The organism is Ruegeria sp. YKSF070, from assembly GCF_059612725.1.
Window position 1 is genome coordinate 115,344 of record NZ_JBXWRD010000005.1, and the last position, 41,845, is coordinate 157,188.

The window sequence follows — 41,845 nt, forward strand, 5'->3', positions numbered from 1 at the left end:
TCGGTGATCTCGTCCTCCATCGAGGCGCCGTTGGGCCCGCGATAGCTGCGCAGGTCGAGGAAGAACACATCCAGCATCGGCCCGTAGGAGATCTTGCGATAGACCCGTCCCGGCTCGGCGGGCGTGATCCTAAGCGGCGTCATCTCGTGGAACGCCCGCGCGGCGCGGCTTTGCAGCACATGCACCGATTTCTCGGTGTACCGGTCGTCGGCGCTCAGGTCCTTGGCATCCGACCAGTTGTTGACGACCTCATGATCGTCCCACTGGAAAAACGTCGGGCAAAGCGCGTTCATCGCCTGCACATGTTCGTCCATCAGATTGTATTTCCACTGACCCCGGAACTCGGCCAGCGTTTCGGCCACCTTGCGTTTTTCCTCGATCAGGGTGGTGTTCTTCCAGATCACCGCGCCGTCCTTTTCGACCTCATCCTTCATCGGGCCATCGGCATAGATGGTGTCACCGGAATGGATAAAGAAATCGGGCCGGTGCTGCGCCATCGTGGCATAGGTGCGCATACCCTCGTCGTCGATACCCCAACCCTGACCGGCGGTATCGCCCGACCACGCAAACCGGATATCCCGCCGCGCGGTCGGTGCTGTACGGAAGCGGCCGACGATAGGCTCGGACACGGCGCGGATATCGTCCAGATCGGCAGCGACAAAGCGATAGAACACCTCCTGATCTGCCGGCAGGCTATCGACCAGCCGCTTGACGGCAAGATCGCTCTCGGGTGTGGCGAACATCGGCGACAGGCGGCGCGCATCGGCAAAGCTCTCGGTGCTCGACACCTCCATCATCACTTTTGCCGGGCGGTCGGTGCGGGTCCATATCATGCCCGATGCGGTATCGACGTCACCGGATTGCACCCCATGGGTAAAGACCGGGCGCGAGGCGGCGCGGCTGATCGAAGGCATCGCCAGCGTTGCGGTGAATGCGGTGCCGCCTGCCAGAAAGGCCCGGCGCGAGGGGCGAAGAAGTCGTGTCATGCGAATGCTCTCCTGTCTGGCGGCCGGAGTCTCCGGTCCGCGCGATTGGTAGGCGCATGAGAGCCGCGGGTTTGTAAAACCCGCGGCTCAGATTCTTGAACTTCTCACGATGTTATTGCGACGGATCGCTGCCGTCACCGGCTTACATCGCCGGTTTCGCCTCAGGCGTGCTCAAAGAGATGACCGTGACGACCGCCGCGCCGTTGACCCAGTAGAACAGCGCATCCAGCCCCGTGAACCCGAACAGGCTGGGCGCCAGCAGGAACACGATGCCCACGGTCAGGTCAACGGCCAGGTGAAACTTGTAGGGCAGGACGCGCCAGACCCCCAGATGGTGGTCGGTCAGCAGGGTCAGCACAAAGGCGGCGAATCCGGTGACGACCGATAGCCACAGCGCCATGGGGTTCTCGGCGCCCAGGCCAAGAACGACGGGCATGCCCATCAGGGCCAGAGCCACGGGATAATCGAGATAGGCATGCACGGTGCGCGTTACGAAACGAATAGACATGATTGGGGTCCTTATCAGGTTGGTTGAACCGCCCAACGGCGGAATAACCCTGATATGGCGCCAGACAGTCGAACGCTGAATGATCCAAAGTTCGGGAATTAGGTCAGATCGTTCAAGATGCAGCCACTGCCTGCCTTTTTGCATCATCAAACTGCTGCCGATAAGCGGCTGGCGACACCCCGAGCTGCTTGCGGAACACCCGGCTGAACGCCGCTTCCGAGGCATACCCGGCCAGTTCGGCGGCATCGGCCACGCTCAACCGGCTGTCAACAAGGCCCTGACAGGCGATCTGCATCCGCCACGAGGTCAGGTATTGCATCGGAGTCATCTCCATCTTGGCAGCGAAATGCTGCGCGAAACCGGTGCGTGACTGCCCCGCAATCCGAGCCAGCATTTCGACAGTCCAGTCCTTGGCCGGATCCCGATGAAAGGCGCTGAGCGCTCGCGACAGGTTGGGATCAGCAAACCCCGCCAGCGCGGAATCGTCCGGGCTCACAGTTTCCAGATGCGCCCGGATCGCCTGGGCAAACAGCGCCTCCGTCATCTTGAGCGCGATCAGGTCGCTGCCCATCCTGTCGCGCCCGGCCTCGGCCGCGATCACGCGCAAAGTTGCCTCCAGCCACGCGCCGCGCTCCTCGCCGTAATCCCGGATAAGGATATAGGGCGGTAGCCGCTCCAACAGGGTATGACCCGGGCAGGACCGGCCATGCATGCCGTAGGTCAGATGCCCGCAGATCAGCTGCGTGTCCTGATCGTCCTCGTCGCCGCCATAGACCAGCACCCCCTCACCGCGATAGCCCGACCGGCTCAGCACCGTATCCAGCGGCAGCGCGGAATCGGGGCGCGAATGCTGGCACAACAGCATGTGTTCGGCACCGTGCGGGATCAGCACCAGATCACCTTGGGTCAGTCGCAGCGTCTCGTTTGCCGCCGGCACATGCACCATGCATTCGCCGCGATAGGCGAAGTGAAACCGGGCCACGTTCTGATACGAGGGCACGTGCACGCCGAAGGGCGGCGTGAACGAGGTGCGGAAATACAGCGTCCCCTTCAGGGACAGACGGGTGAGGATATCGCTGAGCAGGTCCAACATGCCGCCAACATACCTATTTTTTTCATTCCGTCCAGATAGCTGAACGATCTGCAATGTTCTTTGTCTTCACGCGCATTCAACATACCGGGAAACCAATTATCTGAGGGATTACCGAAACCTTTTAAGGAGACAAGACATGAAGACCATTACCCTCGCCGCCGCCCTTGCCCTCGGATTTGCCGCCCAAACCGTCCAGGCAGCCGACAAGATGAACGACTTGGAAATCGCACATACCGCCTATACCGCCGGTCAGATCGACATCCGCTATGCGCATCTGGCGCTGGCCGTGTCCGACAATGCCGAGGTGCGCGCATTCGCCGAAACCATGATCCGCGACCATACCGCGGTGAACGTGGCTGCCGGCGATCTGATCACCAAGCTGAACGTCACGCCCCAGGACAACGACCTGAGCCGCACGCTGGTCAAGGGCGCCGCCGACAAGCGCGCCGAACTGATGTCGCTGAGCGGCAAGGCCTTTGACTGCGCCTATGCCCAGAACGAACTCGGCTACCACCAGGTGGTCAACCAGACGGTCGAAGGCGTGTTCATCCCGACCGTGACCGTCGAACCGCTCAAGGATCTGCTGTCCGAAGCGCTCGTCACCTTCAAGGTGCACGAAGGCCATGCCGAGCAGATGGTGAACGGCCTGCAATGCGGCTGACCCGCAGGCAGGTCTGCTTCGGTGCGGGGGGGGCGATCGTGGGTTCCGCGCTCCCCGCATCGGGCTCTACCCCGGTGGTGGTCGATATCCGCGCCTTTGCCTTTGAGCCGGCCGAGATCACCATCCGGGCCGGGGAAACCGTGCGCTGGATCAACCACGATTTTGCCCCGCACACCGCCACCGATGACGAGGTGAAATGGGATACCGAAGAATTGGAAAAGGGCGGGCAGGCCACGATCCGCTTCGATACCCCCGGCACCTATCCCTATTTCTGTGCCTACCACCCGCATATGAGGGGATCGGTGGTCGTAACCACCTGACGCGCGGGGCCGTTATCCGGCCTCGCGCAACCGTTCGGTCAACCGGTGCAACCGCTCGCGCAGCTCGGCCAGTTCGGCAAGGTCCGCATCCGCCGCCGCCAGAATACAGTTCGAGATGTCCGCCGCTTCGCTCTCCAGCCCACGGCCCTTATCGGTCAGGGTAACGATCACGCTGCGCTCATCCTGAGGGTTGCGCGCGCGCCTGATCAACCCAGCCGCCTCCATCCGTTTCAAAAGCGGCGTCAGCGTGTTCGATTCAAGCTGCAATTCCGCGCCCAGATCGCTCACCTTGCGGCCGTCCTGCTGCCACAGCGCCACCAGCACCAGGTATTGCGGATAGGTCAGATCGAAGCGTGCCAACAGCGGGCGGTACAGCCGCCCCATCGCATGATTGGCGGAATAGATCGAAAAGCAGAGCAACTCGTCGAGGGTAAGGGCACGATCCAGCATGCCCACGATATAGATCGCGCGCGATTATTTCGCAACGTCTTGCATTTCGCGGACTAGGTTCCTATTTAGATCGTACACGATTTAATCGCATTCGATAAAATGGAGCCCAATATGACCGTTTCCCCCGTCTATACCGCCCATGCCCGCGCCACCGGTGGCCGCAATGGCCAGGCACAGGTCGCCGAATCCGGCCTCGACCTCGTGCTCGCCACCCCGCCCGCAATGGGGGGCAACGGCAAGGGCCACAACCCCGAACAGCTGTTCGCCGCGGGATATGCCGCCTGCTATATCGGGGCGATGCAATTCGCCACGACCCAGGACGAGAGCCTGGCCAAAGTGCCCGCCGATGTCTCGGTCGATGCCGAGGTCGGCATCGGCCCCCGTGCCGAGGGCGGGTTTGGCCTGGCCGTGACGCTCAAAGTGTCTATGCCCGGCGTCGACAAGGCCGAGGCGCAGCGCATCGCTGATGCAGGTCACGCGATCTGTCCCTATTCCAACGCCACCCGTGGCAATGTCGTCGTCACGACCGAGATCGTCTGAAACAAAAAGGGCGCCGGTCATCCGGCGCCCTTTCCCCAAAAAACAGGTCGCGATTTACGCCCGAACCAGCGCCTCATATTCCGCCGCGATTTCGCGGGTCATCTGACCCACTTCGAACGTATAGGGGCCAATCTGGCCCACCGGAGTGACCTCGGCGGCGGTGCCGGTCAGCCAGCACTGTTCGAACCCTTCCATCTCTTCCGGCTTGATGCGGCGCTCGTGCACGGTGATGCCCTTGTCCTTGAGCATCCCGATCACCGTCTGCCGGGTGATCCCGTTCAAAAAGCAGTCGGCCAGCGGCGTATGCACCTCGCCGTCCTTGACAAAGAACACATTGGCGCCGGTCGCCTCGGCCACATAGCCGCGCCAGTCCATGAACAGCGCGTCCGAGCATCCCTTGGCCTCGGCCTTGTGCTTGGAGATGGTGCAGATCATGTAAAGACCCGCCGCCTTGGCATGTACCGGGATCGTCTCGGGGCTGGGCCGCTTCCACTCGGCGATGTCCAGCTTGGCGCCCTGCATCTTGGCGTCGCCGTAATAAGCGCCCCAGGGCCAGACCGCGATTGCCATCCGTACCGGGTTGCGGGCCGAGGCCACGCCCATGTCCTCGCCCGAGCCACGCCAGACCAGCGCACGCACATAGGCATCGGTCAGACCGCTGGCTTTCAGCGTCTCTTCCTTGGCCGCCTCGATCTGATCGACCGTATAGGGCATCGGCATGTCCAGCGCTTGCGCACTGGCAACGAGCCGCTCGGAATGTTCCCGGCTCTTGAAGATCTTGCCGTTATACGCGCGCTCGCCCTCGAACACAGACGAGGCATAGTGCATGGCATGGGTGAGGATATGGACCTTGGCATCGCGCCAATCGACCAGCTCCCCATCCATCCAGATCACGCCGTCGCGATCGTCATAACCCGCCATTGTGTTCCCTCCACGCCAGGTCGTATTTCCAATAATTGCGCCAACAAGTTCCACACCGGACACTATATTGCGCAAAAACTGCGACTCACTACCTGTTCAGTATTGGAATGTCAACAAGACTGACATAAAGTGACGAGGAACGACAAAGGTGCACCACATGTCCGACGCGCGACCATCACCGGTCTTTGGCGGTGAAAGCCTGCTGTTTCTGACCGACGAGCAGCTGCGACAGGGGATCGAGGCGATGTTTTTCGCCTATCGCGGCTTTACCGCAGACCCCGACCGGATCCTGGCCGAGATGGCCTATGGCCGCGCCCATCACCGGGCGATCCACTTCATCAACCGGGCACCGGGCACCACGGTGAACAACCTGCTGGCCATTCTGGGGGTCACCAAACAGTCGCTGAACCGCGTTCTGCGCACCCTCATCGCCGACGGCCTGGTCGAAAGCCGGGTCGGCACCCAGGACAAGCGCGAGCGGCACCTGTTCCTGACCGAGGCGGGCGCGGCACTGGAGGCGAAACTGTCGGATGCGCAGCGCGCCCGGATGCGCGCCGCATACAAGGAGGCCGGACCCGAGGCGGTCGCCGGGTTCCGCCAGGTATTGGAGGCGATGATGGATCGCGAGATGCAACGGGCCTATGTCAAGCTGCGGGACAGCGGCTCATGAGCGCCTTTGACGCCCACCTGCTGATCGTCGATGACGACGAACGTATTCGTGACTTGCTCAAGAAGTTCCTGATGCGCAACGGGTTCCTTGTCACCGCCGCACGCGATGCCGAACATGCGCGGCGCATCCTGTCAGGGCTGGATTTCGACCTGATCGTCATGGATGTGATGATGCCGGGCGAGGATGGTGTCAGCCTGACCCGTGCCCTGCGTCAGACCCTGAGCACGCCGATCCTGCTGCTGACCGCCCGTGGCGAGACCGAGCACCGGATCGCCGGGCTGGAGGCGGGCGCCGACGACTATCTGGCAAAACCCTTCGAACCGCGCGAGCTTCTGCTCCGGATCAATGCGATCCTGCGCCGCGTGCCCGATACCAGCGCCCAGGACGCGGCACCCAAGTTCCTGCAACTGGGGCCGATCCGATATGACATAGAACGCGGCGAGATGTGGCAGGGTGACCAGCTGGTCCGCCTGACCGCTACCGAGAACCAGTTGATGAAGATCTTTGCCGCTCGTCCGGGCGAGGCGATCACCCGCACCAAGCTGGTCGAGGATCTGGGCCGCGACCGGGGTCAGGCCCAGGAACGCGCGGTCGACGTGCAGATCACTCGCCTGCGCCGCAAGATCGAGCCCAACCCGAAACAGCCGCGCTACCTGCAAACGGTGCGCGGCGCGGGCTACATGCTCGCGCCGGACTAGGCGCGCAGACTTTTCTCATCCGCGGCTCTTTTCATGATAGGCTGAACTCATTGATTTCAGAGAGGCTCCACTCATGAATAGCACCGGCATTCTTTCAGTCGCGTTTCTAGCACTGGCCCTGCCCGCCAGCGCCCAGACCCTGTGCCGGGGCTTCGGCCCTCAGACCCCCCGCGACATTGCCAGCGCCATCGGCACCAACCCCGTCAGCTTTCCCCGCGCGCCCGAAACGGCCTCGATGAACCTCTGCGACATCCACACGCATACCAATGCCGAACACAAGGGGCCCGGTTTCTCTCTGCCCGGTGGCGAGGGCGAGCATGGCGGCTGGAAATGCAATGGCACCGAGAGCCTGTCCGCCGCCGAACTGACCACGCCCGAGGGGCACGAGGCATTCCACGGTGTAAAACCCGGCGACACGATCGAGGTGCATTGGGTCTATACCACCTGCGATGTCGATCCCGGCCCAACGCTCGGCTCCTGTTTCTCGGATGCCTGCACCAACCCCTCTCTGCGGGTCGAATCGCAGGTATTCCTGATCGTCAACGACGACAGCGCCGCCGACTTCGGCACCTTTGCCTATGACGGCCATATGGCGGGCGGATTGCACCAGCCAAAATCGCTGCCCTCGGGCACCGGCCAGCCCGTGGTCTTTCTCGGCTCGACCACCGGACCCAGCTACACGCAAGAGGTCTGTTCGCCCATGCAGGTGACATGGAGCGTGCGCCCCGAATGCATGAAACTTTCCTACAGCTCGATCCAGCACTGGGGCGCCAAGGGTAACGTCTTCAACGAAGATCACAGCCATGGTGTGCGCCAACTGGTGACCGCCCCCGAGCTGCTGGCCCCGATCAACTGACCCAAGGGAACAGAGCGTTTGCAGAGCCGCGCGCGCGTTGCTAGCGTGCGCACCATGACAACCGCCCTGATCACCCATGCCGACTGCCTGAACCATGTCACGCCCACCGGCCACCCTGAGCGGGTGGCCCGCTTGGAACATGTGCTGCACGCGCTGGAGCCGCTTGACCTGCGCCGCGTCACCGCGCCGCTGGCCGCCGAAGACGACCTGCTGCGCATCCACCCCGCAGGCTATATCGCCGATATCCGCGATGCCCGCCCCGAGGAGGGGTTCACCCAGATCGACGGCGACACCTTCCTGTCGCCCGGCTCGGTCGATGCCGCGTTCCGCGCCGCAGGCGCGGTGGTGCGCGCGGTCGACATGGTGCTGGGCGGCGAGGTGCAGAACGCCTTTTGCGCCATCCGCCCGCCCGGCCACCACGCCGAACGCGAAACCGCGATGGGCTTCTGCCTCTTCGGCAATGCCGCGCTGGCCGCGAAACATGCGCTTGACCATCACGGGTTGAACCGCGTCGCAGTGGTGGATTTCGATGTGCATCACGGCAATGGCACCCAGGACCTTTTGTGGGACGAGGCGCGCGCGCTTCTGATCACCAGCCAGCAGATGCCGCTCTGGCCCGGCTCGGGCCGCCCGGACGAGGATGGCGCGCATGGCCAGATCGTCAACATCCCGCTGGCCCCCGGCACCGGCGGCGCCGAGATGCGCGCGGCCTACATGGCACAGGCCTTCCCGCGCCTGCGCGCCTTCAAGCCCGAACTCATCATCATCTCGGCCGGGTTCGACGCCCATCAGGACGACCCGCTGGCCAACCTGAACTGGTCCACCGCAGATTTCGCCTGGCTCACAGCCGAGCTTTGCACCCTTGCGCAAGGATTGTGCCAGGGCCGTATCGTCTCGACTCTCGAAGGCGGTTATGATCTGAACGCGCTCGCCGCCGCAACGCGCGCGCATGTACAGGAATTGATAAAGGCCGCGACATGACCGAGACCCCCGTCGACCAGATGAGCTTTGAACAGGCGATGAAAGAGCTGGAAACCGTGGTCGGTCAGCTTGAACGCGGCGATGTGGCGCTGGATCAGTCCATCGCGCTTTACGAACGCGGCGCGGCGCTGAAAAAACGCTGCGAGGACGAGCTCAAGCGCGCCGAAGAAAAGGTTGCCGCCATCACGCTCGACAGCAATGGCCAGCCAACGGGCACCAAGCCGGTCGAAGGTCTCTGACCATGTTCGGCGAAAGGCTGGCGCAGGACGCCGCGCTGATCCAGCGCAGTTTCGACACTGTGCTGGGCGCGCTGGAGCCGCTCGACATCACCCGCGCCATGGCCTGGACCACCGAGGGCGGCAAGCGCCTGCGCGGCTTTCTGGTGCTCGAAAGCGCCCGGCTGCATGATGTGGACGAGGCGCGCGCGATCTGGCCCGCCACCGCCATCGAGGCGCTGCATGCCTACAGCCTAGTGCATGACGACCTGCCCTGCATGGACGACGACGACCTGCGCCGGGGCCGCCCCACCGCCCATGTGAAATGGGACGAAGGCACCGCCGTTCTGGCGGGCGACGCGCTGCATTCGCTGGCCTTTGAGCTGTGTACCCGCCCCGAGGTCGGAACCGCCGAGACCCGCGCCACCCTGGCCCTGACGCTGGCGCAGGCGGCGGGCGCGCGCGGCATGGTGCTGGGCCAGGCGCTGGACATCGCCGCCGAAACCGCGCCAGAACCGCTGACACTTGACCAGATCACCCGGCTGCAAGCGGGCAAGACCGGCGCGCTGATCGAATGGTCCGCTGCCGCCGGTGCCGTGCTGGCGGGGGCCGATCCGGCCCCCTTGCGCCAATATGCCCGCGCGCTGGGGCTTGCCTTTCAGATCGCCGACGACATCTTGGATGTCGAAGGCGATGCCGAAAAGGCGGGCAAACGGCTGCAAAAGGACGCCAGCGCAGGCAAGGCCACCTTTGTCTCGCTCTTGGGTCTCGACGCCGCCAAGACCCGCGCCCGCGACCTTGTCGACCAGGCGTGTACGGCCCTCGCCCCCTATGGCGCTCGCGCCGAAACCTTGAAGGAAGCCGCCCGCTTCGTTATTGCGCGCGAGAACTGAACCACGAAGGACGCCATGCCTGACCGCCCGCATACCCCGCTTCTCGACCAGGTGACCCGTCCGGCGGACCTGAAACGGTTCTCTGACGCGCAGCTCACCCAACTCGCTGGAGAGCTCAGGGCCGAAACCGTCTCGGCCGTCTCGGTAACCGGCGGGCATCTGGGCGCGGGCCTTGGCGTGGTGGAACTGACCGTGGCGCTGCATGCGGTGTTTGACACCCCGCGCGACAAGGTGATCTGGGATGTCGGCCACCAGTGTTACCCGCACAAGATCCTGACCGAACGCCGCGACCGCATCCGCACCCTGCGGATGAAGGATGGGCTTTCGGGCTTCACCAAGCGCTCCGAGTCGCCCTACGACCCGTTCGGCGCCGCCCATAGCTCCACCTCGATCAGCGCCGCGCTGGGGTTTGCCGTCGCCCGCGACCTTGGCGGGGTGACGCCCGAAGGTCTGGGCGACGCCATCGCCGTGATCGGTGACGGTTCCATGTCCGCCGGCATGGCGTTCGAGGCGATGAACAATGCGGGCCACCTGAAAAAGCGCCTCATCGTCATCCTCAACGACAACGACATGTCGATCGCCCCGCCGGTCGGCGCGCTGTCGAACTACCTCTCGCGCCTCTATGCCGAGGCCCCGTTTCAGGAGCTGAAGGCCGCCGCCAAGGGCGCGGTCTCGCTCCTGCCCGAACCCTTTCGCGAGGGCGCCAAGCGCGCCAAGGAAATGCTCAAGGGCATGGCCGTCGGCGGCACCTTGTTCGAGGAGCTGGGCTTTTCCTATATCGGCCCCATCGACGGGCATGACATGCACCAGCTCCTGCCGGTCCTGCGCACCATCAAGGCCCGCGCCACCGGCCCGATCCTGCTGCATGTGCTGACCAAGAAGGGCAAGGGCTATGCCCCCGCCGAACGCGCCCGCGACCGGGGCCATGCCACCGCCAAATTCGACGTGGTCACGGGCGAGCAGAAAAAGGCGCCGTCGAACGCGCCCTCCTACACTTCTGTCTTCGGCAAGGCGCTGGTCGATCAGGCCGCCCGCGACGACAAGATCGTCGCCGTCACCGCCGCCATGCCCGACGGCACCGGGCTGAACCTCTTTGCCGAACGCTATCCCTCGCGCTGCTTCGACGTGGGCATCGCCGAACAGCATGGCGTCACCTTCTCTGCCGCCCTCGCGGCGGGCGGGCTGAAACCCTTCTGCGCGATGTATTCGACCTTCCTGCAACGCGGTTACGATCAGGTCGTGCATGACGTGGCCATCCAGCGCCTGCCGGTCCGTTTCGCCATCGACCGCGCCGGTCTGGTCGGCGCCGACGGCGCCACCCATGCAGGCAGTTTCGACATCGCCTATCTGGCCAACCTGCCCGGCATGGTGGTCATGGCCGCCGCCGACGAGGCCGAGCTGGTGCACATGGTCGCCACCGCCGCCGCGCATGATGACGGCCCGATCGCCTTCCGCTATCCGCGCGGCGAGGGCGTGGGCGTCGAGATGCCCGAACAGGGCAAGGTGCTGGAGATTGGCAAGGGCCGGATGATCCGGAAAGGCGCGCGCGTCGCGCTCCTCTCCTTTGGCACAAGGCTGGCCGAGGTGCAAAAGGCCGCCGAGGCGCTGGCCGCCCGTGGCATCACCCCCACCATCGCCGACGCCCGCTTTGCAAAACCGCTGGACCGCGATCTGATTCTGCAACTCGCCACCGATCACGAAGCGCTGATCACCATCGAAGAAGGCGCCGTCGGCGGCTTCGGCAGCCACGTGGCGCAACTGCTGGCTGACGAGGGCGTCTTCGACCACGGGCTCAAGTTCCGCTCGATGGTCCTGCCCGACACGTTCATCGACCAATCCAGCCCCGAGGACATGTACGCCATCGCAGGCATGAACGCCCCCCAGATCGAGGCCAAGGTGCTCGAAGTGTTGGGCGTGGCGAAGATCGGAGAGAAACGGGCTTGACCACCTGGTTATCAAATGCGGTCTCTCTCTGAGTTCCGCTGCGACGTTGGCTGCCCGCCGTCAGACCCGGAGGATCAATCCGTCGGCTAGAAAGAATGGATACCCGAATGCCACCTTCTGCCCCAACCCTGCACATGCTCTGCGGCAAGATCGGATCCGGGAAATCGACCCTTGCTGCCCGTTTGGGGCGTGTCGAAGGAACGGTGCTGATTGCCGAAGATGATTGGTTGAGCGCCTTGTTTTCTGAAGAGATGTCGTCGCCAAAGGACTACATGCGCTGCGCGGCCAAGCTGCGGGCGATCATGGGGCCACATGTCGTTTCGCTGTTGAAAGCCGGGGTTTCGGTTGTCCTCGATTTCCCAGCCAACACGACCGAGAACCGCACTTGGATGCGCAGCATCCTTGCCGCATCGAATGCGTCACACCAATTGCACGTCATGGCGACCCCGGATGAAATCTGTCTGGAACGGCTGCATGCCCGCAATGCAAAGGGGGATCACCCCTTTGCGGCGACCGAAGCCCAGTTCCAGCTGTTTTCGAGACATTTCGCAGAACCCAAGGCAGACGAAGGGTTCAATATCGTGCTGCATGGACCTGAAGAGGCTGACGGGCCAGAGCGGTCGTGATAGCGGACGCGGCCCTAACAAGCCCTTTCCCGGTCAATCCCCGCTTTCGGCCTGCAAGGCCTCCAGCCCCACGCGGTAGTTGGGGTATTTCAGCCGGACGCCCAGTTCGTCCTTGATTCGGTCGTTCCGCACCCGCTTGTTCTCGCTGTAGAAACTGCGCGCCATCGGGGTCAGATCGGCCTTGTCGAAATCCACCGCGGGGGGCAGGGGCAGGCCCTGCAACTCGGCCGCATAGGCGATCACGTCCTGTGGCGGCACCGGTTCGTCATCGCAGACATTATAGACCGATCCGGGGTTGGGCCGCGCTATCGAGGCGGCCAGGACCTGGGCGATATCCTCGACATGGATGCGCGAGAAGACCTGTCCCGGCTTGATGATCCGGCGAATGCCGCCCTTGCCCAGTTTCGAGAATGGCCCGCGCCCCGGGCCGTAGATACCGGCCAACCGAAAGATGTGAACCGGCAGACCCGGAATCGCCTGCCATTGCTGTTCCGCCATCACCCGCCAGCGCCCACGTGCGGCCAAGGGGCTGAGCGGCGTCGTCTCGTCAACCCAGGCGCCTCCATGGTCGCCATAGACGGCGGTGGTCGACAGGTAACCGACCCAGCGGAACTGCGCCGCGCGCGCCGCGATCTGCTCCCTCAGCGCCGCCAGCACCGGATCGCCCGCGGCATCGGGCGCGGTCGAGATCAGCAGATGCGTGACACCGTCAAGCAAAGGCTCTTCGCCCGGCCACAGCAGCGGCTCGGCGCCCGAGGCGCGGATCGCCTCCAGCTGGTCGGGGTTGCGGCTGGTCCCGATGATGCGCCAGCCTTGCGGCGCCAGCGCCCGCGACAGCACCCGGGCGGTATAGCCATGTCCAAAAGAAAGCAGTGTTCCGGTCATGGGATCCTAGATGCGGCGCCCATGCGCGATGTGCAAGCGCTTGATCGACGCACTTGATTCGAATCCGCACTTGGGCCTTCAATTGGGGATGAGCATCAAGACACCCGATCTGGACGCGGCCTATGGCCTGCAATCGCCCGAGGACAACCGGCAGCTCTATGCCGAATGGGCAGGCGATTATGACGACGGCTTCGCCGCACGTGAAGATTACCAGTTGCCGATGCACACCGCGCGCGCCTTTGTGGCGGCGGGTGGTCAAGGGCCGGTGCTGGATGTGGGCGCGGGAACCGGCCTCTGCGGTGCCATTCTGGCCGGGCTTGGCGTCGGCCCGATCGACGCCGCCGATATCAGCGCCGAGATGCTGGACCGCGCCATGCGCAAGGACATCTATCGCGACGCCATCGAGACCGACCTGAACCAGGGCATCCCCGCCCCGCGCGAGAGTTACTCCGGTATCGTGTCCTCGGGCACCTTCACCCATGGCCATCTCGGCCCCGAGGTTTTTCCCGCGCTTTTGCGTGTCGCCCGGCCCGGCGCGCAATTCGCGCTGTCGATCAACGCCGCGCATTTCGACGAGAAAGGCTTTGCCACCGCGCTGCGCGAGATGGAGCGGGGGCAGATCGAGAACCTCAAACTTCCCCGGGTGCGGATCTATGGCGATCTGGCCGCCGGTCCGCACAAGGACGACATCGCGTTTATCGCGCTGTTCGAGAAGTCCTAGGGACCTGAACCTAGCCCCGTCCGCGATAGGTCGGCACGCCCTGATCGGGGATCCAGACACCCGGCAATTCCGGCCCGGTCTGATAGAACACGTCGATCGGAATGCCGCCGCGCGGATACCAATAGGCCCCGACCCGCAGCCATTTGGGCGCTAGCAGCTCGACCAGCCGTTTGCCGATGGAGACGCTGCAATCCTCGTGGAACGCGCCGAGGTTGCGGAACGCGCCGAGGTAGAGCTTCAACGACTTGCTTTCCACCAGCCAGTCGCCCGGCACATAGTCGATCACGATATGGGCGAAATCGGGCTGCGCCGTCAGCGGGCAGAGCGAGGTAAACTCGGGCGCAGTGAAGCGCACCGCGTATTCGGTGCCCGCCTGCGGGTTGGGCACCTTTTCCAGCACCGCCTCGTCGGGCGAGTTCGGCAGTTCCGTCTTGCCACCCAGTTGGGTCAGGTTCGCATAGATGTCCTGATTGGCCATTATCTTGCTCCTCTCGGCGTCTCAGACGCCGCGCTTGTTGCCCCAGACCAGTACATGCAGCTGCGGCAGGATTGTGGGGGTGAACCATCGGTCGGACAGGGTCCGTCCGATCAGCCATTGGTAACGCGCCATGATACCGTCCATGTCGATGGCGGCATCCTCGGCATCGGGCGGCGGCGGCGTGTGGTTGCCCGGTTGCAGATAGATCGGCAGGTTCGGATAACGCGCCGCCACCTCGCGCGCCCAGAGGTAATCGGCCTCGTCGAACACCACGATCTTGATCACCGTCACCGCATCGCGCGCCTGTGCGATACAGTCGCCGAACCGGTCCCAATCCACCGTTTCGCCGGACGAGGGCGGTTTGGGGCTGAGGATCAGAGGCGAAAGCTGACGAAACCAGCCCCGCGCGACCGATCCTTGGGTTTCCAGCGCAAAGCGATAGCCCTGCGCCTTGCCCATCTCGATCAACGGGCCGAAGTCCTGGATCGCGGGATTGCCGCCCGAGAGCGACACTGTCAGCGGCATACCGCCCGACAGACGCACGACCTCGGCCCAGATCTCCTCGGTGCTCATCGCGGCCCATGTGTCGCGATAGGCGCTGTCCACCGCATGCAGGCTGTCGCACCAGGAACAACGGTAATCGCAGCCGCCCGCCCGCACGAACACGGTGGGCGCGCCGATCACCGCGCCCTCTCCCTGTATCGTGGGACCGAAGATTTCGGCGATGCGCAGCGTGGTCATGGCCGGTACTCGGCCCAGGTCTTGGGCGTCTCGCTGACCCGAACGGCGCTGGTTTCCACCCAGCGCGCCTTGCAGAAGTCATAGACCTCTTTCGCCAGCCGTTCCGAGGTGACCATGTCATGGCCGAAAACCTCGTTCAGATGGCGGTGGTCCAGCGCATCGTCGATCCATGTCTTGAGCGGCTCCAACTCGCGGTAGTCGCGGACAAAGGCGTTGGCATCCAGATCGGGGGCGGCCAGTTCGACCTCGACGATATAGTTATGCCCGTGCAGCCGGGCACAGGGATGGTCGTCGGGCAAATGGCACAGCTGGTGCGAGGCCGAGAAATGGAACTCCTTGGTGATCCGGTACATCAGCGCCCCTCCACCGCAGCGCGCCAGAACTCGGGGTCGGCATAGACGGTCGGGTCTTCAACACCCGCCAGATCGAACGCCTCGCGCCGTTCGACACAGGTGCCGCAGCGGCCGCAATGCACCTCGCCCCCCTTGTAGCAGGACCAGGTATCGGCAAAGGGCGTGTTGTGGCGCGCGCCCTCGGTCACGATGGCCGATTTCGGTTCGTGCACGAAGGGGGTGTAAAGCCGGACACTGGCATAGCCGTCCAGCGCATGGGCCTGCATCGCCTCGAACGCCTGGGTAAAACCGGGGCGGCAATCGGGATAGATGAAGTGATCGCCGCCATGCACGGCGGTCGCCACCGCGTCGGCCTGTTTGGCCGCGGCGATGCCGAATGCAATAGCCAGCATGATGGCATTGCGGTTGGGCACCACGGTGATCTTCATGGTGTCCTCGGCATAATGCCCGTCGGGCACGTCCACATCATCGGTCAGGGCGCTGCCCGACAGATGCGCGCCGATCTGGCGCATGTCGATCAGATCATGCGGCACGCCCAGCCGCGTGGCCGCAAGGGCGGCAAAATCCAGCTCCTTGCGGTGGCGCTGACCGTAGTCGAAGGAGATAAGGCCGATCAGATCGTGCTCGGCGGCCACCTTGTGGGCCAGCGATACCGAATCCAATCCGCCGGAGCAGATGACAAGTGTCTTCACATTTGGGTCCCTTGTTTTCATAAGCCGGGTAGGCTGCGACCGGCGCCCGGATGATCCGGACCGGGCGCCTGTAGCAGAGGCGCAGGGCAAAGGTAAAGACCCGGCGCGCGCGCCCTCAAAAACGTGAAAGACCGCCCAGGCGGGCGGCCCTTGTGAAACCTGTCAACCGGGTCAGGTATACATCTGCTTCTTATAGGCGCGAGTGCGGGTGGTCGCCTCGGCGCTGCCGTCGTGGAAAGTGCCGAACCACTTGTCAAAGGGGATCTCGGAGGTGCCGTAATTGCACTCGAAATATCGGTGATGCAGCTGGTGAAAGAAATCCCCGGTCTTGGCGGCCTCGGTCTCGCCCGCCTTGATCTTCTCGAACCCCGAATGCGACAGGATCGGGCTGACCTGCTGGAAGTAGATGTGAAACAGCAGATGCAGCGGGTGTGAGGGCACCAGCAGATGAATGAAATAGGTCGTGAAATAGAGGATATTCTCGTACCAGTGGTTCGAAATCCCGGACCACGGGCCGATGTTGACATTGCGGTGATGCACGGCGTGCACATGCTTGTAGAGCTTCGGGTGATGCTCCAGCCGGTGCACCCAATAGAAATGCAGCCCCGACCACATCGGGATAAAGAACATCCAGACCACGAACCAGACCGGCGCCTGCGCCCAGGTAACGGTGGGGACCCAGCCATTGGCCATGACCCAGTAGATCAGCCATTGATAGACCGTGCAGACGGTCATCGCGCTTCCAAGCGTCCACCAGATATTGTCCCAGACCTGATTGCGAAAGGTAAAGGTGCCGTTGTCCCGGGTCAGATCGCGGCGGTCGAACTTCTTGTACATGCCCTGGCCTTTGCGCATGTAAAGCCACCAGTGCAGACTGCCCGCCACCATGATCTGCGGCACCATGTTCAACAGCCACACCCGGAACATCCAACCGGGCGCAAAGCTCTGCATCGTCTCGAGCGGCGGCAGGAACCAGGCATAGGCCGCAACGGCCAGCGCCAGACAGAGGGTCAGCGAGGTCAGTTGCAGCCACGCCCCCCGATACCACCGCAGCACCGCCGCCGGGCGCGGCGGCCAGGTGAACAGCGGGTTCAGCCCCACCGGGTTTTCGGGGCGATAATTCCAGCGTGCCGCTTCGGCGTCCTGACTGAAATCGGTCATCGTCTTTCCTCGTCTCTGGACAAGCGCCATCCTCCGGCGCCCACGGGCCGGTTCGGGCAGGTTGTGAGTTTCAAAGTGTCAGCTGGCGTAGGTCGACCCTTCACCGTCCAGCACCGCCTTGACCTCGCGCAGATGCGCCTCAGCCTGCCCCGGATAATCGTCAAGCTCCTGCGCAGTCTTCTCGGCAATCTCGTCGCTAAGCACGCGCAGCGGCCGGCCCGTCTGCAAGGCGCGGATATAGGTCTCGGCGGCGCGCTCGAAATAATAGAGCCGGTTCAGCGTGTCGCCCACGTCGCTGCCGATCACCAGCACGCCATGGTTGCCCATGATCATCACCCGCTTCTTCGGATCGTTCAGCATCGAGGCACAGCGCTCGCCCTCGCTTTCGAACGCCAGCCCGCCAAACTCGTCGTCGATGACATAGCGGTTGTAGAAGATCGCCGTGTTCTGGTCGATCGGCGGCAGGGTACTGTCGGCAAGGCTGGCCAGAACGGTGGCAAAGATCGAATGCACATGCATCACGCAGCGCGCATGCGGGCAATGGCGGTGGATCGAGCCATGCAGGCCCCAGGCCGTCGGATCGGGCGCCCCCGGCATCTCCATCGTTCTGGGGTCGTTGGCATCCAGCAGCAGCAGGTCCGAGGCGCGGATACGGGCGAAATGCATCTGGTTGGGGTTCATCAGGAACTGCGTCCCCTCGGCGTTCACCGCCAGGCTGAAATGATTGGCGACCCCTTCGTGCATGTTCAGCCGCTCGATCCAGCGAAAGGACGCGGCCAGATCGACGCGCTCCTGCCAATGGTCGATATTTGGGCGCAGGCTGGTGACGGACATGGGCTCTCTCCTGGAGTCGGCTGGCATTCGGGTTGCCCAAAAGCTGCCTTTTGGCGTCAGGTTTGACCAACGAAAAATTCACCCTTTTCGCATTAGAAAGACTTATGGCAGAGTTATGGTATGCAGAACCCCCTTCCCCCGCTGGGCTGGTTGCGCACCTTCGAGGCCGCCGCCCGCCACCTGTCCTTTACCGGCGCCGCGCGCGATCTGAACATGACGCAAAGCGCCGTCAGCCAGCAGATCAAGGCGCTGGAATCGCACCTTGGCCAGCCGCTGTTTCACCGCCGGCCCCGGGCGCTGGAACTGACCGAGGCCGGGATCACCTATCTGCCGGTGGTGCGCGAGGCGTTCCGCACCCTGATCCGGGGCACCCGCGCGGTGACCGGCGACCATCAGAATACGGTGCAGGTGCAATGCAACATCACATTTGCGGTCAACTGGCTGGGCCCGCGTCTGCCCCGGTTCCGCGCGCTGCACCCGGATGTGCGCCTGAACATCTTCACCGAGCTTTGGGAGCCGCGCGAAATGGCCGAGGGCGCGGCAGTAGAGATCCGCTATTCCCTGCGCCCGGCGGATACGGTGCGGACCGAGCTGTTGCGCAGCGAACAGTACTATCCCGTCTGCGCGCCCGGCTATCAGGTGACACTGGAAACGCTGGTCGGGCAGCCGCTCTATGACTGTTCCAACCTGTTGTCGAACTGGGCGACCTGGGCCGAGGAACAGGCCCTGAACTGGCCCGATCCGCCGATCACCTATGCCACCACCTATATGGTCGGCTTGTCGGTGGCGATGGCGGGCGGCGGGCTGTGTCTGGCGCATGACACTATCGCGCGCGGCCTGATCGAGCAGGGGCGGCTGATCGCGCCGTTTGCCCATCGCGCGGCCATGCCCGAGGCCTATTACCTGTTGCTGTCGCCGCAGGCCGAGGAGACCCCCGGCGCGGTGGCCTTTGCCAACTGGATCCGCGCCGAAATCGCCCGCGAGGCCGGGTGATCCGGGAAAGGGCGCTCCCGCCCGTCGTCGATGCCGCTGGCGCGGCACCTCCTCCCGTTGGGCCGGGCAGCGCGCCCTTGGCGCGCTGCGGTCAGGCACTGTCCTTGGGCCGGCTCGGCACCCATGCATAACCATTGTCGCACAGGACATAGGCCTCGCGCAGGCCATGCGGCTTGTCGGTCGGCGCTTGCAGGATGGTCGCGCCAAAATCCGTGGCGCGCGCTGCCGCCGCATCGGGATCGCTGTCATAGAGCCTGATTTCGATCCCCGCGCCGCGCGGCGGGTTCTCCGGCAAGAGCCCCAGCAGCGGGTTGGCGTGATAGGTGCCGTCGCTGTGCAACTGGAACACCTGGTCGCCATAAGTGACGATAGCGAAATCCGCCGTCACCTGATGCGACCTCATGGCAAAAACAGCCTCTAGAAAGGCACATTCCGCCGGTACATCCCGTACCAGCAGGTTCAGCCCGATCCCCCTGAGCGACCGCCCGAACCCATCTGCATCTATCGTATCATAATCCATTCCGGCAGGGTCACGCCGACCGCCTGCCGCTGTCAAGCGGGCAAAGACGAAGCTTTGATGAAACCCTTTCGGCAGGGCTTGCACCCGGTCGCGGTTTCGGAAAAGCTGCGCCATGGAACACAAGACTTTCTCAGCTTGGGCCGACGTGGCCCCCCGACTGATCGCCGTTGCCGCAGGGCGGGAACCGGCGGACATGATCATCCGCGATGGTATCTGGATCAACGTGCACACGCGCGAGGCACTACCCGGCCACTCCATCGCGATTGCCGAAGGGCGCATCGCCTTTGTCGGCCCCGATGCCAGCCATTGCACCGGCCCGGAAACCCGGATCATCGAGGCGAACGGGCGCTACATGATCCCCGGCCTCTGCGACGGGCATATGCATATCGAAAGCGGTATGCTGACCCCGGCGGAATTCGCTGCCGCCGTCATCCCGCATGGCACCACCACCATGTTCACCGACCCGCATGAGATCGCCAACGTCCTTGGCCTCGCCGGTGTACGGATGATGCATGACGAGGCGCTGATGCAGCCCGTCAACATCTTTACCCAGATGCCCTCCTGCGCGCCCTCGGCGCCGGGGCTGGAGACCACCGGGTATGAGATCACGCCCGAGGATGTGGCCGAGGCGATGACCTGGCCCGGCATCATCGGGTTGGGCGAGATGATGAACTTTCCCGGCGTCACCAATGCCGACCCCAAGATGCTGGCCGAGATCGCCGCCACCCAGCGCGCGGGCAAGACGGTGGGCGGGCATTACGCCTCGCCCGATCTGGGACCCGCCTTTGCCGCCTATGTGGCGGGTGGCCCGGCCGACGATCACGAGGGCACCTGCGAGGCGGATGCCATCGCCCGGGTGCGCCAGGGCATGCGCAGCATGATGCGGCTGGGCAGCGCCTGGTATGACGTGGAGACCCAGATCACCGCAGTGACGGAAAAAGGGCTCGATCCGCGCAACTTCATCCTGTGTACCGACGATTGCCATTCGGGCACGCTGGTGCATGAGGGCCATATGAACAGGGTCGTGCGCCATGCCATCGCCTGTGGCTGCGACCCTCTGGTCGCGCTGCAAATGGCGACGATCAACACCGCCACGCATTTCGGGCTGGAGCGCGAGCTGGGCTCGACCGCGCCGGGCCGCCGGGCCGATGTGATCCTCACCTCGGACCTGCACGCGCTGCCCATCGAACTGGTGATCGCACGCGGGCAGGTGGTGGCCGAGAACGGCAAGATCACCGTCGATTGCCCGCATTACGACTGGCCCGACACGGCCCGCAACACCGTTCATCTGGGCCATGCGCTCAGCGCGACGGATTTCGAGATCAAGGCCCCCACCGGCGCCAACCGGGTCCGCGCCAATGTGATCGGGGTGGTGGAAAACCAGGCACCGACCAAGGCGCTGAAAGCGGAACTGCCAATCATCGGGGGGCTGGTCGAAGGCGAGGGCGATGTCTGCCAGATCGCGCTCGTCGAACGCCACCGCGCCACCGGCGGCGTCACCAACGCCTTTGTCTCGGGCTTTGGCTATCAGGGCCGCATGGCCATGGCCTCGACCGTGGCGCATGACAGCCACCACATGATCGTGGTCGGCACCGACCGTGACCAGATGGCGCTGGCCGCCAACCGGCTGGCCGAGGTCGGCGGCGGCATCACCATCTGGCGCGAGGGCCGGGAGCTGGCGATGGTAGAACTGCCCATCGCGGGCCTGATGTCCGACAACCCCGCCGCCGAGGTCGCCGCTAAGGCGCAGGAGATGGTCGAGACCATGGCCGCCTGCGGCTGCAAACTCAACAACGCCTATATGCAGCATTCGTTGCTGGCGCTGGTGGTGATCCCCGAACTGCGTATTTCCGATCTTGGCCTGATCGATGTGCGCAGCTTTCAGCGGATCAACCTTCTGGAGCCGCTTGCATGACGCAGCTGATCACCCCCGAAACCCCCGAACCGGCTTATTTCACCGATGCAGCCCAAGCTGTCGTGCGGCTCGAAGAGCTCTACAGCCAGTCGACCGGTTTCCTCTGTGAGAGGTTCACCAGCGCAATGCAGGGTCTGGACCCAGGAACCCGATTTCGCGCCTATTACCCCGAGATCCGCTTTTCAACCTCGTCTTACGCGCAGGTGGACAGCCGGCTCAGCTTTGGCCATGTTTCGCAACCGGGCACCCATGCGACCACCATCACCCGTCCAGACCTGTTCCGGTCATACCTGACCCAGCAGATCGGCCTGTTGATCCGGAATCATGGCCAACCGGTGCAGATCGCCGCGTCGACCACGCCGATCCCGCTGCATTTCGCGGTGGCAAATGCCCCCGATCTGGTTGTTCCACACGAAGGCGCCGCCGGTTTTACCCTGCGCGACGTGTTCGACGTGCCGGATCTGGCCACCACAAATGACGATATCGTCAACGGCACCCATGTGTCCGAGGACGGCGCGGGCCCTCTGTCGCTGTTCACCGCGCAACGGGTAGATTACTCGCTGGCCCGGCTGGCGCATTACACCGCCACAGACCCCGAGCATTTCCAGAACCACGTCCTGTTCACCAACTACCAGTTCTATGTCTCCGAGTTCGAGGCCTATGCCCGCGCGCAATTGGGCGACCCGGCGAGCGGCTACACCAGCTTTGTCAGCACCGGCAATGTCGAGGTCACCGATCCGGATACCCCGATCGATGTTCCGGCGAAGCTTCCGCAGATGCCCTCATATCATCTCAAGCGCCCCGACGGGTCGGGCATCACGCTGGTCAACATCGGCGTAGGCCCATCCAACGCCAAGACCGCGACCGACCATATCGCTGTGCTGCGCCCGCATGCCTGGCTGATGGTGGGTCATTGCGCCGGCCTCAGGAACACCCAGGCGCTGGGTGATTTCGTGCTGGCCCATGCCTATCTGCGCGAGGACCATGTGCTGGACGACGACCTGCCGGTCTGGGTTCCGATCCCGGCGCTGGCCGAGATCCAGATCGCGCTGGAACAGGCGGTGGCCGAGGTGACAGAACTCAGCGGTTACGACCTGAAACGGATCATGCGCACCGGTACCGTCGCCACCATCGACAACCGCAACTGGGAACTGCGCGACCAGTCGGGCCCGGTGCAACGCCTCAGCCAATCTCGCGCCATCGCACTCGACATGGAAAGCGCGACCATCGCCGCAAACGGCTATCGATTCAGGGTCCCATATGGCACGCTTCTCTGTGTCAGCGACAAGCCGCTGCATGGCGAATTGAAGCTTCCCGGCATGGCCTCGACCTTCTATACCACGCAGGTCAGCCGCCATTTGCGCATCGGGATCAGGGCCATGGAAGCCCTGCGTGGCATGCCTCTGGAACGGCTGCACAGCCGCAAATTGCGATCATTTGACGAAACAGCCTTCCTCTAACTGCGGAAAAACGCCGAAAATCCCCTATTTTCGGGATTTTCGACGCTACTATTCGTTGTGTTCGCTCACAAGATAAAGTTAGATTGCCGCAATGAGGCCCTATGGATCGGGCACGAAAAAGGAGACCAAGAAATGGCAAAGCCTATGACCAAAACTCAGCTCGTTGCCGCACTCGCCGAGGATATGGGCAGTGACAAGAAAACCGCCAGCGCCGCTCTGGACGCGGTCTGCGCGCTGATCACCCGCGAAGTGTCGGGCGGTGGTGCCGTGACCCTGCCGGGCGTCGGCAAGATCTATTGCCGCGAGCGCCCCGAGCGCCAGGTGCGCAACCCCGCCACCGGCGAGACCTTTACCAAGGAAGCCGACAAGGTGGTCAAGATGACCATCGCCAAGGCGCTGAAGGACAGCGTGAACGGCTGATCCCAACCGGATCACATGCTTTTCTGGCCGCCCTTCGGGGCGGTCCTTGCGTTTGCGCCCCTCTTACCTCTTGCCCTGAGTATCGCAAGGTCTCGCCTCCCGCGGTGACAAGAGAGTGCCCCCTTGCACCGGACCGTGATTTCCGAAACTGTCGCCGCGTTGATCGAGAGGGAGAGAACACCGTGGATCTGCGCGCCATTGCCATGGGGCTGGCCTTTGCCTTCATGTGGTCCTCGGCCTTCACCTCGGCACGGATCATCGTGGCAGATGCCTCGCCGCTGTTTTCTCTCGCCTGCCGCTTCCTGATTTCGGGCCTTCTGGGCGTGGCCATCGCCCGCGCCACGGGGCAAAGCTGGAACCTGACCCGTGGCCAGTGGAAGGCGACCATCGTCTTTGGCATCTGCCAGAACGCGCTCTATCTGGGCCTCAACTTCTATGCGATGCAAACGGTCGAGGCCTCGGTCGCCGCGATCATCGCTTCGACCATGCCTCTCCTCGTGGCGCTGGCCAGCTGGCTGCTGTTCGGCGAGCGGCTTCCGGCGCTGGGGATTGTCGGACTGATGGCTGGTTTTCTCGGTGTGGCTTTGATCATGGGCGCGCGCATCGGCGCGGGGGTCGATCTGTTCGGGGTGCTGCTCTGCGGTCTGGGCGCGCTGGCGCTGGCCACCGCCACGCTTGCCCTGCGCGGGGCGACCTCGGGTGGGAATTTCATGATGGTGGTCGGCTTGCAGATGCTGGTTGGCTCCGCTGTCCTGTTTCTCGCCACCCCGATCTTTGAGACCGTGCATGTCACGCCGACGCTGCCGCTGGCTCTGGCTTTTGCCTATACAACGCTGGTACCCGGCCTCACCGCCACCTTTGTCTGGGTCTTGCTGCTCAACCGGATCGGTGCGATCCGGGCGGCCACCTTCCACTTTCTCAACCCGGTGTTTGGTGTTGCCATCGCCGCCGCCCTGCTGGGCGAGCGGCTGGGCGCGCTCGACGCCTTCGGCGTGGCGATCACCACCGCTGGTATCCTTGCAGTCCAGCTGTCGCGTCAGGCAAGCGCGCGAAAACCCTAGTTCAGCAACGCCTCGATCTCGCGCTGCATCCGCGCGGAGTCCGGTTTGACAGCCGACCCGAAGGTCGCCGCAACAGACCCGTCCGGCGCCACCAGAACCTTGTTGAAGTTCCAGGCCGGTTCGAACCCGGTTTCGGCCTTGACCGCTTTGTAGAACGGATGCGCCTGTGCCCCCTTCACATGCAGTATGTCGGTCATCGGCAGCGTCAGATCATAGTTTAGCGCGCAGAACTCCTTGACCTCGGCCGCGGTTGCCAATTCCTGATTAAAGTCATCCGACGGGATTGCGAGAACAACCAGCCCGGCATCCTGATAGGTTTCCCAAAGGTTTTGCAAACCGGCATATTGGCCAGTGAACCCGCATTGCGACGCGGTGTTGACGACCAGCACCGGTCGTCCGCGCCAATCCTCTATCGACAACGAGCCGCCGTCGATCGAAGGGAACACGCCGGATACAGGTCCTGCCTGCACCGAGCGGCCGACAAGCAGAAGAAAGATCAGAAAAACGATGCGGTACATCTTGGCTCTCCTTTCCCTTAGGTTACGTACGGCAAGGTGATACGGATCAATGCACGTCTTCGCGAGGGCTGCGAAACAACCCTTTGCTTTCGGCAATCCGATCTCAAATACTGCGCATGAATACCCCTGAACGGAGGCTCCATGACCCGTTACACGAAATCTCCCGAGGCGATCGCCGCGCTAAGCCCCGAAGAATTCCATGTCACGCAGCATAGCGGCACGGAACGCCCCGGCACTGGCAAGCTGCTGCACAACAAGGAACCGGGCATCTATGTCGACATCGTCTCGGGCGAACCGCTTTTTGCGTCCTCGGACAAATACGAATCCGGCTGCGGCTGGCCCAGCTTCACCAAGCCGATCGAAACCGCCCATGTGCTGGAATTCGAGGATCGCACCCATGGCATGATCCGCACCGAGGTTCGCTCGAAACATGGGGACAGCCATCTGGGCCATGTCTTTCCCGACGGTCCGCGCGATCGCGGCGGACTGCGCTATTGCATCAACTCGGCCTCGCTCCGCTTTGTCCATCGTGACGACATGGCGGCAGAGGGGTACGCTGACTATCTCGATCAGGTGGAGGATATCGCATGAGCCTTGAACGCGCCGTTCTGGCAGGAGGATGTTTCTGGGGCATGCAGGATCTGATCCGCAAGATGCCCGGGGTTGACCGGACCCGCGTCGGCTATACCGGCGGTGACGTGCCCAACGCCACCTATCGCAATCACGGCACCCACGCCGAGGGGATCGAGATCTGGTTCGATCCGGCGCGCATCTCGTACCGGAAGTTGCTGGAATTCTTTTTCCAGATCCATGACCCGACCACGGTGAACCGGCAGGGCAACGATCTGGGCACCAGTTATCGCTCGGCCATTTACTATGTGGACGACGCGCAAAAGGCGGTCGCGCTTGACACTATCGCCGACGTCGATGCCTCGGGCCTTTGGCCGGGCAAGGTTGTTACCGAGGTTGAACCGGTGGGTGATTTCTGGGAGGCTGAAGAGAACCACCAGGACTATCTGGAGAAGCATCCCAACGGCTATACCTGCCATTTCGCGCGCGCCGACTGGGTGCTGCCGAAACGCGCTGATGCGGCTGAATAGAGCCTGATCTTGTCCGGGCGCGCCTGTTACGCGCCCGGTTCACTCTGCCGCGATACGGGGGCGGCCGCTGGCCTCGACAGTCACCTCGGCCTCGATAAACACCTCGCGCCCTTCGATCGGCACCTGACGGATATCGCGGTTGACCAGAATGCGGATGTCCTCGGCCCCGGCTGCGCGCGCGGCCTGTTCTGCTTCGTCCCGCAAAACAGTCTCTAACAAGGACATTGCCTGCTCGGGATCGCCGAAATCCTGCGGCCCGTCGACCAGATGCACACGATAACGCCCCTCGGCGGGGGCTGTCACGCTGCCCGCCCGGCGCAGGGTCACCCGGCCCACCACCGCCCCGATCGCATTGGCCACGCCGCCATGTTCCGGCAGGATCGTGTCGCAGCGCAACCGCGCACCCACCGCCGGATAGTAGCTGGCCGCCGAGGCCCCCAGCCCCACGACAGGCAGGTTCAAGGCCACATCCAGCGCCAAGAGGCCGCGATGTCCCGACAGCCCCCGGCGGGTCAGAACATGGCGGGCAAGCTGCTCGGGCGGCAGGCCGAAATCAACGTCCTCTTCGGCAAATGCAGTCTCTAACAAGGTCTGTGCGGTCTGCTCGGTCAACTGGTCGATGATCATCGTTGCCAGTGTTTCGGCATCCTTTGCCAGACGCTCGCCATTGCCAGTCCGCTTGCGCGCAAAGAGCTCCATCCCCTTCAAGGCGGCTGCCGCATCCCACGCGTCGAGGCGTCCCAGTACGTGACTTGCATCCGAAGGGGTCAGACCCGAGACCTGTACGATACCCCGGTCAACCAGCCGGGTCAGCGCGCCCTGCTCCATCCGTGTTCTCAGCAACTCGGACAGGGGCAAGACCCGCGTGCCCAACCGGTCAAGCAGTACCGTCTCGCGCGGGCCGATCCCGTCTGCCGGCACCCCCAGAACCCGCCGCGCAAAGCGCGCGTCATATTCCCCGGTCGAGGCCGCGCGCAATTGCGCATCCAGCGCCGCATGCACCACCGCGCCCGCCTCTGCCGAGATCAGCGACAAGGGCAGAACCCGGCGCGGACCAAGGTGGACACCGCCCTGCAACCCCTCGGTGATCACATGCACCTGGCTGTCCCCACCCAGTCCATAGGTCCGCATCGCCACCGCCTCGACCATGGTGCGAAATCCACCGACCTGGGCACCAGCCGGGTCGATCTTGGGCCGGCCATCGCGGATCAGGGCCACATCGGTGGTGGTGCCGCCAATGTCCGAAACCAGCGCATCACTGACCCCGGTCAGCCAGCGCGCGCCCACGATCGAGGCCGCCGGACCGCTGAGAATGGTCTCGATAGGCCGTTCACGCGCCTGTTCGGCGCTCATCAGCGCGCCGTCACCCCGCACCACCATCATCGGCGCGTCGATGCCGATCTCGACCAGCGTATCCTGTGCGCGGCCGATCAAACGGTCGATCATGCCGATCAGGCGGGCGTTCAGAACCGCTGTAACCGCCCGTTTCGGCCCGTTCAACTTGGCCGACAGCTGGTGCGAACAGGTCACCGGCGCCCCGGTCGCCTCGGTGATCGCGCGGGCCACCATGAGTTCGTGTTCGGGGTTGCGGGTGGCAAAAAGGCCGGCCACCGCAAAGCCCGAAATTCCCTTGTTAGAGACAAGAAACGACTGCAACGCGCCCAGATCGAGCGGCACCGCCTCGGCCCCGGTATGACTGTGACCGCCCGCGATCACCAGCGCAGGGTCGCCCTTGAGCGCCTCGCGCAGCCCGTGCTTGTCCAGATCGCCCTCGCCGAACCCGATATAGATCAGCGCCACACGCCCGCCCTGCCCCTCGACCAGCGCATTGGTGGCCAGTGTCGTCGACAGCGAGGCAAGCCCGATATCGCCGGGCGCCACGCCTGCCTGATCCAGCACCGCGCGAATGGCGTTGCCTACCCCGATGGCCAGGTCCGACCGCGTGGTCAGCGCCTTGGCGGTCGCGATCACGTCGCGTTCGTCGCGGATCAGCACCGCGTCGGTATAGGTTCCGCCCGTATCCACACCCAAGGACAGCGTCATCGGGTCCCCTCCATCCTGTTCGCTTGTGCCTCAATACCGCTTTGCAGCGACATGTCCCGCCTGTTTGCGGCGCTCAGGCCAGCCGCGCCGCCGCCCAGCGCGCCGCGTCCGCCACTGCCGGGTCGGGATCACTGGTCAAACGCTGCGCAACCGAGCGCAGAGCCGGCAGACCGGAATTGCCGATGGCATAAAGCACGTTGCGCACGAACCGGTCGCGTCCGATCCGCTTGATGGGCGATCCCGAGAACATCGCCCGGAACCCGGTATCGTCCAGCCGCGCCAGATCGGCCAGGGCGGGCGCCTCCAGTTCGGGGCGCCCGGCATAGCGCAGGTCGCTGGCGGCCACGGCGAACTTGTTCCACGGACAGGCGGCAAGACAGTCGTCGCAGCCATAGATGCGATTGCCCAGCTTGCTGCGCAACTCTTCGTCCACCGGTCCCTTGTGCTCGATGGTCAGATAGGAAATGCAGCGTCGTGCATCCAGCAGATAGGGCGCCGGAAACGCATCCGTGGGGCAAGCTGTCAGGCAGGCGGTGCAGGAGCCGCAATTGTCGCGCCCGGTCTCATCCACCGGCAAATCGAGCGTGGTGAAAACAGAGCCTAAAAAGGCCCAATTGCCCCAATCACGACTGACCAGGTTAGTATGCTTGCCCTGCCAGCCCAGCCCCGCCGCCTGTCCCAGCGCCTTTTCCGGCACCGGGGCGGTATCGACGAACACCTTGACCTCGCCACCGCCCGCTTCGATCAGCCAGCGTGCGAGCCGCTTCAGCCGCTTCTTGACCAGATCGTGGTAGTCCTTACCCCGCGCATAAACCGATATCGCGGCGCGGTCAGTCTGGCCTATCACCTCCATCGGATCAGTTTCAGGAGTATAGCTTTCGGCGAGCATGATGACCGAACGCGCTTCGGGCCAGAGCGCCGCCGGGTCGCCGCGCCATGACATCCGTTCGGCCATCCAGCCCATCTGCCCGTGGTACCCCGCCCCGACAAAGGCGGCCAGCCGCTCCGGCACGTCCGGCACATCCCAGGGACGGCAGATGCGACAGGCCACGAACCCTTCTTCCAGGGCCCGCGCGACCAACCTGTCTTTCAACTCCCCGCTCATGCTTCTTTCTGGTCCAAAATACTCCGGGGGAGTCGCGCCTTGGCGCGACGGGGGCAGCGCCCCCAAACCGGGTCAGAAATCGAGATCCGTATAATGCGGCGGTGGACGGAAACCGGGGATCTGGTCCGCCAGGATCGACCGGAACGAGGGCCGCGACTTTATCTTGGCGTACCAGTCCTTGACCACCTGGCTGCGGTTCCAGTCCACATCCGAGATGTAATCGAGCGACGACAGATGCGCGGCGGCGGCAAAATCGGCCAGCGTCATCTGATCACCTGCCAGCCAGCGGCGGTGATCCAGCAGCCAGGCCATGTAGTCGAGGTGATACTTGATCGCCTTGGCCCCGGCCTTGACATTGCGGCTGTCGGGATAGCCCTGCCCGGTCACCTTCTTGTTGACCCTTTCATAGAGCAGGTTCGCGGTCACCTCGTTATGAAACTTGTCGTCGAACCAGCTGACCAACCGGCGCACCTCGTACCGTCCGTCAACATCCTTGGGCATTAGCGGCGGTTCGGGGCGGGTTTCTTCGATATACTCGCAAATGGCCCCGCTTTCCGCCAGCATCTTGCCGTCCAGCTTGATCACCGGCACCTTGCCTGCCGGGTTGCGGCGCAAAAAATCCGGGTCGCCTTCCCAATAGCGCTCCTCGACCAGTTCAACCTCGATCTTCTTTTCGGCCAGCAACAGGCGGACCTTTCGGCAGAACGGGGACAGGGGGACGTGAAACAGGCGCGCCATGGGGATCCGGATCAAATGAGGTCTTGCCCGTCAGCAATAGCCCCGGCAGCGGTGCAAGTGCAAGTTCCCCCGGACAAAACACCGGCGCTCGGGCGGGTGGGAGACACGCATTCGTGACGCTGGGCGGATTGACGCCGACCAGGGCGCGGCGGCAGATAGCGCAACCTAGCCACAGGCCATCCGATGCCCGCACCCCTCACCTTTGCCCGTCTGACGCAGGTCGACCCGAACCTGATCACCGCCCATATGCGCGACCCGCGTCTGGCCATTCATATGCCGTTGATGCCCGACAATTGGAGCGACGCACAGACCGTCTCTTTCGTCCAGGCCAAGGAGGCCTGTTGGGACCGTGACGGACTGGGTCATTGGGCATTTTTACATAAGGGCCAATATGTGGGCTGGGGCGGCTTTCAGCGCGAGGGAGAGGAATGGGATTTCGGCCTGGTCCTTTGCCCCGCGCATTTCGGGCTGGGCCTGCCCATCGCGCGCAAGGCGCTCGACTTTGCCCATGCCGATCCGCGCATTCCCTTCGTCACCTTTCTGCTACCGCCTTCGCGCCGGCATCTGGGTGCGCTGCGCCGCCTTGGCGCGCGCTCAATGGGCGAAGTCGATCATGCCGGGCACCGGTTTCTGAAGTTCCGCCTCGACACCGCGTGACGCAAACGCGCCCTATTCGAAACAGTCCGCCCGTCCGTCGGCCGCGATGGTTGCCGCGCCATCCATGATCGCCGCCGCGCGCTTGCGCAGCCGGGGCGAAGGGTCCGATGCTGAACGCTCGCGCGGGTTGGGCAGAACAGCGGCAAGCCGCGCCGCCTGCTGTGCCGACAGTTTGTCAGGGGTTACGCCGAAATAGCGCTCGGCAGCCGCCGCCACGCCGAAAACCCCCGCGTCCATCTCGGCCACGTTCAGATAGACCTCGACAATGCGGCGCTTGGACCAGGTCAATTCCACCAGCGGCGTGATCGCGGTTTCCAGCGCCTTGCGGATCCAACTGCGCCCCTGCCACAGAAACACGTTTTTCACCACCTGTTGCGACAGGGTCGAGGCGCCACGACCCGACCCTTCGCCAATGGCCGCACGGATCGCATTGACGTCGAAGCCCCAATGCAGACAAAAGTTGGCGTCCTCAGCCGCCACCACAGACCGCGCCATCACCGGCGCAATCTGCTCTAGCGGCACCCAGTCGCGTTCCACCTTGCCCAGACGGCGATACTCGGACCAGATCGTGTGGGTAATCGGCGGATTGATCACCGAAAAGAGCAACACCAACGCCATCAGCAGCGCAAACCCGGCCAGGAACACGCGGCCAACCCAGCGCAGCGCCCATTTCAAGGGCTTTATCTCGCTCTTGGCCTTACGGGCCTTTTTCTTTCTCGAATTCGCAGTCCGCTTGGCCATGACTGCCTTTTAGCGCAGTTCCGTGTCGATCTGAACGCACAAAGCCATCTTGCTCATGCCGCCGACAAGAAAAGTGCCTCCGAGGACTTGGCCACCCGTCGGGCGGTCTGCCACCCATGCCCTTCGGAGACCGAAAGATCAGGGAACAGGGACGCTTCGGTGGTTTCATCGGCTGAGCCCATCAAGTCTTCGAAAGCGCCCGGGAAGTAACTCTCTGTCGGTATGCCCTCGGAGAACACGATCTCGTGCCGGGCCAGCAACAGGTGAAAATATGTGACCTTGTGGCGCGGGACGATGCGAATCGTGCTGTCATTGACCAGCAGACGCGCCGGGACGAACACCTCGCTGTCGCCGCAGGCCAGTTCTGCCCGCCAGCCGGTGATCAGCATCCTGTGTTGCTGACTGACATAGAGATCACGGTAATTGCCCAGCACACCGGCCTTGAACAGAACTGGCGCCAGGGCCCCGTCACCGCGAACGGTTGCCCTTGCCAATTGCAGCAGCGGCTGAAAGCCGCTGTCCACCGTCCTCACCAGATCGCCGGGGCGCAGGGTCTCAACCGGAATCGGGCCACTTTCGATCTCGATCAACGTCCCGGCCGCAAAACACGCAAACCCAGGAAACCAGTTGGGCGAGGTTGTATCCAGCGTGCCGATGGTCAGTTGCGTATTGCCGTTCTGCAGGTCGGGTACGTCATCGAAATCGGCATTCATGTCCATGGCCACGGTCATGAAGTTGCCGTCGCCCAGATCGATCCGGATGAACGAGGCTCGCTGACCGGGATCGCCGCGAACGTCTCCGACCCCAAGATATTGATAGGTCAACAGTGTCGTTCCGCCGTCAAAAGACACGTATTCCCCCGATAGCGGATCATTCAACTGCGTGTCGACGTCGACAAAGGTCAAAACGCTTGTCGAGTTGTTCACGATGTTGATTGTACCGTCATTAACGAACGGATCACCGTTCACGTTCTGTGCGATCAACGTGATATTCGCCATTTTCACCCTGCCCGTTTTTCCGGGTCTGTTCACCACGCGCCAAAGCGCGGGCCTGCCTCGCAGATCAGAATAAGGTGAAAATAAGGCGGAAATGTGTCCTGACACCCAAAGTGTTAACACCGACATACGGCACCGACGAAAACGACCGGGCTGCGCCGACAGCCCGGTCGAAGGTCTTTGTTGCAGCAGGCCGTCTGTCAGACGCCCGTGCCATGCTGGTCATTCGGCAGGCATTGCCAACGACTCGTGGCTGAGCGGATGAGGCAGCTTGTTCAGCATCTCCTTGGGGCAAACCTGAAGGAAGTTACCCTTCTCGCTGTCCCAATGTTGTAGAATATGGGCCGCCTTCGCGCTGCGGGTTTCTTCTGCGTGACGCTCGATCAGCGCTTTCAGTTGCGCCTCCCAATGGGCCACGGTCACCGGACAAGTCACCAGCGTTTCCATGTTCATCAGAAGCTGGGCCTGCCCTTCGGGGTCATAGAGATAGGCCATGCCCCCGGTCATCCCGGCGCCAAAGTTGGCACCAATGCCGCCCAGGATCACCGCGACACCGCCGGTCATGTATTCGCAGCCATTGGTTCCGCAGCCCTCGATCACCACCTTGGCGCCCGAGTTGCGCACGGCAAACCGCTCGCCCGCACGACCAGCCGCGAACAGGTGACCATCGGTTGCGCCATACAGAACGGTGTTGCCGATGATCGTGTTCTCATCCGCCTTGAGCGGGCTGATCTGCGGCTGGCGCACCACGATGGTGCCGCCCGACAGTCCCTTGCCGACATAGTCGTTTGCATCGCCGGAGACCTCGATCTTGAGGCCCGGCGCCGCGAAGGCACCCAGCGACTGGCCCGCCGAGCCGCGAAGTTTGACATGCAGGTGGTCGGGTTGCAGATCATTGCGCATACCGAACCGCTTGACGATATGGCTCGACACGCGGGTGCCGACTGTCCGGTGCGTGTTCTGCACAGAATAGCTCAGCTGCATCTTCTCGCCATCCTCCAGGAACCGCGCGGCATCGCGCACGATCTCTGCATCCAACGTGTCGGGCACCACATTGCGCGGCTTGGCCCGGTCATAGACGATGTTCTGTGCACCATCGACAGTGATCAGCAGCGGGTTCAGGTCCAGATCGTCCAGATGTGCCGACCCACGCGAGACCTGCGCCAGCAGGTCGGCACGCCCGATCACCTCATCAAGGCTCCGCGCCCCGATCGAAGCGAGGATTTCGCGCACTTCCTGGGCATAGAAGGTGATCAGGTTCACCACCTTGTCGGCATTGCCGGTGAACTTGGCGCGCAAGGATTCGTCCTGGGTGCAGACGCCGACCGGACAGGTGTTCGACTGGCACTGACGCACCATGATACAGCCCATCGCGATCAGCGCGGCGGTGCCGATACCGTATTCCTCTGCCCCCATCATCGCGGCCATGACGATGTCGCGCCCGGTGCGCAGACCGCCATCGGTACGCAGCGTGATCCGGTCGCGCAGGTTGTTCATCGACAGAACCTGATGCGCCTCGGTCAGGCCCATCTCCCACGGCAGGCCCGCGAACTTGATCGAGGTCGCCGGCGATGCACCGGTGCCGCCGTTGCCACCCGAGATCAGGATGATATCGGCTTTGGCCTTGGCCACGCCGGCGGCGATGGTGCCAACCCCGGACGAAGCCACCAGCTTGACCGTTACCTTGGCGCGCGGGTTGATCTGTTTCAGGTCATAGATCAGCTGCGCCAGATCCTCGATCGAATAGATATCGTGGTGCGGCGGCGGCGAAATCAGCGTCACGCCCTTGGTGGAATGGCGCAGCCGCGCGATTAGGTCAGTGACCTTCATGCCGGGCAGCTGACCGCCCTCGCCGGGCTTGGCGCCCTGCGCCACCTTGATCTCCAGCTCCTCGCAATGGTTGAGGTATTCAGCGGTCACGCCGAACCGACCCGAGGCTACCTGCTTGATCTTGGCGGACGGGTTGTCACCGTTGGACTCGGGCACGAAATGCGCCGGATCCTCGCCGCCCTCGCCGCTGTCGGACTTGGCGCCGATCCGGTTCATCGCCACGTTCAGCGTCTTGTGCGCCTCCGGGCTGAGCGCGCCCAGCGACATGCCCGGCGTCACGAACCGCTTGCGGATCGAGGTGATGCTTTCCACCTCTTCGATCGGCACCGGCTTGCCCAGCGGCTTGATGTCCAACAGGTCACGCAGGTGGATCGGCGGATTGCTCTGCATCTTGGCCGAATACTGCTTCCACAGCTCGTATGAGGCGCGGTTGCAGGCCATCTGCATCATGTGCATCGAGGTTGCTTCCCAGGCATGGGTCTCGCCCGATTTACGCGCCTTGTAGAACCCGCCGATGGGCAGAACGTCCAGGCCGCTGTCCCAGCCGCGGGCATGGATCTCCTCGGCCTTGGTCTGGATACCCTTGATACCGATGCCCGAGATACGGCTGGTCATGCCGGGGAAATACTCGGCCACCATGGCGCGGCTCAGGCCCACGGCCTCGAAGTTCAGGCCACCACGATAGGACGACACGACCGAGATACCCATCTTGGCCATAATCTTGAGCAGGCCCTGGTCAATCGCCTCGCGATAGCGGGCCATGTTTTCGGTCAGACTGCCATCCAGCAAACCGCGATTGATGCGGTCTGCAATCGAATCCTCGGCCAGATAGGCGTTGACCACGGTCGCACCGCAGCCGATCAGCACCGCGAAATAATGCGGGTCGATACATTCCGCCGAACGCACATTGAGCGAGCAGAAGGTCCTGAGACCCTTGCGCGTCAGGTGGCTGTGCACCGCGCTGGTGGCCAGGATCATCGGCATCGCCACCTTGCCCGGACCGGAATACTGGTCGGTCAACAGCAGGTGCCCGGCGCCGGAACTGACGGCCTCTTCGGCCTCGGAACGGATGCGCGCCAGCGCATCGCCCAGCCCGCCCGAGCCTTGGGCAAAGCTACAGTCGATCTCGACCAGCGGCGCGTTGAAGTTCTTCTTCAGCGTCTCCCACTGGGCGTTGCCGACAAAGGGGCTCTCGGCCACGATGATCTCGGTCTGGCTGCTATCCTCGTCCAGCACGTTCTTGAGGTTGCCGAACCGCGTCTTCAGGCTCATCACCCGGTATTCGCGCAGGCTGTCGATGGGCGGGTTGGTCACCTGGCTGAAGTTCTGCCGGAAGAAATGGCTCAGCGGACGATACTGTTTCGACAGCACCGCGGCGGGCGTGTCATCGCCCATCGAGGCGAGCGCCTCCTTGCCGTCCTCGGCCATGGGCGCGAGGATCTGCTCCAGTTCCTCGATGGTGTAACCGGCCGCGATCTGCCGCTTGCGCAGCTCCTCGCCGCTGAACAGCGGCTTCTCCTCGACGTCGCCAAGCTGGTCTTCGAGATTGTTGATCTTGCCGACCCAATCACCAAACGGGCGCGAGCCCGCCAGTTTGTCCTTGAGTTCGCGGTCGTGGTAGAGCTTGCCCTTGGCCATGTCGACGGCGATCATCTGGCCCGGACCCAGAGCGCCCTTTTCGACAACGGTTGCCTCGTCGGTGGGCACCATGCCTGCCTCGGACCCTGCGATCAGCAGGCCATCACCGGTCACCACATAGCGCATCGGGCGCAGGCCATTGCGGTCGAGACCGCCACAGACCCAGCGGCCATCGGTCATCGCCAGCGCGGCGGGACCGTCCCAGGGTTCGATCACCGAGTTGCAGTAGGAATACATGTCGACCCAGGCCTGCGGCAGTTCGACCGCCTGTTTCGACCAGCTTTCGGGCACCAGCATGGTCTTGGCCATGGGCGCGTTGCGCCCGGCGCGCACCAGCACCTCGAACACCGCGTCGAGCGCCGCCGAATCCGATGACCCGCCCGGCACGATGGGTTTGATATCCTCGGCCTTTTCACCGAAATAGGACGAGGCCATGCGGATCTCGTGGCTCTTCATCCAGTTCAGGTTGCCCTTGAGCGTGTTGATCTCGCCGTTATGGGCCAGCATGCGGAACGGCTGTGCCAGCCACCACTGCGGAAAGGTGTTGGTGGAATAGCGCTGGTGATAGATGGCAAAGGCGGATTCGAACCGCTCGTCCATCAGGTCGGGATAGAACACCGCCACCTGTTCGGCCAGCATCATGCCCTTGTAGATGATCGATCGGCAGCTGAGCGACGCCAGATAGAGCCCGGCAATACCCGCAGCCTGCGCCGCCTTCTCGATGCGGCGGCGGATGACGTAAAGCTCGCGCTCAAAGGTCTCCTCGTCCACGCCCTTGGAGTTCGAAATCAGGATCTGTTCGATCTCGGGCCGGGTTGCGTTGGCCTTTTCCCCCAGGCAAGTCACATCGACGGGCACATGGCGCCAGCCATAGATGAAATAGCCCATCCGCAGGATCTCGGTCTCGACGATGGTCCGGCAGCGTTCCTGCGCGCCGAAATCCGTGCGCGGCAGAAACACCTGGCCCACGGCCACCAGCTCGTTCATGCGCGGCTCGTGGCCAGTGCGCCGGATCTGGTCGTAAAAGAACGGAACCGGGATCTGTACATGAATGCCGGCGCCATCGCCGGTCTTGCCATCGGCGTCAACCGCGCCACGGTGCCAGACCGCCTTGAGCGCGTCGATCCCGGCCTCGACCACCTTGCGGCTGCGCTTGCCGTTCACCGAGACGACCAAACCCACTCCGCAGGAGGAACGCTCCTCCTCTTCGGAATAAAGCCCGTTCTCGGCCATCCACTTGCGCTTGGCTTCTTCGGCCCGCACCCAATCGGCATCGTACTTGGTCATTGGCTGTCTCCTAGATCAGAGGGGGCATACATGGCTTCGACCTCGGCTTGGGTCATCTGCCGGCGCTCGCCTGCGAATGCATAGCCCTCGGGCTTCTTGTCGATGTAAAGTTCCAGTTTCAGGGCGTTGCCGCCCGCATTTTCAAACAGACCAGCCGCCATCTGCGTCTGGCCATGCATCTTTCCGGGAAGGGTGATCCGGTACCACAGCGCCGACCCGCAGGTGCCGCAAAAGGCGCGCTCGGCCCAGTCGGACGAGCTATAGACCTTGACCGGGCCAAGCGCCGCATAGCCCGGTTCGACCGGAAAGCTGACATAGGCGCTGCTGGTCCAGCGGCGGCACATGTCACAGTGGCAGGCGCCCAGCGCGGCGCGTGCCGGGGTGGCGGTGATGGTCACCGCGCCGCACATGCATTCTCCGTGAAGTTCCGTCATCGCGGGCCTCGCCAGGTGTCGTGAGTGGGTCGCTTCGTTTGTTGCCGCGGCGGCTTACTCAGCCGCCATAGCGGTCTTGGCACCAAAACCTTCAAGGATCGCCTCGGCGCAATCGCGCCCGTCACGGATCGCCCAGACCACCAGGCTGGCGCCGCGTACGATGTCGCCCACCGCATAGACACCCTCCATCTCGGTGGCGCCGGTGCGGAACGCGGCCTTGACCGTGCCCCAGCGGGTGACCGGCAGGTCGGGCTGGCCGAACAGGGTGGGCAGGTCCTCGGGCTCGAACCCAAGCGCCTTGATCACCAGATCGGCCTCTTCGACATAATCGGAGCCCTCGATCACCTCGGGCGACTGGCGACCGCTGGCATCGGGCTGGCCCAGGCGCATCTTCTGCACCATCACGCCGGTGACCTTGTCATCGCCAGTGAACCCCTTGGGTGCCGACAGCCATTCAAATACCACGCCTTCCTCTTCGGCGTTCTGGGTCTCGCGCTGGCTGCCCGGCATGTTGGCCCGGTCCCGACGGTAGAGGCATTTGACACTGACAGCACCCTGACGGATCGCGGTGCGCACACAGTCCATCGCCGTGTCGCCCCCACCGATCACCACCACCCGCTTGCCATCCGCGTTCAGACGGCCATTGTCGAAATCGGCAACTTCGTCCCCAAAACTCTTGCGGTTCGAGGCCGCCAGATAGTCGATCGCCTTTTCGATGCCGCCCAGGCCGCTGCCCGGCAGCGACAGATCGCGCGACTTGTAGACGCCGGTCGCGATGATCACCGCATCATGGGCGGCACGGATCTCGGCGAACTTGGCCGCGTCCACGTCACAGTTCAACTCGAACCGAACCCCGCCATCGGCCAGCAACCGGTTGCGGCGCTCGACGATGTCCTTTTCCAGTTTGAAGCCCGGGATGCCGTACATCAGCAGGCCCCCGGCCCGGTCGTACCGGTCATAAACCGTTACCTGCACACCGGCCTGACGCAGCATGTCGGCTGCGGCCAGCCCACCGGGGCCCGCCCCGATGATGCCCACGCTCTCGCTGCGCTCCGCCACCGGCGAGGCGGGCTTGACCCAGCCCATATCCCAGGCGGTATCGGTGATGTATTTCTCGACCGCACCGATGGTCACGGTGCCGTGGCCCGACTGCTCGATCACGCAATTGCCTTCGCACAGACGGTCCTGCGGGCAGATGCGGCCACAGATCTCGGGAAAGGTATTGGTGGCCTGGCTGGTCTGGTACGCCTCTTCCAGACGCCCCATCGCGGTCAGGCGCAGCCAGTCGGGGATGTTGTTGTGCAGCGGGCAATGCGACTGGCAATAGGGCACGCCGCACTGGCTGCACCGGCTGGCTTGCTCGGCTGCCTTGGCAGCGGCGTATTCGGCATAGATCTCGTGAAAGTCCTCCTTGCGTGCATCGGCTGCACGCTTTTCCGGCATGTCACGTTCGATCTGCACAAATTTGAGCATCGGTTGCTTGGCCACGGGTCGGACTCCACGTTTTCGCTATTCGGCGTTTTCGTATCCTAGCCTTAACGGAAATAAAAGTCACTTCTACTGACCTATTTTTATTTTTTTTGCCTGCCGCCGACACTCAATCGACAAAAACAGTGAATTTTATGTATCAATCCGGACCTAAATGCGAACTTTCCTTTTTCACGCTGAGAGATATACCCATCAACGCCAACCGGATCTCACGGAAATCACCGAACACCCATGTCCCTGTTTCACTTGATTCTGGTCGCTCTCATCCAGGGCATTACCGAGTTTCTGCCGGTCTCCTCATCGGGTCACCTGATTCTGCTGCCGCAACTCTCGGGCATGCAGGACCAGGGACAGACCATCGACGTTGCAGTTCACGTCGGCACGCTCTGTGCCGTGGTCCTCTATTTCTGGGCTGATGTGCGCGACGGCCTCTCGGGCCTGCCACGCGCCCTGACCGGCAGGACCGACACACCGGGTGCAAGGCTGGCCATGGGGTTGATCATTGCCACCATTCCCACCGTGATCGCGGGCGCGCTGCTGCACTTCACCGGACTCAGCGACGCCTTGCGCTCGGTCGCCGTGATCGGCTGGACGATGCTGGGCTTCGGGCTCGTACTGTGGTGGGCGGATCGCACCGGCCCGCAACAGAAACACACGGCCGACTGGGGTATCCGCGACGCGCTGGTCATGGGGCTCTGGCAGGTTCTGGCGCTGATTCCCGGCACCTCACGCTCGGGCATCACCATCACCGGCGCGCGGCGGCTGGGCTATGCGCGCGGCGACGCCGCCCGAATCTCGATGCTGATGTCGATCCCCACCATCATCGCCTCGGGGGTGCTCTTGGGGGCCGAGGTGGCGGTGACCGCCGATGCCCAAACGGCGCGCAACGGCGCCATCGCCGCCGTGTTCGCGTTTGTCTCGGCCCTGCTCGCGCTCAGCCTGATGATGAGACTGCTGCGCAGCGTTAGCTTTACGCCCTATGTTATCTACCGCGTGGCGCTGGGGCTGGTGTTGCTGGCGATCGCTTATTCCTGATCAGGCGCGCAGGTTCCGGGCCGAGGCCTGAATCTCGTCATACTGGCCATTGGGGCGGAATTTCCACAGATAGGTCGGCAGGATCGTATCCATCGGCTCGGGCGTGATACCCAGATCGGCAAAGCCCTTGGCACCTTCGCTCACCACATTGTCGCGGCGCAGGTTCTTCAGCTGATCCCGGGTAAGGATACTGTTCGGGAACAGCTGAAAGCTGACGAACTTGGCCACATCCAGCACCCCGGCCATGATCCGCGCGGCAAAGAAGGGCAGGCCCAGAATGATCCGCTTGCGATGGATGACACCCAGCATCCGCTGCATCAACGCGCGGAAGGTTTCGACATCCGGCCCGCCCAGCTCGTAGACACCGCCGGGCGCCTCGCCCAGCACGCCCTTGACCGCGGCACGCGCCACGTCATCCACATAGACCGGCTGGAATCGGGTATCGGCTCCGACCACGGGCAGGAACGGCCCGAACCGGGTCATGCCGGCAAAGCGGTTGAAGAACTGATCTTCGGATCCGAAGATCACCGAAGGCCGCAGGATCATCGCACCCGGCATATGGCGCAACACGCCCGCCTCGCCCAGGGCCTTGGTGCGGGAATAATCGCTGTCGCTATCCGCATCGGCACCGATGGCCGAGACATGCACCATGCGGTCCACACCCTGTTCGGCGGCGATCCGCGCGATACGCTCGGCACCTTCGGCCTGCACCGCGTCAAAGCTGTTGCGCCCCAGCTCGTTCAGGACGCCGACACAGTTTACCACCGCATCGGCACCGCGCATCGCCTGCGCGACCGAATTGTCGTTGCGCAGGTTGCACAAGACCGGTTCCACCTGGCCCACTGCGCCATAGGGTTTGACATGCATCGCCTCGTTCGGGCGCCGCACCGCCACGCGAACGCGCCAGCCCTCCTTTGCCATGCGCCGCGCGATATAGCGGCCCACGAATCCCGATCCGCCGTAAATCGTGACCAGTTTGGACATCAGAGTGGCTCCTGCTGACTTGGCTGTTGCTCCGATCTACCGCTCCAAGGCGCGCCAAACAAGGCGCAATAGTGCCGCGCAACCGGAGTCTACCCCGGTTTCGGCATTGGGCCGCAGGGGGCGGTTCAAAAAACTTTTGCAAAACCGAAAAAATCCGGTTGACGCTCCTCGCGGCTAGGCTTAAACGCCCCCTCACGACACCTGCCCAGGTGGCGGAATTGGTAGACGCGCTGGCTTCAGGTGCCAGTGACCGCAAGGTCGTGGAGGTTCGAGTCCTCTCCTGGGCACCAATCACCCCTAAATAGCCGAATAAAATCAACTTCTTAGAAGGGTAACTGGTATTTCTATCCCCCTTTTGGCCCACCTTTCCGCTCTCGATAAGCGGCCCATCTGGCCGTCTGCGCATCCGCAATCTGCGCCCGTCTTTCGGGTGTTCAAGGGTCCGTGCCGTTGCCAAAAAATGTTCCTTCGCGTCACCAGCCACAAAGGTTAGCCACACCGGGATCGATCTCCGCTAGCCCCCTCGTTTCAAAGAAATGCTCCTGGGCTCTGTTGCACAAATCGGCTGATGGCCGGGGTTCCCCTTTCCCCGGACAGACTTATCCCACGGGCTGTGTGACAGGGATGCCGAGCGCGGTGTAGCCGTTCAGAACGGC

The 41,845-nt window shown here is 63.4% G+C and carries 44 protein-coding genes and 1 tRNA gene (1 of these 45 running past the window's edge); 22 read left to right on the forward strand and 23 right to left on the reverse strand.

Features of this window, described 5'->3' with window-relative positions:
* From AC2FL1_RS04270 to AC2FL1_RS04280, 3 genes are all read right to left on the reverse strand, one after another.
* Nucleotides 1-986, reverse strand: partial view of an alkaline phosphatase D family protein gene (locus AC2FL1_RS04270; RefSeq protein WP_496876085.1) — the 5' portion only. 583 nt of this gene lie to the left of the window's left edge; 986 of the gene's 1,569 nt are visible here — the first part of the coding sequence; its start codon is at nt 984-986; its stop codon lies off the left edge, out of view.
* 142 nt (nt 987-1,128) lie between these two features.
* Complete coding sequence (locus tag AC2FL1_RS04275) at nt 1,129-1,494, reverse strand: hypothetical protein (protein WP_234170766.1); 366 nt, start codon at nt 1,492-1,494, stop codon at nt 1,129-1,131.
* 112 nt (nt 1,495-1,606) lie between these two features.
* On the reverse strand, nt 1,607-2,587 hold the full coding sequence (locus AC2FL1_RS04280) for an AraC family transcriptional regulator (RefSeq protein ID WP_496825187.1): 981 nt from the start codon (nt 2,585-2,587) through the stop codon (nt 1,607-1,609).
* Between the two features lie 136 nt (nt 2,588-2,723).
* Here AC2FL1_RS04280 and AC2FL1_RS04285 point away from each other — a divergent pair, with 136 nt between their 5' ends.
* Nucleotides 2,724-3,248, forward strand: a complete 525-nt coding sequence (locus AC2FL1_RS04285) for a DUF4142 domain-containing protein (protein ID WP_496876086.1) — start codon at nt 2,724-2,726, stop codon at nt 3,246-3,248.
* Nucleotides 3,249-3,286: 38 nt separating this feature from the next.
* Nucleotides 3,287-3,568: a cupredoxin domain-containing protein gene (locus AC2FL1_RS04290; protein WP_496876087.1), complete on the forward strand. Its 282-nt coding sequence runs from the start codon at nt 3,287-3,289 to the stop codon at nt 3,566-3,568.
* 12 nt (nt 3,569-3,580) lie between these two features.
* On the opposite strand, the gene AC2FL1_RS04295 is transcribed toward AC2FL1_RS04290, so the two are convergent.
* Nucleotides 3,581-4,018 carry a MarR family winged helix-turn-helix transcriptional regulator gene (locus AC2FL1_RS04295; RefSeq protein WP_496876088.1) on the reverse strand — a complete coding sequence of 146 codons (438 nt, stop codon included), beginning with the start codon at nt 4,016-4,018 and terminating at the stop codon, nt 3,581-3,583.
* A 111-nt stretch (nt 4,019-4,129) separates the two neighbouring features.
* Between AC2FL1_RS04295 and AC2FL1_RS04300 the strand changes: the two genes are divergently transcribed.
* Complete coding sequence (locus tag AC2FL1_RS04300) at nt 4,130-4,558, forward strand: organic hydroperoxide resistance protein (RefSeq protein WP_496876089.1); 429 nt, start codon at nt 4,130-4,132, stop codon at nt 4,556-4,558.
* Between the two features lie 54 nt (nt 4,559-4,612).
* Here AC2FL1_RS04300 and AC2FL1_RS04305 read toward each other — a convergent pair whose 3' ends face one another.
* Nucleotides 4,613-5,479 carry a branched-chain amino acid aminotransferase gene (locus AC2FL1_RS04305; protein ID WP_496876090.1) on the reverse strand — a complete coding sequence of 289 codons (867 nt, stop codon included), beginning with the start codon at nt 5,477-5,479 and terminating at the stop codon, nt 4,613-4,615.
* A gap of 157 nt (nt 5,480-5,636) precedes the next feature.
* Here AC2FL1_RS04305 and AC2FL1_RS04310 point away from each other — a divergent pair, with 157 nt between their 5' ends.
* The 8 genes from AC2FL1_RS04310 (at nt 5,637) to AC2FL1_RS04345 (ending at nt 12,362) form a co-directional block, all read left to right on the forward strand.
* Nucleotides 5,637-6,149 (forward strand): MarR family winged helix-turn-helix transcriptional regulator, encoded by a 513-nt coding sequence (locus tag AC2FL1_RS04310; RefSeq protein ID WP_234170773.1) that lies wholly within the window; start codon nt 5,637-5,639, stop codon nt 6,147-6,149.
* The gene (locus AC2FL1_RS04315) at nt 6,146-6,847 is read left to right on the forward strand and encodes a response regulator (protein WP_496825193.1); all 702 of its coding nucleotides are present in this window, start codon (nt 6,146-6,148) and stop codon (nt 6,845-6,847) included. The genes AC2FL1_RS04310 and AC2FL1_RS04315 overlap by 4 nt, the downstream gene beginning before the upstream one ends.
* Before the next feature lie 73 nt (nt 6,848-6,920).
* Nucleotides 6,921-7,703, forward strand: a complete 783-nt coding sequence (locus tag AC2FL1_RS04320) for a delta-class carbonic anhydrase (protein WP_496825194.1) — start codon at nt 6,921-6,923, stop codon at nt 7,701-7,703.
* A 54-nt stretch (nt 7,704-7,757) separates the two neighbouring features.
* Entirely contained in the window at nt 7,758-8,684 is a 927-nt protein-coding gene (locus AC2FL1_RS04325) for a histone deacetylase family protein (RefSeq protein WP_496876091.1), read from the forward strand.
* Nucleotides 8,681-8,923 (forward strand): exodeoxyribonuclease VII small subunit, encoded by a 243-nt coding sequence (locus AC2FL1_RS04330; protein ID WP_044027791.1) that lies wholly within the window; start codon nt 8,681-8,683, stop codon nt 8,921-8,923. The genes AC2FL1_RS04325 and AC2FL1_RS04330 overlap by 4 nt, the downstream gene beginning before the upstream one ends.
* A gap of 2 nt (nt 8,924-8,925) precedes the next feature.
* Nucleotides 8,926-9,792, forward strand: coding sequence for a polyprenyl synthetase family protein (locus AC2FL1_RS04335; protein ID WP_496876092.1), 867 nt, complete (start codon nt 8,926-8,928; stop codon nt 9,790-9,792).
* A 15-nt stretch (nt 9,793-9,807) separates the two neighbouring features.
* On the forward strand, nt 9,808-11,736 hold the full coding sequence (dxs, locus tag AC2FL1_RS04340) for a 1-deoxy-D-xylulose-5-phosphate synthase (RefSeq protein WP_496876093.1): 1,929 nt from the start codon (nt 9,808-9,810) through the stop codon (nt 11,734-11,736).
* Nucleotides 11,737-11,843: 107 nt separating this feature from the next.
* The gene (locus AC2FL1_RS04345; protein ID WP_496876094.1) at nt 11,844-12,362 is read left to right on the forward strand and encodes a P-loop nucleotide/nucleoside kinase family protein; all 519 of its coding nucleotides are present in this window, start codon (nt 11,844-11,846) and stop codon (nt 12,360-12,362) included.
* 33 nt (nt 12,363-12,395) lie between these two features.
* Here AC2FL1_RS04345 and AC2FL1_RS04350 read toward each other — a convergent pair whose 3' ends face one another.
* Nucleotides 12,396-13,247, reverse strand: a complete 852-nt coding sequence (locus AC2FL1_RS04350) for an SDR family oxidoreductase (RefSeq protein ID WP_496876095.1) — start codon at nt 13,245-13,247, stop codon at nt 12,396-12,398.
* 88 nt (nt 13,248-13,335) lie between these two features.
* On the opposite strand from AC2FL1_RS04350, the gene AC2FL1_RS04355 reads away from it, so the two are divergent.
* Nucleotides 13,336-13,968, forward strand: coding sequence for a class I SAM-dependent DNA methyltransferase (locus AC2FL1_RS04355; RefSeq protein ID WP_496876096.1), 633 nt, complete (start codon nt 13,336-13,338; stop codon nt 13,966-13,968).
* Between the two features lie 10 nt (nt 13,969-13,978).
* Here AC2FL1_RS04355 and queF read toward each other — a convergent pair whose 3' ends face one another.
* The 6 genes from queF to AC2FL1_RS04385 all read right to left on the reverse strand — a co-directional run bounded on the left by queF (nt 13,979) and on the right by AC2FL1_RS04385 (nt 18,227).
* Nucleotides 13,979-14,446 carry a preQ(1) synthase gene (gene queF, locus AC2FL1_RS04360; protein ID WP_496876097.1) on the reverse strand — a complete coding sequence of 156 codons (468 nt, stop codon included), beginning with the start codon at nt 14,444-14,446 and terminating at the stop codon, nt 13,979-13,981.
* 21 nt (nt 14,447-14,467) lie between these two features.
* Nucleotides 14,468-15,187, reverse strand: a complete 720-nt coding sequence (queE, locus tag AC2FL1_RS04365; RefSeq protein ID WP_496825202.1) for a 7-carboxy-7-deazaguanine synthase QueE — start codon at nt 15,185-15,187, stop codon at nt 14,468-14,470.
* Entirely contained in the window at nt 15,184-15,540 is a 357-nt protein-coding gene (locus AC2FL1_RS04370) for a 6-pyruvoyl trahydropterin synthase family protein (RefSeq protein ID WP_496876098.1), read from the reverse strand. Before AC2FL1_RS04370 ends, queE begins: the two co-directional genes overlap by 4 nt.
* Nucleotides 15,540-16,232, reverse strand: a complete 693-nt coding sequence (gene queC, locus AC2FL1_RS04375) for a 7-cyano-7-deazaguanine synthase QueC (protein WP_496876099.1) — start codon at nt 16,230-16,232, stop codon at nt 15,540-15,542. The genes AC2FL1_RS04370 and queC overlap by 1 nt, the downstream gene beginning before the upstream one ends.
* A gap of 171 nt (nt 16,233-16,403) precedes the next feature.
* The gene (locus AC2FL1_RS04380) at nt 16,404-17,393 is read right to left on the reverse strand and encodes a sterol desaturase family protein (protein ID WP_496876100.1); all 990 of its coding nucleotides are present in this window, start codon (nt 17,391-17,393) and stop codon (nt 16,404-16,406) included.
* A gap of 78 nt (nt 17,394-17,471) precedes the next feature.
* Nucleotides 17,472-18,227 (reverse strand): class II aldolase and adducin N-terminal domain-containing protein, encoded by a 756-nt coding sequence (locus tag AC2FL1_RS04385; RefSeq protein ID WP_496876101.1) that lies wholly within the window; start codon nt 18,225-18,227, stop codon nt 17,472-17,474.
* Nucleotides 18,228-18,347: 120 nt separating this feature from the next.
* Between AC2FL1_RS04385 and AC2FL1_RS04390 the strand changes: the two genes are divergently transcribed.
* Entirely contained in the window at nt 18,348-19,220 is an 873-nt protein-coding gene (locus AC2FL1_RS04390; RefSeq protein ID WP_496876102.1) for a LysR family transcriptional regulator, read from the forward strand.
* Between the two features lie 91 nt (nt 19,221-19,311).
* Here AC2FL1_RS04390 and AC2FL1_RS04395 read toward each other — a convergent pair whose 3' ends face one another.
* Nucleotides 19,312-19,740 carry a VOC family protein gene (locus tag AC2FL1_RS04395; RefSeq protein ID WP_496876103.1) on the reverse strand — a complete coding sequence of 143 codons (429 nt, stop codon included), beginning with the start codon at nt 19,738-19,740 and terminating at the stop codon, nt 19,312-19,314.
* 112 nt (nt 19,741-19,852) lie between these two features.
* On the opposite strand from AC2FL1_RS04395, the gene ade reads away from it, so the two are divergent.
* The 4 genes from ade to AC2FL1_RS04415 all read left to right on the forward strand — a co-directional run bounded on the left by ade (nt 19,853) and on the right by AC2FL1_RS04415 (nt 24,596).
* On the forward strand, nt 19,853-21,655 hold the full coding sequence (gene ade / locus AC2FL1_RS04400; RefSeq protein ID WP_496876104.1) for an adenine deaminase: 1,803 nt from the start codon (nt 19,853-19,855) through the stop codon (nt 21,653-21,655).
* A complete protein-coding gene (locus AC2FL1_RS04405; RefSeq protein ID WP_496825209.1) occupies nt 21,652-23,115 on the forward strand; it encodes an AMP nucleosidase in 1,464 nt (487 codons plus the stop codon). The genes ade and AC2FL1_RS04405 overlap by 4 nt, the downstream gene beginning before the upstream one ends.
* Before the next feature lie 132 nt (nt 23,116-23,247).
* Nucleotides 23,248-23,535 carry an HU family DNA-binding protein gene (locus AC2FL1_RS04410; RefSeq protein ID WP_234144607.1) on the forward strand — a complete coding sequence of 96 codons (288 nt, stop codon included), beginning with the start codon at nt 23,248-23,250 and terminating at the stop codon, nt 23,533-23,535.
* Nucleotides 23,536-23,717: 182 nt separating this feature from the next.
* The gene (locus AC2FL1_RS04415) at nt 23,718-24,596 is read left to right on the forward strand and encodes a DMT family transporter (protein ID WP_496876105.1); all 879 of its coding nucleotides are present in this window, start codon (nt 23,718-23,720) and stop codon (nt 24,594-24,596) included.
* On the opposite strand, the gene AC2FL1_RS04420 is transcribed toward AC2FL1_RS04415, so the two are convergent.
* Nucleotides 24,593-25,114, reverse strand: coding sequence for a glutathione peroxidase (locus AC2FL1_RS04420; protein WP_496825211.1), 522 nt, complete (start codon nt 25,112-25,114; stop codon nt 24,593-24,595). The genes AC2FL1_RS04415 and AC2FL1_RS04420 overlap by 4 nt on opposite strands.
* 141 nt (nt 25,115-25,255) lie before the next feature.
* Between AC2FL1_RS04420 and msrB the strand changes: the two genes are divergently transcribed.
* Together msrB and msrA are read left to right on the forward strand one after the other, a co-directional pair.
* A complete protein-coding gene (msrB, locus tag AC2FL1_RS04425) occupies nt 25,256-25,705 on the forward strand; it encodes a peptide-methionine (R)-S-oxide reductase MsrB (RefSeq protein WP_496825212.1) in 450 nt (149 codons plus the stop codon).
* Nucleotides 25,702-26,214 (forward strand): peptide-methionine (S)-S-oxide reductase MsrA, encoded by a 513-nt coding sequence (msrA, locus tag AC2FL1_RS04430; RefSeq protein WP_496876106.1) that lies wholly within the window; start codon nt 25,702-25,704, stop codon nt 26,212-26,214. The genes msrB and msrA overlap by 4 nt, the downstream gene beginning before the upstream one ends.
* Nucleotides 26,215-26,253: 39 nt before the next feature.
* On the opposite strand, the gene AC2FL1_RS04435 is transcribed toward msrA, so the two are convergent.
* From AC2FL1_RS04435 to fzlA, 3 genes are all read right to left on the reverse strand, one after another.
* Nucleotides 26,254-28,257, reverse strand: coding sequence for a hydantoinase/oxoprolinase N-terminal domain-containing protein (locus AC2FL1_RS04435; RefSeq protein ID WP_496876107.1), 2,004 nt, complete (start codon nt 28,255-28,257; stop codon nt 26,254-26,256).
* Nucleotides 28,258-28,330: 73 nt separating this feature from the next.
* A complete protein-coding gene (queG, locus tag AC2FL1_RS04440) occupies nt 28,331-29,362 on the reverse strand; it encodes a tRNA epoxyqueuosine(34) reductase QueG (protein ID WP_496876108.1) in 1,032 nt (343 codons plus the stop codon).
* A gap of 72 nt (nt 29,363-29,434) precedes the next feature.
* Nucleotides 29,435-30,100, reverse strand: a complete 666-nt coding sequence (gene fzlA / locus AC2FL1_RS04445; RefSeq protein WP_496825216.1) for an FtsZ-binding protein FzlA — start codon at nt 30,098-30,100, stop codon at nt 29,435-29,437.
* 183 nt (nt 30,101-30,283) lie between these two features.
* On the opposite strand from fzlA, the gene AC2FL1_RS04450 reads away from it, so the two are divergent.
* Nucleotides 30,284-30,757 (forward strand): GNAT family N-acetyltransferase, encoded by a 474-nt coding sequence (locus AC2FL1_RS04450; RefSeq protein ID WP_496876109.1) that lies wholly within the window; start codon nt 30,284-30,286, stop codon nt 30,755-30,757.
* Between the two features lie 12 nt (nt 30,758-30,769).
* Here AC2FL1_RS04450 and mtgA read toward each other — a convergent pair whose 3' ends face one another.
* The 5 genes from mtgA to AC2FL1_RS04475 all read right to left on the reverse strand — a co-directional run bounded on the left by mtgA (nt 30,770) and on the right by AC2FL1_RS04475 (nt 39,170).
* On the reverse strand, nt 30,770-31,498 hold the full coding sequence (gene mtgA, locus AC2FL1_RS04455; protein WP_496876110.1) for a monofunctional biosynthetic peptidoglycan transglycosylase: 729 nt from the start codon (nt 31,496-31,498) through the stop codon (nt 30,770-30,772).
* A gap of 53 nt (nt 31,499-31,551) precedes the next feature.
* Nucleotides 31,552-32,601 (reverse strand): Hint domain-containing protein, encoded by a 1,050-nt coding sequence (locus AC2FL1_RS04460; RefSeq protein WP_496876111.1) that lies wholly within the window; start codon nt 32,599-32,601, stop codon nt 31,552-31,554.
* A 114-nt stretch (nt 32,602-32,715) separates the two neighbouring features.
* Nucleotides 32,716-37,248 carry a glutamate synthase large subunit gene (gltB, locus tag AC2FL1_RS04465; protein ID WP_496876112.1) on the reverse strand — a complete coding sequence of 1,511 codons (4,533 nt, stop codon included), beginning with the start codon at nt 37,246-37,248 and terminating at the stop codon, nt 32,716-32,718.
* Entirely contained in the window at nt 37,245-37,682 is a 438-nt protein-coding gene (locus AC2FL1_RS04470; RefSeq protein WP_496825221.1) for a GFA family protein, read from the reverse strand. Before AC2FL1_RS04470 ends, gltB begins: the two co-directional genes overlap by 4 nt.
* Nucleotides 37,683-37,736: 54 nt before the next feature.
* The gene (locus tag AC2FL1_RS04475; RefSeq protein WP_496876113.1) at nt 37,737-39,170 is read right to left on the reverse strand and encodes an NAD(P)-dependent oxidoreductase; all 1,434 of its coding nucleotides are present in this window, start codon (nt 39,168-39,170) and stop codon (nt 37,737-37,739) included.
* Between the two features lie 231 nt (nt 39,171-39,401).
* On the opposite strand from AC2FL1_RS04475, the gene AC2FL1_RS04480 reads away from it, so the two are divergent.
* Nucleotides 39,402-40,205, forward strand: coding sequence for an undecaprenyl-diphosphate phosphatase (locus AC2FL1_RS04480; RefSeq protein ID WP_496876114.1), 804 nt, complete (start codon nt 39,402-39,404; stop codon nt 40,203-40,205).
* Here the strand turns inward: AC2FL1_RS04480 and AC2FL1_RS04485 are convergent, their stop codons facing one another.
* Nucleotides 40,206-41,189, reverse strand: a complete 984-nt coding sequence (locus AC2FL1_RS04485) for a complex I NDUFA9 subunit family protein (RefSeq protein WP_496876115.1) — start codon at nt 41,187-41,189, stop codon at nt 40,206-40,208.
* 203 nt (nt 41,190-41,392) lie between these two features.
* Between AC2FL1_RS04485 and AC2FL1_RS04490 the strand changes: the two genes are divergently transcribed.
* Nucleotides 41,393-41,479: transfer RNA gene (locus AC2FL1_RS04490), tRNA-Leu, on the forward strand.
* The last annotated feature ends 366 nt before the right edge of the window (nt 41,480-41,845 follow it).

Coding starts and splice junctions, on each gene's coding strand:
- AC2FL1_RS04275 (WP_234170766.1), bottom strand. CDS start 1,494: ATGTCTATTCGTTTCGTAACGCGCACCGTGCATGCCTATCTCGATTAT.
- AC2FL1_RS04280 (WP_496825187.1), bottom strand. CDS start 2,587: ATGTTGGACCTGCTCAGCGATATCCTCACCCGTCTGTCCCTGAAGGGG.
- AC2FL1_RS04285 (WP_496876086.1), top strand. CDS start 2,724: ATGAAGACCATTACCCTCGCCGCCGCCCTTGCCCTCGGATTTGCCGCC.
- AC2FL1_RS04295 (WP_496876088.1), bottom strand. CDS start 4,018: ATGCTGGATCGTGCCCTTACCCTCGACGAGTTGCTCTGCTTTTCGATC.
- AC2FL1_RS04300 (WP_496876089.1), top strand. CDS start 4,130: ATGACCGTTTCCCCCGTCTATACCGCCCATGCCCGCGCCACCGGTGGC.
- AC2FL1_RS04305 (WP_496876090.1), bottom strand. CDS start 5,479: ATGGCGGGTTATGACGATCGCGACGGCGTGATCTGGATGGATGGGGAG.
- AC2FL1_RS04310 (WP_234170773.1), top strand. CDS start 5,637: ATGTCCGACGCGCGACCATCACCGGTCTTTGGCGGTGAAAGCCTGCTG.
- AC2FL1_RS04315 (WP_496825193.1), top strand. CDS start 6,146: ATGAGCGCCTTTGACGCCCACCTGCTGATCGTCGATGACGACGAACGT.
- AC2FL1_RS04320 (WP_496825194.1), top strand. CDS start 6,921: ATGAATAGCACCGGCATTCTTTCAGTCGCGTTTCTAGCACTGGCCCTG.
- AC2FL1_RS04325 (WP_496876091.1), top strand. CDS start 7,758: ATGACAACCGCCCTGATCACCCATGCCGACTGCCTGAACCATGTCACG.
- AC2FL1_RS04330 (WP_044027791.1), top strand. CDS start 8,681: ATGACCGAGACCCCCGTCGACCAGATGAGCTTTGAACAGGCGATGAAA.
- AC2FL1_RS04335 (WP_496876092.1), top strand. CDS start 8,926: ATGTTCGGCGAAAGGCTGGCGCAGGACGCCGCGCTGATCCAGCGCAGT.
- dxs (WP_496876093.1), top strand. CDS start 9,808: ATGCCTGACCGCCCGCATACCCCGCTTCTCGACCAGGTGACCCGTCCG.
- AC2FL1_RS04345 (WP_496876094.1), top strand. CDS start 11,844: ATGCCACCTTCTGCCCCAACCCTGCACATGCTCTGCGGCAAGATCGGA.
- AC2FL1_RS04350 (WP_496876095.1), bottom strand. CDS start 13,247: ATGACCGGAACACTGCTTTCTTTTGGACATGGCTATACCGCCCGGGTG.
- AC2FL1_RS04355 (WP_496876096.1), top strand. CDS start 13,336: ATGAGCATCAAGACACCCGATCTGGACGCGGCCTATGGCCTGCAATCG.
- queF (WP_496876097.1), bottom strand. CDS start 14,446: ATGGCCAATCAGGACATCTATGCGAACCTGACCCAACTGGGTGGCAAG.
- queE (WP_496825202.1), bottom strand. CDS start 15,187: ATGACCACGCTGCGCATCGCCGAAATCTTCGGTCCCACGATACAGGGA.
- AC2FL1_RS04370 (WP_496876098.1), bottom strand. CDS start 15,540: ATGTACCGGATCACCAAGGAGTTCCATTTCTCGGCCTCGCACCAGCTG.
- AC2FL1_RS04380 (WP_496876100.1), bottom strand. CDS start 17,393: ATGACCGATTTCAGTCAGGACGCCGAAGCGGCACGCTGGAATTATCGC.
- AC2FL1_RS04385 (WP_496876101.1), bottom strand. CDS start 18,227: ATGTCCGTCACCAGCCTGCGCCCAAATATCGACCATTGGCAGGAGCGC.
- AC2FL1_RS04390 (WP_496876102.1), top strand. CDS start 18,348: ATGCAGAACCCCCTTCCCCCGCTGGGCTGGTTGCGCACCTTCGAGGCC.
- AC2FL1_RS04395 (WP_496876103.1), bottom strand. CDS start 19,740: ATGGATTATGATACGATAGATGCAGATGGGTTCGGGCGGTCGCTCAGG.
- ade (WP_496876104.1), top strand. CDS start 19,853: ATGGAACACAAGACTTTCTCAGCTTGGGCCGACGTGGCCCCCCGACTG.
- AC2FL1_RS04405 (WP_496825209.1), top strand. CDS start 21,652: ATGACGCAGCTGATCACCCCCGAAACCCCCGAACCGGCTTATTTCACC.
- AC2FL1_RS04410 (WP_234144607.1), top strand. CDS start 23,248: ATGGCAAAGCCTATGACCAAAACTCAGCTCGTTGCCGCACTCGCCGAG.
- AC2FL1_RS04420 (WP_496825211.1), bottom strand. CDS start 25,114: ATGTACCGCATCGTTTTTCTGATCTTTCTTCTGCTTGTCGGCCGCTCG.
- msrB (WP_496825212.1), top strand. CDS start 25,256: ATGACCCGTTACACGAAATCTCCCGAGGCGATCGCCGCGCTAAGCCCC.
- msrA (WP_496876106.1), top strand. CDS start 25,702: ATGAGCCTTGAACGCGCCGTTCTGGCAGGAGGATGTTTCTGGGGCATG.
- AC2FL1_RS04435 (WP_496876107.1), bottom strand. CDS start 28,257: ATGACGCTGTCCTTGGGTGTGGATACGGGCGGAACCTATACCGACGCG.
- queG (WP_496876108.1), bottom strand. CDS start 29,362: ATGAGCGGGGAGTTGAAAGACAGGTTGGTCGCGCGGGCCCTGGAAGAA.
- fzlA (WP_496825216.1), bottom strand. CDS start 30,100: ATGGCGCGCCTGTTTCACGTCCCCCTGTCCCCGTTCTGCCGAAAGGTC.
- AC2FL1_RS04450 (WP_496876109.1), top strand. CDS start 30,284: ATGCCCGCACCCCTCACCTTTGCCCGTCTGACGCAGGTCGACCCGAAC.
- mtgA (WP_496876110.1), bottom strand. CDS start 31,498: ATGGCCAAGCGGACTGCGAATTCGAGAAAGAAAAAGGCCCGTAAGGCC.
- gltB (WP_496876112.1), bottom strand. CDS start 37,248: ATGACCAAGTACGATGCCGATTGGGTGCGGGCCGAAGAAGCCAAGCGC.
- AC2FL1_RS04470 (WP_496825221.1), bottom strand. CDS start 37,682: ATGACGGAACTTCACGGAGAATGCATGTGCGGCGCGGTGACCATCACC.
- AC2FL1_RS04480 (WP_496876114.1), top strand. CDS start 39,402: ATGTCCCTGTTTCACTTGATTCTGGTCGCTCTCATCCAGGGCATTACC.
- AC2FL1_RS04485 (WP_496876115.1), bottom strand. CDS start 41,189: ATGTCCAAACTGGTCACGATTTACGGCGGATCGGGATTCGTGGGCCGC.